Source organism: Maribacter aquimaris (assembly GCF_014596745.1).
GTDB classification, from domain to species: Bacteria; Bacteroidota; Bacteroidia; order Flavobacteriales; family Flavobacteriaceae; genus Maribacter_A; species Maribacter_A aquimaris.
The window spans coordinates 57,672-115,342 of record NZ_JABTCF010000011.1 but is presented as its reverse complement, the minus strand read 5'-3'; the positions used below and the strand labels follow the sequence as shown (position 1 = coordinate 115,342).

The following is a 57,671-nucleotide window of genomic DNA, read 5'->3' as shown; positions in this document are numbered from 1 at the left end:
ACCGTTCTTTTTTGCTTCTTAAAATATCAATGATTCTATTCCTTAGCGAGTGGTACACAAAACCGGCTATGTTATTTATGGGAGAACGGTTGACCTGTGAAAAAAGCTTTAAGGCTACATCCTGGACAATTTCATCAGCATCCCTATCCGCAGCATCGTCGATTTTAGATTTGGCGTATGCTTTTAATGCGTGATATTCATCATTAAAGAATGCCTTTAGCTTAAAATGGTTGTCCGTTTTCGAAGTCATTCAATACTATTTAAATCATCCCTTCCCTCTTAAAGACGAAATTTTTCAAAACTATTGCATTTTTTTACGGTTTACTTATGGGTTTTTGTTTTTGAAATGGAATTTCTTTGAAAGGGTTTTGTTAAAATGGATGTATTTTTGACAAAAATCAGCTGTAATGTATTCCATAGAACTTTATAGAAAAGAATTTCTAACCTATTTAGAGCAAAAGTCAATTGATAAGGAGCCATCACGACTTTATGACCCGATCAATTATATTTTACGACTTGGTGGTAAGCGCCTTCGACCGGTTCTTACGCTTATGACGACCGAACTTTTCGGAACGGATTATAAGAAGGCCATGGATGCAGCCCTGGCCATAGAGGTTTTTCATAATTTCTCATTGATACATGACGATATTATGGATGATGCTCCTTTGCGTAGGGGGCAAAAGACCGTTCATGAAAAATGGGATTTGAATACCGGAATTCTATCGGGTGATGCTATGCTGATTCTCGCCTATCAGTTTTTTGAGAATTACCCAAGTGAAATCTTTAGGGCGTTGGCCATGTTATTTAGCAAGACAGCGCTTGAGGTTTGTGAAGGACAACAATATGATATGGATTTTGAGACTAGGGACGATGTCACGGTTCCTGAGTATCTGCATATGATCGAATACAAAACAGCGGTACTTGTCGCAGCCGCGATGAAAATGGGAGGGATTATAGCAGGGGCCTCATTGAAGGACCAAAACCTTATTTATGAATTTGGTAAGAACCTAGGGATAGCTTTTCAGCTGCAGGACGATTATTTAGACGCTTTCGGGGATCCCGAAAGTTTCGGAAAACAGGTGGGTGGTGATATTATAGAGAATAAAAAGACCATTTTGTATTTATCGGCACTGCAGTTGGGTAATGCTGGGGAGCAGAAGGAAATACTTGATCTGTATTCCATTCAGCCGCAAGATGTGTCCGACAAGGTAAACTCCGTTAAGGGTATCTTCCTTTCTACGGGCGCTGCCAAGCATACGAAATCGGAAATTCAAAACTATACCCAAAAGGCCTTTGAGGTTCTGGATGTCATCGACATGTCGGAAGAAAAGAAAGCTGTACTTAAGCAGTTTGGCGAAAACTTAATGATGCGAAAGGTATAAGGTTTACCCTGTTGCTTTTTTGATGTTAAAAATTGGTCAAAATAACCTTCCCAACAGGGCTTTTATAAATTCCTTTTTAGGACAACCGGAAATTATTTGGAGGTCTTCCCATAGACTTGTTTCCTCATCCAGAAATTTAAAGATCAATTGAGGGGGTCTGTTCTTAAATAGGGTTTCAAAGATATATTGGCCTTTGTCATTTTGGGTAAAAAGTATATCCAATAGAAGCAGGTCGTAAAACCAGAATTTTCTTGGACTTCGAAGCGAAGTAAATGGTCGGTTGTTCTTGATTAATGGGATTAAATCGCGAATTTTTTTTGAGGTATTGTAGAAGGTGTAGCCCGTACTGGGTTTGGTCCATCCTCCTGCCGAACCGATATATTGGATTCTTTTCGTGTTATGCACCTGAAAATCATAGGAGGTCATGGGAATACTCCCTTGCTCTTTTTCCAGTATTTCAAATTCCGTACAATGGTATTTCAGGTTTAAGTAATCCTTGATCGCCTTTTCATATTCATCAATAGGCAAAAGATCTTCGGAGAACAAGGTATATTCGAGCAATGCCGTATTTTCGGAATACGGTAACACATACATAAAGCGGGTGTTGTTCCTTTGTTCCACCGAGAAATCCATAAATACAGCTTCATCCTCATTGAATGTAGGTTCTTTGGTCGCTACCAACCAACCGACAAAATGTTGCTGTAAAACGGGGTACTTTTGTTGGTCCTTAAGGGTCTTGAAATCGAAAATACTAGTGAATATCTGGGGACTGGTATATTCATTCGTTGCTGTCGACACCCTTACCCCGTCTTTACTCTCCACAATCCCGACAACCTCTTCTTCGATAAAATCGACATGGGCATAGGCCTTGATCTTCTGAAGGTGGTCTTGGTAAAAATCAGATCCGCGAACCAGTTTATAGGTATAGGGTTCAATATTGAACTGTTGGGAGAAGACTTGTCCGCCAAAGAAGATATTATTCCAGGATTTCGCGACGATGGGATCAAATTGTCCAGATCCTCTTTCCCAAAAGCACCAAGTTCGGTCATTGGTTTTTTTCGGATCTTTATCAAGAAGCAAGATTCTTTTATCCTGAAAATAGGCATCTTGGCCCAATGCATTGGCAAGCATTAAGCCGGCTGCACCGGCACCGATGATAATATAATCATATTGTAGAGTAAATTTCCCCAATTGTGGTTACCTATGAAAGTTGCTTTTCAAAAATAGGCATTTCCCTAAAGCTTATTCATAATTAATCCAATCGATAACGCAATCCAAAGAATGTACGTAGGCCTTGGTTAGGGCCATAAATGTATGCAGGGTCAAAAGTTAGGGCATAAGGATTGTCGGCTGTTGCAACAACATCGCCGTTATTGTCAAAGGTCACATTTTTGTCAAAGGGATCATCTGCCCTAGCTATGATGAATGGGTTTCCGCGATTGGGAGTCCAGTCCAATAAATTTTTAACGCCGCCATAAAACTCAAAGTTTTTAATGCCTTTATAGGTGAATTGGATATTTTGAATGCTCCAGACCGGTGAGTATTCTTTTCTCGGATCGGCATCGCCCAAAAGGGGTAAACGCATAGGTCCGTATAAGTTTCCCGTATAGTCAATACTAAGGTTCCAAGGTCTATGGGTATAGGATACATTCCAAGTACCCGTATAGCTTTCTGTTAGGATTTGATCCTGTTTAATACCGTTTTCCGTGGCACTAACGTCTTGTACCGTGGCCCCTAATAACAATTTCAAGCCACTAGGAAAGGCAACATCAACATTGGCACTTATTCCTTTGGAAATGGATTTCCCATCCAAATTGTCGTAAATGATCTGATTCGGATTGGTATCGTAATCAGGGAGAATGATATTCGTGAAGTGGGTATAGAATAAGGAAGCATCTAGACCTATAAATGTACCGTTGTCAGTATAAATCTTTTTTAAATAATTAAGATTGAAATTGTATGAACGCTCAGGTTTCAGTTCCTCGGTAACAATAACGTCCCTTGCACCGTTCAAGGAAGCGTGTTCTTCTGCGAATAGGTTCACAACACGGAATCCGGTGCCGGCATTGAAACGTAGAATATCATTATTGGACATTTTCCATCGATAGGCAGTTCGTGGAGTGTAAATACTACCATGCCGCTTGTCATAATCGTACCGCATACCGAAAAGTAGGGAATGTTTTTCGGCCAGTTGAATCTCATCTTGGACAAAAAAGCTCGGAATAACCACTTCATCGGCAATATCGGTTGCCGTTGTGTTGTCGTCGTAATAGGTGTATTTTAGGGCAGCACCGAAGAGCATATCGTGGGTCCCAACGGTTTTGTCCCATGTGAATTGTCCAAATCCTATACGTTGATCAGCAAGGTAGGGAGTATTGCCGTAGGCGGAATTTTGATGATGGTCGTTATACGAGAATGAAAACAATACTTTTTCGTCGATAGGCAGTTCATATTTACCAAGAATTTCCCATCTACTGGTGTAAATACTTTCGCCATAGATTTCATCACCCCCTCGATATTCCGGTGTCCATTGCATTTCCCCACCCCAACGGTCTTCATAAAAATAGCGGCCTGCTAGAGAAAATATGCGGTTATTTTCTCTCTTGAAATTCCATTTCTGAAAAATGGAAATTCGATCTTGAAGTGCTAAATCAGTGAAATTATCATTATTGTTGTCGATGGGATTACTATAATTGAAATAGTTTATTCCTAAAAGGGCATCCGTCTTTTTTCCAAAATTGATCTTGGTGCCAACATCTACATTGAATTCGCCCCAATCAGATACAAAACTATCGGCAAAAAAGAGTGGTGCTGTCCCAGTACTTTTGGTAATGACATTAATAAGTCCACCAACGGCTTCACTCCCATACAAACTGGATGCAGGTCCTTTTACGATTTCTACTTGCTCTATCAAAGAATTTGGTATACCTGACAGACCATAGACAGTTCCTAGCCCACTAACTATGGGCATTCCATCAATTAAAACCAGGGTGTAAGGGCCTTCCAGGCCATTAATGTGAATATCACCGGTGTTGCAAATGTTGCAATTGATCTGGGGTCTAACCCCATTAACGTTTTGAAGAGCTTCGAATATGCTTGCTGTCGGATTCTTTTTTAGGAAAGTAGGACTATAAACTTCTACGGGTACAGGACTTTCGGACCTGCTGACCGCCTTTAGTGTTCCGGTGACTACCATTTCCTCTAGTTGTTCGGTGCTTGGTTTAAGTTCAATATTGAGCACTTTCGACTCATTAGTATGAAGTTCAATTTGTTTTGAATAAGGAAGATAACCTACTACCGATACTTTTAGGGAATATATTCCAGGCTTTATGTTGGCAATGGTATAACCACCATTATCATTACTTGAGTTCCCAATACCGGTTCCTTCTAGAAAAACATTTGCATAGGGAATGGGGAAACCCGATTCGGTAATAGTACCTTTTATTTGGGCATCTTGTGCGGTCATGATAAATGGGACCAACAATAGGAGTGTAAATAATAGGAATATCGGCTTCATGTCACTATGTTTATTTAGACAAATTAAAAATAAGGGCAAAATTAAGGATTTGTATTTATCCACAAGGATAATTATGTTAAGAAATTTAAGATTTTCGATGCTGTCGTAGGGATAAGTTTGGTTTTGGATAATTCTAAATGGCCTGTTATAAATGCAATAGGTTATATATAATGGATATAATCGCAAAGGGTCTTAAGGGTTGTGGTTTTTATACATTCCCCATCTTTAAAGCGATATCTTTAATCGCTTTGTATAATGTGGGTTATTGCTTAAGTTTAGCTAATCATTATTTTTTTAGTCATGCGATATAAAAGCCTACCTATCCTACTTTTGATCTTATGTTTCTTTTTTTATGGAAATGCCCAAAAAAAGGAGTTTACTTACCTGGATCTTTTTGACCTACAATACGCATCGGACCCCCAGATTTCCCCCAATGGTGATTTAATTGTATATCGTAGGATGGGTATGGATATCATGAAGGACAGGGCTGTTGGTAATTTGTGGATGATCAGGACCGATGGCTCACAACATCAAAAACTCACCGCCAAAGAAACGGGGGAATTTAGTCCAAGATGGTCGCCCAATGGGGATAGATTGGCTTTTGTAAGTAGTACGGACGAGGGTTCTGAAATTTACATGTATTGGGTCAATACGGGAAAGACGGCTAAAATTTCACAGTTGGAATCCACTCCATCTTCCCTGACCTGGTCGCCAAAAGGGGATCAATTGGCATTTTCAATGAAATTGGAAACGAAGCCACCTGTTGTCGCCCAAATGCCCAAAAAGCCAAAAGGGGCAAAGTGGGCGGAGTCACCGAGGATTACAGATAGACTTTATCACGAAGCTGATGGTCGGGGATACATAAATCCCGGATTCAGCCATATTTTTACCATACCTGCCGACGGCGGGGCACCACGGCAACTTACCTCAGGTGATTTTCATCATAGGGGGAAATTAAGTTGGGGTCCCAACGCGGATACGATTTACTTTTCTGCCAATAGAAATAAGGACTGGGAATATGATTTTAGAAACAGTGAGATTTATGGGGTTGGGGTTCAAAATGGAATCATAACGACCCTAACCAATAGAAAAGGACCCGACACCAGTCCAACGGTGTCCCCCAATGGGAAACACATTGCCTATATCGGCTATGATGATCAGGTGCAGGCCTATCAGGTGCGGCGCCTCTATCTTATGGATGCCGACGGCAGAAATCAACGTGTAATTTCCCAGGAATTGGATAGAGGTGTTGCCAATATTGTTTGGGATCGTAAAAGTGAGGGACTCTATTTTACCTTCGATGATAAAGGCAATAGTAAAATAGGATATATTACCCTAAGTGGTAAAGTATCAAAGCTTGCCGATGATTTGGGAGGTACCACCATCGGAAGACCATATGCCAGTGGTTCTTTCAGTAGATCAAAGAATGGCACGATCGTTTTCACCAAGACAAGACCGGAATACCCTGCGGATTTGGCAGTTATAAAACCCAAGGATAAAGAACCACTTAGGATAACCCACTTGAATAAAGGGTTATTGGATTATAGAAATTTAGGTAAGGTAGAGGAGATTTGGTATACGTCAACGGTTGACCAACGCGATATTCAAGGTTGGGTCGTCTATCCCCCAGGATACGACGCTTCGCAGACATACCCCTTTTTAGTCGAGAACCATGGCGGACCCATTTTAAATTATGGTGATCGCTTTTCTGTGGAAATGCAGTTGTATGCCGCCGCGGGTTATGTGGTTTTCTATCCCAATGCACGGGGTAGTACCAGTTACGGAGAGGAATTTGGCAACTTACTATACAACAATTATCCTGGCGATGATTATCAGGATGTGATGGATGGGGTTGATTATTGTATTGCCAAGGGAATTGCCAGTGAAGACCAATTGTTTGTAACCGGTGGTAGTGCCGGTGGAATAATGACGGCTTGGATCATAGGAAAAAACAATCGGTTTGAAGCTGCGGTGGTAGCCAAACCGGTGATGAACTGGATCAGCAAAACCTTGGTCGCCGATAATTATTTCGGGTATGCGAACTCGCGTTACCCCGGTCAACCTTGGGAAAATTTCGAAGGGTACTGGAAATTTTCCCCACTTTCACTCGTTGGTAATATAGAAACCCCGACCATGGTCATGGTAGGGATGGATGATTTAAGAACGCCACCCAGTGAGGCCAAACAATTGTACCATGCCCTTAAATTAAGGAAAAAAGAAACGGTTTTTGTTGAAATACCCAATGCGAGCCATGGTATAGCCAATAGGCCAAGCAATTTAATTACGAAGATTGCACATACATTGGCTTGGTTTGATAAATTTAATACCCTAAAATAATAAATAGTGAAAAAAGGATTTCCCTTCTGGAATGTGGTCATGGTTTTAACTGTCATTGTTTGCCTTATGGCCTTTCTTGCCCATTATAAAAATTGGACAAAGGTAGAACAGGATAAACTTAAGATCCTATCAGGATTTTATTATAAGAAAATCAGCTATGCACAATTGGATAGTGTGCTGTGGATCGATAAGATTCCCCCGATGGAACGGCTGAACGGGTTTTCTGCCTGGGAAAAGGAAAAGGGGATTTTTCGTGAGTTCAAGGATTCGTTGACCGATAAGAAAGTCAATGTATATGTCGATAACCTATCGAACCGCAAAATCAAGTTGGTTTATAATGATTCTTTAAAATTCTATATGAATTACGCCGATAGTCTAAAAACAGATCAATTGTTCAATCTGCTGAAACAAAGAATCGATAGTGCCCAATAGGGCAGGTTCAAGTGTAAATTGGTTTTAAAAACGGACTTTCCCATTTCATTTAGGCACGAATAAGACGAAAAGCCACTTTTACTCCAAAGGGTTTAATTATCTTAGGGCTAAAATTTTTCAAATGGTTCTTTTCGCTCAGGTTGTTGGTTCCCTTCTAGGTTTATTTGCGGTTATTCTTGGTGCTTTTGGAGCCCATGCCTTAAAAAAGTCGTTGAACGAAGATCAGCTTAAAAGTTTTGAAACCGGTGTAAAATATCAGATGTACCATGCCATTTTGTTATTGGTCCTAAGTTTTAACCTTAACCTCGATACTGATGTACAGCGATATATGATCTACTGTTTTACTTTTGGTATACTATTGTTTTCATTCAGTATTTATCTATTGGTGATAGGGAAGTCAAAAGGAAAGAATATGGCCTTCCTTGGCCCTGTAACACCTTTAGGCGGACTACTTTTGGTGATAGGATGGGGGCTTCTGTGTTATAATTTCATTGCCAATCTAATCTAAGGGCTATTTTGCGATTTCTTCTGAAGAAGTGAATTCACGTATGGCCTGGTTAGGCTCTATAATGGTTTGGCCTTTCCAAAATTCCGGGTCATAACTTGGCATGTATGTTGGCAAAACGGCATTGTTCTCTGTAAATGCCTCATAGGTCGCAGTGGATATTGGGTTGGAATCAAATACAATAAGTTCACGTTTATTTGTGCCGGCCGTACCCATATCCAGTTTAACCGAAAGTTCGTTTTGTTTGTTCCTGCCTTTGACATGTTTGTTCTTTTCTATGATTTTCAAAGGTCTACGAATCCCCACTTTAGTGCCCTCTTCCTGTTCGAGAAAACGCAGGTTGTATTTGCCATCCTCCGATTTGCTGAAGATTATTTTACCCTTCCCCAAATATTGTTTCATACTTATGCCCAATAGATTGAATTTCTTCAAGGGTTTTACGTTTTCATAATCCAATCGCATTACGGCAAAATCATCGGCATTGATAAAGAGTTTTCCGCTGTAATCGGCACTGCCGTCAGGTACGAATTCCAATATATAAACGGGGTCATCGCCCATATAGGTAAAGTCTTTTATGGTGAAATCGTATTTTCTGGATTTGTTGATGAAATTCAGGGGGGAATCCTCTAAATAAAAAAGGTCTTGCATCATATCCACAATGCTGTTTTTACGGTATTTCGCAAAATTGGTCTTACGCTTTTCCTCTCTTTTTTTCTTTTCCTCCAACTCTTTTTTCAAGGCGGCCTGGTCTGTTGAATCGATGTCGGATTCAAAGATCTCATCAAAATCCTCACCTTTGATTTTGGTACCGATTAATCCTGATTTGATTTTGAAGTAAGAGTCCCTTTTGATATTCGATTTTATAATCTCGTTGAATTTTTCCTCTAATTTATCATAATCGAGCTCTTTGCTTTTATCATAGAGTTCAGAGGCTTTAAGGATATTTATTTTTTGGTCCTCACCTTCGTAGTTGCCGTATAGGTCACAGAGAATCTCTGTATAATAACTCGATTTTTTCGGGATGGTGTTAAGAACACTGTCCAAGAATTTTTTATTGAGTTCCTTGATGGTCGATTTTAGGAAGGTATAGTCGGTTTTGTAAAAATTCTGAAAGTAAGAATCCCTAAAGAACAATCTTTTTTTACTAAGATCTTTATTGTAATTCTTATCGAGGTTTTCTTGTACCAAGGCTATGATTTCCTTGGCAGTGTAATTTTTGTTGGTCACAATGACCGGATTGAGTTCTATAGCCTTTGGACTTAGGTAAATTACATTATCAGGGAATTCCTTCAAGGGTCTGCCAATCGAGGCGTAACCGATGCATGAAACGAAGAGGGAATCGGTTTCTGAGACATTTTCATCCAAGAGAAAACTAAAACGGCCTTCCTCATTGGTTATTACCCCTTTTTTATTCAATTGTACGGTTACGTAGGGTATGGGTTCCTGGGTAACGGAATCCAAAATCCGTGAGGTAAGGTTTTGGCTTTGTACCGTGCTACAAACAGCGGTGACCAATGTGGCGATTAACCACAATATAATTTTGTCCATGATTGATTGGTGATTAGTTGTCAACAAACTAACATATACTTCAAAGAATGTCAGCCCTATTTTTATTTTCTTTATGACACATTTAGCTTTTTGTTAAGAACTATGGTGTCAAATAAGATGACGAATTGCCTTTAGGATTGTTACAGTTTATTTTGATAGGGATAAAAATTGTTGGCTAGTTTCAATGACAGCCACAACCATCTTCACCACAAACTTTTTTGGAACTTTTTTTTGAAGAAAACAGCGATTTGGGCAAAAGAAATTTGTTCACGATATACGCTATGGCGAGTACTACGATAATATAAACCACTATTTGTTGAAATAATTCCATGCTATTTCAGTAATTGATAGGCGACTAAAGCAACAATATAAGCAAAAAGACTCATAAAAACCAATTGGGCCGCCGGCCATTTCCATGAATTGGTTTCCCGTTTGACAACAGCCAAGGTACTCATACACTGCATGGCAAAGGCGTAAAAAAGCAATAGGGATATGCCCGAAGCCAAATTGAACAGGGGCTTATTGGTGTTGGCATTCATCTCAGCCGCCATCCTGTTTTTTATGGTGTGTTCCTCGTCACTTCCCACACTATAAATAGTGGCCAAGGTACTTACAAAAACTTCCCTTGCCGCAAAGGAAGTAATCAGTGCAATACCGATTTTCCAGTCATAGCCCAATGGCCTTACCATGGGTTCTATAGCCTTACCCATATTGCCTATATAGGAATTCTCAAGTTTAAAACTTGCTATTTCCTGATGTTTTGCCTTTTCGAACAATTCCTTATCCAATCTATGTATGGAGTCTTTTACCTGTTCCGGGCCAATGGTATACACCTTTTTGGCTATGCTATCGTTCAGGGCGATTTTATATGCTTCAAGGTCATTGGTTATACTTTCTTGATTGAAGACTGACAAGCCTTCGGTTTGAATTCGATGTTCGATGATGGAATCGGCATTTTCATACTTTTCCGTAAAACCATTTGAACCTAAAAACCACAATATGATTGATATGGCCAAGATGATCTTTCCTGCACCGAAAACAAAACTCTTGGTTTTTTCCCAAACCGTATAGGCTACATTCTTAATCAATGGGAGTTTGTAATTGGGCATTTCCATTACGAAAAAGGTGCGACTTTTGATTTTCAAGACCTTGTTTAAGACCATGGCGGAAAGTATGGCAGCTCCAAATCCTATTAAATACAATAACATTAAGGTCATGGCCTGGTAGCCCAATCCTAAAAATCGACCTTCTGGTATCACCAAAGCGATTATGATAAGATATACGGGCAACCGTGCGGAACACGTGATAAAAGGCGTGACCAATATGGTTATCAGACGTTCTTTCCAATTCTCTATGGTTCGGGTTGCCATGACGGCGGGGATGGCGCAAGCCGTTCCGGAAATCAGGGGAACAATACTTTTACCACTTAACCCGAATGGGCGCATTACGCGATCCATGAGAAAAACCACCCTACTCATATAACCTGATTCTTCCAAAAGGGAAATGAACAAGAAAAGGAATGCGATCTGTGGAATGAATATAACAATACCACCAATTCCTGACAGGATTCCCTCAGCAATCAAATTGGTGAGCATCCCAGGGGGAAATGAGTCTTTTACCCATTCACTGGCTGAGACAAAGGTTTCATCTATAACGTCCATGGGAATACTGCTCCAATCATAAATGGCTTGGAAAATCGTAAGTAGTACCACAAAGAAAATGAGGTATCCGAATATCTTATGCGTTAGGATTTTGTCAAGGGTTGCTTTTAATCCTTTGGCTGCATTGGCATCAACCTTATAAGTTTCTTTGAGTATGGAGTTTATAAATTGATATCTTTTAATGGTCTCCTTTTGTTGTAGACGTTTAAGTTCGGATTTCGATTTTGTATTGAATGATGAAGTGTCCTTGATCAATTTTTTTTCCAAGGGCATAAAGTTTACATCCTGGGTAATGACCAACCAAAGTTTGTGTAGGTTTTCATTGGGAAAGGTCTCCTGTAAACTTTTAAAATATTCAGGTGCAATGACAGTGGTGTCGACGTTTGGGGAAATAGATAGATTTTTATAGTCGGCAATCAGTTTTTTCAATCGCTCTATGCCGGTTTTTTTACGGGTGCTGACCAGGGCTATTTTGGTATCCAACTTTTTTTCCATCAGATCAATATCCAATGTTATCCCCTTTCGCACCATCCTATCGGCCATATTTATGACCAGGATGGTAGGTATTTCCAAGTCCTTTATCTGGGTGAACAGTAAAAGATTTCGTTTTAGGTTTTCAACGTCGGAAATAACAATGGCCACATCAGGGTGGTCCTTGTCATTCTTGTTCAAAAGCAGTTCAACGGCGACACTCTCATCAAGGGATGTGGTATTGAGACTATAGGTCCCCGGAAGATCGATGATATGCGCTTTTACGCCTCGTGGCAGCTTGCAGATCCCTTCCTTTTTCTCAACAGTGATTCCAGGATAATTGCCTACTTTTTGATTAAGTCCGGTCAATTGGTTAAAAACAGACGTTTTACCAGTGTTGGGATTGCCTATCAGGGCAACATTGATTTGCTTGCTCATACACTTGGGGTGTCTTCAATAAGATCCAATTCTATCTTCAGGGCCATGGAGCGTCTAATAGCGATATGGGAGCCATTTACATTGATATATAAGGGATCTTTAAAGGGTGCCACTTGCACCAATTCAACTTCATTACCCGGTAAGCACCCCAATTCGAGCAATTTTATAGGCAAAAAATCATCGGGAAATTCCCTGATGACCCCTTTCTGCCCGCGCTTGAGATGTGCAATACTCGTGCTCATTTTATTTAGAATGATTATAAGTAAGGGCAAAAGTAAAGGAAAAAAGTGAATTTGAGGGGTAAATTGCACGCAAATCTTCGAAGAATTCATTCATCATACGATGCCTCGAGTATTTTAAGATCATCCATTAATTTCCCGATGTCCTCTGATTTGGTCCCATCGTAAAAACCACGGATCCTACGTTCTTTATCCACTAAGATGAAATTTTCGGTATGGATCATATCAAACGGGCCGCCATCGCCATCCGTTTTAACGGCCAAATAGGATTTTCTGGCCAATTCATATATCTGTTTTTTATCGCCAGTCACCAAATTCCACTTGGCATCGTTAACCCCTTTTTCAAGGGCATACTTTTTTAATTGGGCAACGGAATCAATGACCGGGGTTACAGAATGGGAGAGCAAAAGGACATTATCGTCATCTTTGATCATTTCCTGTATGCCGGCCATATTTTTTGTCATGATAGGGCAGATGGTAGGACAGGTGGTAAAGAAAAAATCGGCAATATAGATTTTGCCCTCATAATCTTTTTGGGTAATGGTTTTACCGTTTTGATTGGTCAACGAAAAATCGGCTATGGTGTGGTACTTTTTCACGTGTTGCAGGGTACTGTCGACCAAATCGGGGTTGACCATTGACGGCTGGTAAATGGGTAATACGGTTTTAGGTTGGAGGGCCTTGTAAAAGAGTACCATGATGATGATCGATATGCTCGAAAACACAATGGCGAATAGTTTGTACTTACCGAAAAAGGAACGCATGATTTTTTCCCAAAGGTACATCAGTCCTGTTCACTTATCAAATATTGGGGGTATCATAGCTGCTAAAAATTTAATAAAAAGGAAGTCGCCTCAATAGTTTCTTTTTGTAAGACCTTGTAAAAGTGTACTTTTGTGCGTTCAATTTTAGAAAATATAAATGAGTCCGATCGTTATACAGATTATACAATTCTTTTTAAGTCTTTCACTTTTAATTGTTCTCCATGAGTTAGGGCATTTTATCCCTGCCAAGATCTTCAAGACCAGGGTAGAGAAATTCTATTTGTTTTTCGACATTAAATTTTCACTTTTCAAGAAAAAAATAGGGGAGACTGTTTACGGTATTGGTTGGTTGCCCCTTGGTGGTTATGTGAAGATTGCCGGTATGATAGATGAGAGCATGGATACCGAAGCCATGAAGGAAGAACCTAAGGAATGGGAGTTTAGAAGCAAACCGGCTTGGCAACGTTTGATCATTATGTTGGGCGGGGTAACGGTAAACTTTATTTTGGCGGTAATTATTTACGTGGGACTCGCTTTTGCCTATGGTGATGAATATGTGCCTGCTGATAGTTTAAAGGATGGTTTCTTGGTTACCGAAAAAACCCTTGGTGATAAACTCGGGGTACAAACAGGGGATAAGATCATTGCCGTAGATGGCAATAAGATTGAAGCCTTTAGGAATATTTTGCCGGAAATCGTTTATGGTGAGACCATGACCGTAGTAAGGGATGGGAAAAGTTTTGAACAGGATATTCCTGTTGATTTTATCGCCACCTTATCGAAGGATAAGGATAAAGTACGGTTTTTGAGTTATAGGTTGCCTTTTATCATTAAGGATGTTGCGGAAGATTCAGAGAATAAAGACGTAGATTTTCAAGCTTTCGATGAGGTCATAAAAGTAAATGGAACAACAGTGGCTTATGTCGATCAGGTAAAACCCATTTTGGAAGCCAATAAGGGAAAGGAAATCGTGCTAACCGTAAAAAGGAAAAGTGGTGATATTGTGGACTTGACAGCAAAGGTGAGCGATGAGGCTACAATTGGCGTTCACATTGGCGGATTGACCATGCAGGACTATGCGGAAAAAGGTTATTTTGATATAAAAACCAAGGAGTATAACTTTTTGGAATCGATACCTGCTGGCGTTGACAAGGGCATTTCCACCCTGGGAAATTATATAAAGGGTATGAAGAAAATCTTCAATCCCGATACAGGGGCCTATAAGGAAGTTGGTGGTTTTGCGGCCATAGGCGGACTATTTCCCGAGAGTTGGAACTGGCCTGTCTTTTGGAACACAACGGCCTTTATATCCATTATTCTGGCCTTTATGAACATCCTGCCCATACCAGCCTTGGATGGGGGTCATGTTGCCTTTTTATTGTATGAAATGGTTACAGGAAGAAAGCCAAGTGACAAATTTTTGGAATATGCACAGATGATCGGGTTCTTTATTTTAATAGCATTGTTGCTATTTGCAAATGGTAATGATGTGTATAAATGGTTATTTAAATAGAGAATTTATTTTTTGTTTGGCGTATTTGAAAAAAGCATTTATATTTGCACCCGCTTTAAGATATTAAAGTGACATAAATTCCTCCTTAGCTCAGTTGGTTAGAGCATCTGACTGTTAATCAGAGGGTCCTTGGTTCGAGCCCAAGAGGGGGAGCTTAATAAGAATAGGCCTTGCGAGAAATCGTGAGGCCTTTTTCTTTTCATGGGGACAACATAGGGACAACATTTTTTTTCTGCATAATATTACCTCAAAGACTCCAAAAATTATTCTTAGTTAGGCACTTTCAACAGAAGAAACTAGTTAGTGCTACATCTCAAATCGGATTCAGCTTCCACTTTCAAATACAATCACATGATAATGGCGTGTTGCGCAATTCGAACCTTTTTTTAGGAATCGTTGACAATCCTTCAATAACTATCGTTTTTTTAAGTTAAAATTTTCCCGGACTACTTTCTGTGGTTTTTGGTTCTCTAATTTGAAGAGAAACTTAAAGCAAATATCATGGAAGAAAATGAAAACGTAGTGGAACTGTTATCCGATATCAAAGGTTTACTGGCCCACACCAAGAAAGTAATGAACGTGGAGGATCTGGCCGCATACACCGGGCTCTCCAAAAGCAAGATCTACAAACTGACCCAGCTAAAGCTGATTCCCATGGGGAACAATCCCCATATCCGCCAGAAATTTTTTGACAAGGATATCATCGACGCTTGGTTGTTGGGGGAACCCGACCTTTCCGATGAGACTTTTGAACATAGGTTCAACAAGTCCCTGGTGAAAAACAAGAGAAAATTATGAAACCTGAAGAAAGAAATTTTCAGGGTATCTGGATACCGAGAGCGATCTATCTGAACACGGAAGTGAACTGGTATGCCAAAATCTTGTTTTTGGAGATACACAGCTTTACCGAAAAGGGTATGGAATGTTATATGTCCAACAAGTACATTGCTTCCTTTCTTCATATTTCCGAACGACAGGTTAGCAGGTACATTTCACAACTAAAGTCCTTGGGCTGGATAGAGGAAACATCCTTTAATGGAAGAAAGCGCTTCCTGAGAAGTCTGTTATATTTTGGATATGACACTGGCGACCCGGGCATGACATTATTAGCATGGAAGCGTTGACATTATTGACCGGGCGGAATGGACAAAAGTGTCGAACATAATAAACAAGTAAAAAAAGAAGAGAAAAAAATAATTTATCTATAAACTAGAGAGAAAGAAAATTGAAATCTGATATCGGAATAGTTGATATAGAAAAAGCATGGTTAGATCAGTATTAAAAAACAAACGGAACATAAACCGCTTCGCGCTCCAGATTTTTTTAATTTTTTTTTCAAGGAGGTAAAGAATGTTATCCCTATGCCGAACTCCATTTCGAGGTGAAGGCTGCGAATAAGAGCTTCTTGGAGCATTTTGAAAGGTATTGGAATGGTGTATTCGAATTTCAAAATGTGTCGAACATATCGCTTAAAAAAGGATTGCGGGTTTTTGAATTTCACTCAAATGTTATTGGAATTCCGAAAGCCTAGGAAAAAAACACATAACACAAACAATTTTAGCCTTTCTCATATCGAGAACCGGTACTGAACACAGATTTTGGAAAGGTTCATAAGGATGTTCAAACGGTTAAAGTTGGATGGTCCTAGCCGAAGAAAATAGCTGGTGAAAGAGAAAAATAGAACTTTTGGAATGAACGTAAAGTTTTGGAAGCTAACAAAAAAAATCATACATCGGGAGGGGCCTTTTAGAAGTCATAAAGAAAGTATTCCGGTACGAAGTAAAACGGAGCAAAGGAATAGCAAGAGGGTAACGGGCTAAAGCCACGTTACAATATTTAAGTTGTTGATTTTCAATGAATTGAAAATTGTTTTACTTCTAAATCTGAGAAAATTTGCGACAAACACCATGTAAACGCCCATTTTTAGGGGAGAATTTGCGACAAAACAGAAAATTATGAACCCATTTATAGGTATTCGTTTTAAGAAAGATACAGCAAAGCAGTTCCAGACGTTTTCGAGACGGTTTTTCAAGACCCATACGGAGGCCCTACAAACGATGTTGGATTTCTTTATTTACAACGAGATTTCCCCAAAGGAATCTTTTGGTCCCAATGGAAGGACCATACAGAATTTGATCAAGAAACGGTTTAATGCGATGGTCGCCATTATGAAGAATATGGAAAAACATGGGGTCCTTCCGACCAAGGCCATGATAGAACTTTTATTTGAAAACTCGCCACAAAAGAAACGCAGGCAAGCTCCCTTGCTAATGGAAGGTCGGAAATCCGATCCGGAAAGGGATAGGTTCTTTAAAAAGGTGGAGGAGGCCATTAACATAGAAAAGGAAAATACCAATCTTAAAAACGATCTAAAGCAAAACAGGACGGAATTAATTGCCCTGTTAAACAAAGTACAATTGGTAAAAAGCAATTTTGGGAAGCCAAAGTTACAATTGAATATGACTCCTGAGGATTTCGATAAGCTTAAACTAAAGTTGAAAAAAGAATTGCACTAGAATAACCCGATTGGATAATTCCGATAAACAAATCCAACTTCCTGTGGAAGTTGAAAAACCTCCGGATTTTCCAACCTCCTCGGAACCGCTCATAAAAGCATGGAGCGTAGAAAGAACGCCCCATGCCTTTATCCTTGCCACCGCACGGTTACTTACCGCCATCAAAAATGAATCCCGTTCTAAATTAAATAAGCAAGTGCGCCCTATCCGATTTTTGCTTAACGATTATCTACCCGAACACTACAAAAATCGGACAGGATCCAAGCGCGGTTAAGTTATGGTAAGATTTGGGGTTGTGTCCGTTTTTTAAAAGTTCGTTTTGTGGGAAACTCAAATTTGAAGTTAATTAGTCGAAAGATAGACTGCTTCGTACGTTTAGGAATTAGATTATTATTCCAAGCTGGTCTAAGTGATATATACCATGATGTAACATACCGTAAATTGCAAATGAATATTCATAAAGGTGACCTAATAATCGAAAAATTCAACGGTTCGTTCTAATACAAATGCTTGAACGTCAATTATTTTTTTCCCTTTCTTAGGCCCTGAGTTGAAAATTTTTAGTGATTTGGCAATACTAAAATAGTACCACGAAGGACAAGGCTATATGTGGAATAGATAATAGGAGAGGTCATAGAGATGTTTGTGCCTATTTTAATGGAAACGGGCAGGAGCCCCCAAGATGTTTACAAAGATGCCGCTGAGGTGTGGAATTTTCAAAGTCTCATTCGCAACCAAGGGGTGGATACACATTGGCCTAATGAGAAAATGTAAAGGGATTGGTTGTGTTTTTTTATCCGCTAAAGCTATTTTGTTTGGGGTCGTCGGCTTATTAGAGACATTTTTTTCTTTGTTCATCATAGGCATTTTCAATCGCCATCTTTAACTCGGAATATTGTTTTGCAGCGGTAAGTTTCTTTAAGGAATTTAAGGTAATTGAATGTTGACTTCGTTGGTAATAGTCAAGTACAAAGGTCGGTAAAACATAAAAGTCCCATTGTTCCATTTTCAGGGGGTCTATTGAATTTTGGTCTTGATGTTTTAAGTGACAAAGAACATATAGGTCCGCATGTCTTTTGGGTTCGTCACCTTGCACATTATTTTCTGAATCCCAATATCGGGTTGGTTTTATTGAAAATGAGATTTTTGAAAACGATTTTTGATTCCAGCTTTGAATATAGGCTGCGGATTTTACCTCTATTTTAATTCCGGAATCAGTTGTCAGATCAAAGGCATCCCACTCCTCACGTAAATCCGTGGACTTAAGTCCAACTGCCGTCCCCACAATAAATTCGGCAAATCTTCCGCGAGTGGCATTACTCAATATGTCCGAAACACTCCATCTCCAAAAATCCAAAAGATTATAATTAATTTTGGTTCCAATATCAGTTAAAGATTCCGTTCCGTCTTTTGGTTTTGCAAGTATTTTTCTTAATTCATTCACGATTTTTTCAATTTATGACTATGGTTTAAGGTATTGCGACATGGAATTCTGTGGGTTGCTTTCTGTTTAATTTACACTTGTGTTTAGTCAAAATTTGCATATTTGATTAAACTGATGATACTTCTTTGGCTTAAAAGAGCTCATGCAAATTATTCAACCTTCCAGTAAAACAACCCCTTGGCTTGTAAAAAGTCGTGATCAAAAGGTAAATATTAATATTTGTTTTAATTGAATAGTTATATGCATTAAACCAATTTTACTCTTTTCACGATATTCTCTGGATATCCAATGTAGTCGCGACCCATATAATTTTTCATAACTAAACCATTAGCTATCCCCAATTCAGTTATTTGATTACCATTAATTAGTTTTTCGTTTTCCATTATGGAAACAAATTCGGGTTGTTTCATATCTAATAATTTCGAAATTTTTGATGCCGAATGTACTTCTTGTTCAACTGCTTTAACTCTACTGTTGGTTCCAGAATTTGTAGGCTTTTGTTTAATTGATTTTTCTACCTGAATAAGTTCGTCTTTGACAATATTAATTCCCTCTAATTTTTTTGAACCAATTAAGCTACTAATTCCCTTGTTTACTTTCAATATAGGTTCACTTTTAAACTTTAATTCAGAGCCTTCATAAATCAGATTAAATTTTTCTAGAGGATCTGTTTCATTATTTTCGATGCCAAAAACATTATTTTTTACACTTGAAACCCCTTGGGATATTAGTGTGTCCGCACCATCCATCACCTTCCCCAATATTCCTGTAGATGCAAAATTTACCAAGAATCCGCATTCAATATTATTTGCCAATGAGTAGTTGTATAGGTTTAAGCTTGTTAAGATAAATTGAGTGTCATTTTGAAAGAATTTGGCATGGAGCCTATCATTATATCTAATCTCAACGTTAGGGAATTTTTTTAGAAAATCTAAACTCTCATTTTTTATACTTTTATAAATGTTATTTTCGTTTTTTCCGAACAATACTCTTAACTTAAAATCTGGTTTTTCGATTTTTTCATATAAGGCATCTTGGATTCTTTTATCCAAGTCGATGAAAGGCGATATTAATAATAATTCATTTTTAGAATTTCTTATTAGATTCTCAACTGCTGCAATTAATTGGTTATCAAATAAAAATTGTCCGTCTATTGTCATTTTTTTTTGGTAGTTTGGGTTTGTAATTTATTGGTACATGTTAGAAATAAATGTTAATTTAGAACGACTTGCCTTGGACTTTATTGCCACCTTTCTCCTACATGGTGTTTAATACAATCTTTTCTGTACTTGTATTTGAATTATTCGCTTTCTTGCTTGATAACTTGAATATATATCATGGGTAGCCCATAACTGACAGTATCATTTTTTTTAGGTTCCATAAAGGAAAAGTAATAATAAATGTTTCTGGATTTATCTCAAGGAATTATTGCCTCTTAGATAATATTATCTTGGTAGTTGATTTTTTTTATTTTATCCTTGCAAGTTTAATTTTAAATCCTAAATTTGTAACCATTGTATAAGGTTTAATAATATGGTTATGAAAGATTATTTATCTCTAGCAGAAACTGCGGAACTAATTGGTAAAAGTAAGGAAACATTGAGAAGATGGGATAATGAAGGCATATTGAGTGCAGTGCGGGAACCTGTTTCGAATTACCGTGTCTACCTAAAAGAAGACGTAGAGAATTTATTAGGTAATTTATTCGATGGAGAAATTGAAGATGGCGTTTCTAACTACGTTGAACCTTTCCAGGAGTATTCGGTACTTGAGTTGTTTGCTGGAGCAGGAGGATTAGCTGTAGGAATGGAAAAGGCTGGTTTGAAGTGTGTTGCTTTAAATGAAATAGATAAATGGGCTTGTGAAACCCTCCGAACTAATAGACCTAATTGGAATGTATTGGAGGGTGATATTAAAGAATTTGATTTTTCGAAATATAGAAATGCGGTTGATGTTGTGACCGGCGGATTTCCTTGTCAAGCTTTTAGTTATGCCGGAAAAAAACTTGGTTTAAATGACGCGAGGGGCACATTGTTCTATGAATTTGCTAGGGTTGTTAAAGAAGTAAACCCTCCTATTTGTATAGGGGAAAATGTGAGGGGGTTATTAAGTCACGAAAAAGGAAAGACTTTAGAAGGGATGATTTCTATTCTTGATGAAATAGGCTATAAGGTTGTTCCCGTTAAAGTTCTTAAGGCAATTAACTATAGAGTGCCGCAAAAAAGAGAAAGGTTGATTTTAGTTGGTGTTAGAAAAGATATAGATATTCCTTACAAATATCCAAAAAAGCATAATAAAATTTACAATTTAAAGGATGCCTTAAGAAAAGGAGAATTATTTGAGAAAAATGTACCTAAATCGGATGGAGCAAAATATCCTGAATATAAAAAAGAAATACTTGATTTAATTCCGCAGAAAGGTTATTGGAGAGATTTGCCTTTAAATTTACAAAAAGAGTATATGGGAGGTAGTTTTTATTTAGGAGGAGGAAAAACAGGAATGGCTCGAAGAATTGGCTGGGACGAACCGTGTTTAACCCTTACGTGTAGCCCAGCTCAAAAGCAAACAGAAAGATGTCATCCTGATGAAACCCGTCCTTTTACAGTTAGAGAATATGCTAGGATTCAAACTTTTCCAGATGATTGGAAATTCTCCGGTTCTATAGCTCAACAATATAAGCAAATAGGAAATGCTGTTCCTGTAAATTTGGGTCAGGAGCTCGGGTACTCTGTTATTAAGTTTTTAAATGAGTATAATAAAACTATGAAAAAATAGTTTATTGATACTTTTCGGCAATCTCCTTTGCCAGTTTTGTTATGGTCGCTTCGACAACTTTGCTGGCATCAACTTCTAGAGCTACCTCCCCTATGGCATCAATTAGTTCATAATAAAAATCCTCTTTTCCAGTCAATCGGTGCCAAAAATCTTGTCCAATATGTACTGGGTAAAATCCACTTATTCTTTTGTAATGCGAGCTCAATTCTGATTCTTCGCCGTAAACTACACACACAATCATATCACTTATACCAACATTTAAATTATTAGTGCGTGCAAGATTTCTAACCCCATTGAAATGATTTATTATGGTTGTAACATCATCGTGATTAATTGTGTTAGGCCCAGCTTTTAATTGACAATATTTTTTCCTTCCATCTATTTCATCTATAAACTCTATATCAATACCTTGAGTAGTAGAGCCAAGTCCTTTGAAAAGTGAACTAATTAAATTCTGTATTTTCATTCCAAAGGATGTGGTAATGGAGGAACCTAATATCCTAGGTAAAACTAAGGCTCTTGCGATACTTTTGGGATCGTCATTTCCTGTCAAAAAGTTTGCTAAGTATTTAAATAAGAATGGATTAACATTATATTCAGAAAGTCTACTTGCTCTTTCACAGGCACCGTCTATGTGACTTTGAACAATTTCATTTCTAAAAAATTCTTTTGCGTTATTTATTATCTGTTTTCTTTGTTTATTGTCCATTAATGTTTGCTGTTTTATTGTATTTATAAAAATTTGCTTTAATTATTTTTGAACAGGAAAATAACGAACTGCTCAATGAATAATTAAATATGGGTCGTTAACACTTTCGTAGTTTTCATAGTAAAATTATGCAAACCTTGTTGTCATTTTTATGGGTTATTTTTTAATTATTCTTAACGGTCAATTTTAATCGGAGTATCGGGATTTGCTCAATTACCTTTGGGTTTTTAACTGACATTGTGATTTACAAAAATACTTTTGGTTGACAACTAATTACTCTATTGTGTTTATATTTTTTTAGACAAAGGGCTTTTTTTCGCCGATTCTTTAATTAAATTAGCCAATTTCATGCGTGCTTGTTCGTTGGATCCAAAATATTTAGAAGTTAATTCTATTTCTTTATCTGCCAAATCTTGTTTAAACTGTTGAAATATTTCTATGAAAAAATCTTTTGTCAATTTATTTTTTATAATCCCAATTTCATAAATTTCTGGAAACGCTTTTATCACAGCACCAAAGCCTATAGATTTTGATATAATATAGTGGTTAGGATTATTCCATTCATCTGTAAAAACAAATTTGACTGCAGAATATAAATTGAACATTATTTTATATATAATCGCATCTTTTTCATCAATAAAGTAATTCCTTAAAACACATCTTTTGTCTTCCTGAAGTGATTGACCATTTTTTAGATTGCGCATATCTTCATCAGGATTTTTACTAATTAATTCTAGCATATATTTAATAAAAGTTCCTTGTGATAATGAAGCTAATTCTTGGTCATCAGTCTTCTTTCCAAGCATTTTCAGCCTATTGTAAAAAGGAGAATCTTTTTCTTTATTAAAAGCTCTGGCAGTTTCGTGACAAGTTTTATAAGGACTCCTTGTGGTAGATAAAGCGAATAGGTCGTAAATTAAAGACATATTTACTCGAGTTTGTTTGCTGTTTATTATTGAGAAAACATATGCCTTTTGTTCTGGAAATAAATTGAACATTAATACACAAGGTAATTGGAATTTGCCAATGTTATTTGATGATTTAATTCCTTCGAGACGATGTTGTCCATCAATTACTTCGCCGATTATTTGGTTGTCTTCAAAAGTTATAATTTGATTTTTCTCGTCTATATTAATTTTTGCGTTATCATCGACTGCAATAATTATTGGAGTTGGAAATGTAGCATCGGAATCTCCAGTATATTTTGCTATTTCCTTTATCCTCTTTTCAGATTGTTCTCTTTGCACTGCATCAGGATTGTCGTTTCTTCTTTCTATAATAACAACTTTTGCAAGCGTTGATGCATCAATTGAAGTTATATAAAACTCGCCTATTGGTTGTTCTACTTTTATGTAATTGAGTTTTATCATAATTCTACACCTTTTGAGTCTGTAACAACTTTTTCTTTTTCAGCAATAACATGCTCAACATTTTTGTCATCTACCTCATTGAACATTGGATCATCTAAATGGCCAAAATCTGCTTTTTTCCTATCAAGTCGTAAAATGCAATATCCGTATGAAACAATGAGTATTGCCAATATGTATATAATAATTTGAGTATAATCAATAGATAGATTTTTGATTACAGTAGCATTGGAAGTTGTTGATTGAATTGCTGCATAAATAATACCTGTAATGAACAGAAAGAAAATGGATACTATTATTGTGAAGGTTTTTAAGGTTTTAAAATAGAGCTTTTTTGAATTGATAAAATCAATAAAAATAGGCCCTAATAATGAGGCTACTAACGCAATGGAAAAGGTATAAAAACTCCCATTTATTGAATCCATTAAAATAGAGTAGGAAATTGGTGTACCATTAGTAAATTTTCTTACTAAAACATTAGCTATAATCCCAAACTGACCAGTAATTATTGTAAACAAAAACCATATATAGAATTCGCCTCTATTCTCTGATATAATTTTAAATGGGTTAAAGAGAAGTTGTGTAATTTTTCGCATATTTTCATCAGTTACAGTTTTTTTATTTTGTGACTAGCTTATCGATACAGTGACATGTTAGCACATTTCATTTACTATAAAACCTATTATTATAAAATATTTTTGCGGATGTAAAGAAGGGGGAATACTACAACCAAGAGTTTGTTCTAAGCCTTCGAAGTTAGCAAATATTAGGTCTTGTATTTGCTAAATCGATAAAAATCGAAAATAACCGTTGTATGCCGTTTTTATTTTATTCTAAAGGATTAAATACTCCGAGACTTGTCTCGTTAGTACATGGTTAGGGCTTGAAAACGTGTTCCTTTAAAATGCTCCGTGGGCTTCCCCCGGAGAAATTTACTTGTTTTGTTTTACTCTGCATGTACTGTGCTTTTTAATGAGTTAATCAAGTAGTCTTCGAAATGATTAAAACTTAACCCAAACTCTTCAATTACTTTTTGGGGGACTAAAGTTCTATAATCTCCATCTAGATGAATCTCGTCTTGCTCTTTAGTTTGTTTTAACACCTTAACTAAATGTTCGACCTGCTCGCCAATATTGTTGACGAATTTGATTTTATCTAAAATCTTATTGATATCTGATATTTCGTATCTGTCCTCTCCATGATAATCTGTCATGTCAACAGAACATAAAGCGTAAATGTCTTGCTGTTCATTAGACTTCAATGTTTGATTTCTAGACATTTTAATTGATGTCCGTTTATCCCATCTGGATTTGACCTCAATGTAATATTTAACTTCATCTTTAATTTTGATAACTATATCCTGACCATCTTGCTCACCTAAAACTTCACATTTAATTTCTTCCGGCTGAAATAACTGTTTTAAATTTTCTTTTAGTTTTTCTTCTATATGAGTACCAATTTTATGTTTGAATTGGAAATTGGTTTTTCGTTGGTTCTCATCTTCAATATTTTCGATTGCTTTATTTAGTATTTCTTCGAAATTGGCACTTCTGACTAAATCTCCTATGTTTTTAATTTTTTCATCATCTAATGTTACAATTGAAAAAATGTCTTCCTTCGTTTCTTCTTTGGAAACCACCGAAATCATTATACTCGCCTTTTTTTCATTTAAAAGTTGAAATAAATCTTGATAAGACTTGTCTGTTAAATTCGGGATGATTTTAAGGATTGTAATTTTGTGAGGATGATTATCTATATCATTAATATTATCCCGAAATAATGTTTCTTCAATTATGGTTGTTAAATATCTGTTATTGACATAGCTACCCTCTGGTAAGTAACTATTAAATGTTTCAATGATTAATACTTCGTTGATGTCTTTTTTCTCAACATCTAAATAAAACCGTTTGATGTCAGTTGTTACTCCTTTATCTCTTTTTAAGTCATCAGATAAATGCAATTCGAATAATTGATTAGGATAGATTTTACTTTCCTTAAAGACCTCTTTGTAGCTATCATCATAAAGATAACACAGTTGGTATAAAAATTCGGTATTGGATTCAACCCAACTATTGTTGTGTAATGAAACCAGATTGCAAAACAGCTTAATTAAAACTTTACGTATAGACCTATATTCTACATTTTCAATGTCTTCACTTAGGTTAGGTAAGTATATTAGGCTTTCATCCCAACCGTAATATTTTGATATTTTTTTTAGTAACTGATTTGGCTTACTGCTAGATTCTATACTATTGGATAGTTTACAAAAAGTCAATAAGGATCTAAAATAGGATTCTTCAACTTTAGGTTTTGACTCTACTAAATCAAAGTGATAATTTTCATCATTTAGATGTTCCGGATAAAAAATGGAATCAACTATATTTTTTTCATCTAAAGTGTTTTTAACTTCATCAGAAAAGTTCCTGCGATTGAATACATTTAGTGAAAAATTAAAAGTGAAATCAGGATGAATTAATTTTGAAATAGAAGTTGGAATCAAATCCTTTCCTAACTCTATGAGTTTCTCATTTAAGTTATCAGGCTTCAGCAAAATCCCAATTTTATTAAAATGCCCTTCTATATTCGGAATTAAACCTAAACCATTAAAATAGGATACATCTACAGATTCTATAATGTGTTTGTAAAATTGGGCAAGCGTATTTTTATTAAAGTTTTGTAAATTACATTCACTTATTTTCTCAAGTAAATCACCATAACCAATAAAATCTGTTGATTCATTGTTCCAATTTATAGCATAATTACTCCATCTAACAATGTCTTCTTTTACAGGAATGTTTGTGTAAAATTTTGAAATCAGTTCATAAAAACAATCGAAAAGGTCATCTTTTGTATTTAAAAAATCTTCAGATAAATAGCTGACACTTTTGATTGGTTTAAAACCATCATTTGTTTTTACAAAGGGTAAGTCACTTAACTTGGTGTTCCACTTATTATTTAGCTCTTCAAAATAATCATTTAAAAAAACATCATCACTATGTGTTTTAAAATTGACATTGGAGTACAGCAATGGGTTGTTAACTTCAATAATGTTGCTTTCTAAAAAAGAAAAAATCAAGTCTGAGCACCTGTCAATTATAAACCTATTCGCTTCTTCATCTCCTTTTACTTGGTCTTTATCACTATTTAAATGAATGGTGTTTCTAGGTTCTGTTGGTAAGAATTTATTGCAATTAATAATAAAGTTTATACCAAAATCTTCTGAACCTATTAAAGGGTAATAATAAAATAAACGTGCTATGTTTTCATTAAACTGTATAACCTCATTCTTCTTGTTTATTGGAAGGATGATTTCAATTTCTTCCTCTTCATCCTTTATGCTGTATAGATGGATTTCTTCATTGTTCTTTATAAGAATTGACTGATGTAAGTTAATGCCCTTGTCGTTTTCTATGTCCTGTTTACTCTGGAATCGATAGGTATCTGTTGCACCATTTTCATGATGAATTATAACTTCTTTTAATCTATTGTTTATGGTAAAAACTAAAGGAATGTAGTCATCTAAATATTTTGACGAGTCTTTGATGTATTCTAGCTCCTTGCCTGTATCAGGTAGATAAGTAAATGTAGTTTTTATATCATTTAATTCTACTGCACTTTCTGTCTCTAATAAATCGTAAACATGCTTTTTTTGATCCGAAATATTATCACTTAATTCTTGCCAAATTTTAGGTCTTCTGTCAATTTCAAAATCTGTAATAGGCAAATAATAGCCTCCAGCATCTAAAAAGGAATCAAGCTTAAACCTCCTACCAAAAGTGTGTGTTGTTAAAAAACCGGTACCGTATTTGCCAACTTCAGGAATATCTTCATCTCCATACTTACCACTTACTTGCTTTACTAGAGATATTAAGGTTTTAGTGGTAAATGCTTTACCGTTATGTGAAAAAGAAATTTTGTTATCGCTATAATCTATTTCAATTTTGCATTGCGTTGTTAAATCACAAGCATTTTGAACCAATTCCCAAATGGCTCTGTTTGAAGAGTTTTTATTGAACTTCTCAAAATCACGTAACATACCATCAGCATGCTGTTTTAAATCGGAACGCTCGTCTTCTTTCCTGGTTTTCTCAATTAATAGGTTTCTATCTTCTTGCATGGGAGCTAACTTCTTATATTTTTTAATGGCATACAACGCTTGAGCTCTGCGTAGTGCAGAGGCAGGGAAACTTTTCGTTTCCGTCTACGCGCGAAGCTAAAGCTTATTGTTTAGTTTTATTTTTTCTTGTCCAAGGCTAAATCCATAAGTTATCGACTTCATTAATATACACAGACTTTTCGATGATGCCCTAAAGTCCGCATTACGTATAGCATTGTTGTAATGCGTTTTTTTATCAACTATTCTTTTGCTTTTTTAGCAGCAATTTTCCTCATTTCTTTTTCCGTATCAATTGATTTCCACTTACCTTTTTTCTTGTCATTTATAATAAAATGGGCACGTTTAAATTCATGGTTTTTCTTTTGACTTTTAATAAAATCGAAAGTTTTGTCTAACGATTCCAAAACTAATCCTTCACTTAAGTCTCCATCTAAATGAAAGTCCAAATGAGTGTTTTTATCAATTGATACTTTCATTCCAAATCTGAGTTTCTTTTTTTCAGAGTCCCTTGTGCTATATTCCGTAATCTCTTAATTTCTCGCTTTTTTCCATATTTTTAATAAAACGAATTTTATGGCATCCTAAGTCCCACTATTTATGGAATTAATGATTATACTTTGAACGGTTATCTGTGAGATAATGAAACAAACATCAAGTGTGAAAGTGGTCACGGAATTATAAATTTCTCCACTTTTGTCGAAACTGCTAAACTCACGTCCTATTTCCGTAATTGAATTCTCATATTCAACCAAATTTGTGGGAGATATCATGCCAGAGAAATAATATAAATGAAAGACGTTTTTTCCAGATTTAACGGATTTTAGTTTCTCCTCTTTTTCTAACTTATGTCTTTTATGTGCCTCCGTTTCCTTCATTTGAGAATTTTATTTTAAATGTATTACAATCTAACTAAAGCAATCACGATTCGAGAATTCAATTTTTCAAGCTCATTAGATAATATTTCATAGCAAATAGTGTTTTCGTAATGGATAAGTCTAAAACCTTTGAAATTGTAATTTGTATTTTCATCAGTTTTTAGTTTTGGTATTCTATCAAATAAAACAGGTTTCTCTAAAAGTAAATGAAGCAGGATAGATTCAAACATTTCCCAATATTGGTTTAATTTAATAAACCCAATTTCAATATTTATATGTTTTAAAAAAAGAATAAGCTCTTGTTTAAGTTTAGGGAGATTTAGTTTTTTTGATAATTCTATTTCTATTTCAGTTTTCTCATTTAGATGCTCTACAATCACTTCTTGCATTTCCCTAAGAATTGATTCTGTAGTGTTTTTTCTTGTTAATTCAGGGTGAAGTAACCAATTGCAAAAAAAATAAATTTTAGAATACTTAGAGTTAAGATTTTCTTTTTCGAGTACTTGTCGGACGTTAGTAAAAAAGAAAGACAGATTCTCCTTATTAATCGATGGATTTAAGGTGAACTCTAAAATATGACTTCTAATAAGGTTCATTTTTTAAATGTCACGTCCTAAAATACGGCTACAGATTAATATTAAGTTTAAGCGGCATATTGTGCACGTAGTTAGGTGTTTTATAATCTAAATATAAATGTAATCTTTTGTTGTTGGGCACAGTTTTTTATTTATCAGTTCGTCCAGTTCATTAAAATCCGTTTCGTTTATTTTTGTTTCGGAAATATCATTGTATGAATTCAGATGCTCGCCTTTCGAAATGACAAAAATATCAACATTCTCCAATAGCTTTATTTCTCGGATAAAATTCTCCATTCTATCTTTTCCGATATTGCCTTGTGAAATGATTACATAAACAAATTTAATTTGCGATGATATTTTTACTTTGAATACCTTTTTTGTTTTTCCGTCTTTATAATGAGCATATTGTTCTTTAATTGTATTTAGTTGATTATTCCTGTCTTTTGCTTGATTTAACAGTTCAAATCTTTTGTATCCTAAGTCAGTTTTTATATCAAAGAAACAGTTTGCAACATTGTTTTTAATAAACGCAATATCTGGTCTAATTAAAAGTGATCTTTTTTGACTTTTATTCTTTAATTCAGTTCCTTTAAACGAAATTGGTGGGTCAATTAAAATTTTAATTCCATTTGAGTCCAGCACTTTTTCTGCACAATAACAACCAAAAAGGTCTTCCGTAATTGAGGAAATCGAATGACTGGTTCCTCTGCTTAAAACACTTGAGTTTGAGTGTGGAAAAAAAGAACATTCTCTAGCTTGCAAATATGCGTTTCTCGTTTTTTCTAAAAATTCAGTTTGTTTCAATTAGCTATTTTTTGGGATAACATAATCAGCCAATTTTACTCCTTTAGTCAACTCAGTCAAATATGAAGCAGAAATTCCAGATTGTTTTATTATGTCCTTTTTTGAATATTCGCTTTCTTTTATTTCGTTTGCATACTTAATTCCGAACAAATGTATCATAGCAACAGAATCTCCTTTCGGTGCGTTATTATACATTTCGCTAAGTTTTGTTCCTAATTCATTTAAGGTCATATTTTCTATTTTTTATTGTTCAGATTGTTGTTCGGTCAAATTGTGCCCAACACATAGATATATGTACCAATGCATATATTTCCTTTTTAACTGGACCTACCTTAATACATTTTAGTGTCTCATATTTCTTATTATTCCAATAATATTTTTGTGGATGTAAAGAGGGGGAGTACTACAACCAAGAGTATGTTATTAACCTTCTAAGTTAGCAAATATTAAGTATTGAATTGGCTTAATCGATAAAGATCGGAAATAACCGTTGTATGGTGTTTTTTTGGGTGGGGTAGGAATTTGGATTTACCATGTAAAATTACGAGGATAATAGTGCATTTTCCTTTGGTATAATAATTTTGCTTTTTCATTGTTCCCTGACTACCCTCGTTTTCATTTTTGAACTATTTTCATGTTACATGAAAAATATAATTAATTGAAAATGAATACAGAAGCCATTACAAGAAAAGCACTTTACGCTTTAATTTGGGAAAAAAGTCTACGAAAAGTAGCACAACAAATTAATGTTAAATCGCAAAATCTGAAAAAAATCTGTGTAGAGGAAGATATCCCTACGCCTCAAGCTGGCTATTGGATTAAAATTAAGCATGGCAAGCCTGAATTCAAACCCGAATTAATTGGGGATTTAGAAAGGGAAATAATATTAGAGGAAATAGTACTAAAAGAATCCAAGTTTAATTCAGAGTCTTTAAGTTTAACGAAGCCGCATCAATTGGTTAAAGAAGCTAGGGAAGCATTAAAGCAGGCCAAACCAAGGTTTTCGTATAGTTCCCCTCAAATGGTAACTACAGGTAGGAATCAAATAGATATCACAGTAAGTCCAAACCTCATTAAAAGGTCCTTGGTTTTCATGGACAACCTAATAAAATATCTAGAAGCAAGGAACCATACTATAGGCTTTAAAAGGCATTATGGCACCATTATAACAGTAAGGAATATAAAGTTTGAGGTTTCATTAAGGGAAAAATGCAAACGAACAAAAGAGACGGATTTGATTTATGAGTCTTATAAGATGGTACCAACTGGGACCCTTATTTTTAAAACACAAGGCTATCCTTATCGTGAATGGGTAAGCACTAAAAATAAGACCTTAATACAAAAGATACCAGACATTATAGGCTATTTGGAGGAAAAGGCTGATGAGAGAAATCGCCTGAAAATTATCCATAAGGCGAATATTAAACTTCAAGAGCAAGAGCGCTTGGAAAAGGAGCGACAGCAAAATCTTAGGATCGCCGAAATAGAAAAATTCAATGCTTTTTATGAAGACTCTTTGCGTTATGATAAAGCACAGCAGCTACGAAAATATATCACTGTAATTGAGCAACAAAATAAAGATTCTGGAATAGATGATCGCTATGCCGAATTGGTTCACTGGGCAAAGAAAAAGGCAGATTGGGTTGATCCTTTAATAGAACATGTTGATCCCATTTTAGGAAACTATTCTGATTATTTGACTTGATGGTTGTAATAGCACTTCTAGTGCTTTATCCACAATCTGGGTGTCCAGTTCTTTTAAATAGGCTTGAGTTACAGTTAAATTTTGATGCCCTAAAGACTCACTAATAACATCAGTGGCAATACCTTTCTGTTTCAGACAATTGGCAAAACTGTGGCGAGCCACATAACTGCTGACATTTTTCGTGATTTTACAAAGTTTGGCTACTTCCTTTAGTTCTATATTATAAATCCCCAACATTTTATGTTTGCGATCGGCAAGTTGGGTGGGGGTATAGTCTTCGCGAAACAGCAAGGGAAATACGTACTTGTTACCATTACCATGTACACGATAATAGTCCAATATTTTCTGAACAGGGGGCATTATGGCTATGGAGAAGTTTCCTTTGGTCTTCGCTCTGGTGTAATAGATGACATTAGCTTCAACATCTTTCCATTCCAAGCAAATCATATCTGCAAAGTTCATACCCCTGGTATAGAAGCTAAAAACAAAGTAATTTTTGGTATCGACTAAATGGGGATAGTCAGTCAGATCTAAATTGATAATGCGTATAATCTCTTCAAAGTCCAATGCGCGTTTAAAACCTTTACCCCTTAGGCCCGATATCTTATAGGTTTTAAATGGATAAAGACTCTCCTTGATGACTCCTCGCGCTATAGCTTTATTAAACAAGGCTCTTATGGCACGCATTTTTACACCAACGCCACCATCTGTGCCGCCTCTAGATCGAAGGAAGGCATCATACTTACTTAAAAAAGCAGAGTTTACCTCTCTAAAATTTAACTTTTTGATTTTATGAAAAATTTGAATTGAAGTTTTAGCATCTTTATAGGATTTAGCATTTCCAATACGTCCTGCATAGGTCATTTCTCCAATAATCTCATCAAAAAAGGCAAATACATCATTTTTTACCGGGTTGAATGTAACCCTATATCTAGTATCAAATTCCTGGATAGTGTAATCTGGATTTTCAATTTCTAAATCCGTTATAATTTGATAGGCTCTTTCCTTGAACTTTACAAGTAGGCGGTTATATTGCACAGAGTTCAAATTCCTTTTATTGAAATTTCCAGTTGCTTCCACCCATTCACTCAACTTAGCACTGAACGGTGTCTTATAATGTCTGCATTGTCTTTCTTTTGTAACACGCAAACAAACGGGATATGTTCCATCCGACAACAACTTTTTTTTGAGAACTATTTTGAGTGTAATCATATTTTATATATTTTGGGACAACATTTAAACTATATACCCTGACATCTCTAGTTGCATATGGTAGAATTGGGGACAACATAGGGACAACAAATAGACTATTAAATGTAAAAATTGTATTGCTAAATACAAAATAAATATTCATAAACAATTGGTAATCAGATTATAAGAAGGCATATGACGTTACATGAAAACACCACTTTAGAGGCTGTTAATCAGAGGGTCCTTGGTTCGAGTCCAAGAGGGGGAGCAAAAAGGGAAATCCATTCGTAAGAGTGGCTTTTTTGTTTCCAAGGGTTTCCGCGGTGTCTAGCTTTTCTTTAGGGGTCATGACCAATTGTTGTGTTTATGTAAGGATCATTATAAATCTGGAAAGGAAGAATGCTATATTTTTCACACCCCTGAACGGGGTTCTAAAGAAGGAACGGCCTATTTTTGATTTCGTTTTAAATCAAGTGGTTTCCGCATTGGGCGGGGGAAGCCGTCCATAGAGCATTTCACTTTAGTGAAAGCGGCCTGGGCGGTGTGGCCGCGGGTTTTACTTGCTTTCCTCAATATGGGTCTCAGCAAAATGGCCAGGCTGCAGCTGGCTCCTCTAAACCAAGGTATGCGATACCTTGGTTTTTCGGCCCTGTTTATTTTTTATTCATCGGCATGTCTATTGTTTTTTAACGGTATTCATGAATGCTATGCATTTGAGGCAATGCAAAAAAGAACAGAACACGAACTTCGGGATAGTTTATGCTTTCTTTTTCCAATTCACACCCAACTTTTGGGATTGATTCGTCTTTTGGGAACCTTAAATTGAAAAATATATTAGGACAATGTTGTCCTAATTAAAAATAGTAGTATCTTAGTGTTATAATCAATAGCTGGATAATGTTTTCAAAAGCATGTGAATACGGTTTAAGGGCAGCAACTTACATTGCTTTGCAATCGCTTGATGGGAGAAGGGTAAGCCTAAAGGAAATCGCCGATAAAATTGATTCCCCCATTGCCTTTACTGCGAAAATATTACAGCTTTTATCTAAAAATAATATCGTCGAATCGGTAAAAGGAGCCCATGGAGGATTTGAAATAACCAGAACTAAAATGGATAAATTGAAACTCAGTGAGATAGTCAATGCCATCGATGGGGATTCAATTTATGCGGGCTGTGGATTGGGCTTAAAAGAATGTAATGCCAACAAACCTTGTCCGGTACATAGCAAATTCGTTGATATTCGGAACGATTTAAGGGAAATGCTAGAAAATACAAGCTTATATGAAATGACGGCTGGACTAGAAGTAGGACTGACCTTCTTAAAACGCTAAAAAAAATTATCTTTAAATCGGACAAAATTATCCTATTAGAATAAAAAGTAAAATGACAATGAAATGAAACGTGCCGGCAACATCTACCCTCATGGTGTTTTGCTCGATTGGTAAAGAGGGAGAAAAAAACAAAAGTTATGGATGTATTAAATAACACTGATTTGACCCATTCCGATTCTGAAAGAATGGAAAACGGACCCTTAAAAACGTATAATAATCTATTGGCCGAATTTAAAAAGCAACAAATGGGTTATGCTGCAATCGCCATCATTGGTCAAAGCTGTTTGGGTTCGGTGGCGGTAATGCTTTTGCTAATGCACGGGAGGCCTAAGGTAGTCGAAATGTTCGTGGTATTTTTGATCACTATTTTTTGTATGGCATTTAATGCATCGATACTCGCCCAATTGAAATCAAAAATCGCATTCAATCTACTTATATTGAGTGTGGTATTCAGTTTTTCCGTGATAGTCGCATATTTAATTTAAGGTCTGTTGGAATTGGATTTTTAGCAATGAATGGATGAGGATAAAGCAATGTAGCCTTAAGTATTATAATGAATTCGGGGAAGAATGTGATGTGATGTTTAGGCCCAATGAATACCATAGCCTAATGGAACTACTCTTCGATAAATATGTTGAAGACTGGGGAGATTGCAAGGGTAGGGCTTGGTGTGGTACCTGTCATATTCAAGTGATCAAAGGGCCAATTTCAGAAAAAATGGAAGCGGATGAAAAGCAAACCCTCTCCAAGCTTGGAAATAGCACCCATCAAAGTCGTTTAGCATGTCAAATTCCAGTTACTGCCCAATTAAATGGTGTTGTGTTTAAAATTTTAAAGGACGATGAGGTATTTTAGCGAGTACGGATCGTTTCTTGGAAATCGGTTTTATGGTATCCATTCCCTCTTCCAAAGCATTGTATGGTGGTTGACCCCGTTTCAAGGCATCATATCCAAAGAACAAGGAAAGTCCATTCAATGTTCGTTAAAAGGCTTTTATAAACCTACCAGACTCAGTGTTCCTCTAACCCAACGCAGATTCAGACGGTGGGTATTTGATGTATACGCTACCATGAATTTTATGGTTGCACATTTTCCCCGAATGTTGGTAAGGCAGGTAATCCATAGGGTCTACTATAAAAATAGCCATCTTTTTTATACGGATCGGGTTTCTTGGAAAAAACATGATAGATCGAAAAAGGTGTAAAAACCCCTCCAATGGTTTAACTTTGTTACACCAATGATTTCTTCCCATGGACAATATACAAGAACTACCCAAAGAGCAAAAAAGATTAAAAGAACACTACTCAAAACAAAAAGATTGGCTTAAATGGGGACCCTATCTTAGCGAACGACAATGGGGTACTGTACGTGAGGACTACAGTTCCAATGGGGATGCGTGGAATTATTTCACACATGATCATGCAAGAAGTAGAACCTATCGTTGGGGCGAAGATGGTATTGCCGGTATTTCTGACCGTTATTGTAATATCTGTTTTGGTGTAGCCCTTTGGAATGGTAAAGATCCCATATTGAAAGAACGTTTATTCGGACTCTCGGGGCCTAGAGGCAACCATGGGGAAGATGTGAAGGAGCTTTATTACTATTTAGAGAACACGCCCTCCCATTCGTACATGAAACACCTGTACAAATATCCCCAGAATGAGTTTCCGTATAAAAAACTAGTAGAGGAAAATAAGCATAGGGGAAAGGAAGAACATGAGTATGAATTACTGGATACGGGCATTTTTGACAACAATGAATATTTTGATGTTGTTACCGAATACGCAAAGGCCGATACCCAAGATTTACTGATAAAAATATCAATCAGTAATCGAGGACCGAAAACAGCACTGGTCTGCCTACTACCTACGTTGTGGATACGTAATTTTTGGAGTTTCATTGCTATGGACGAGAAACCCAAAATAAAAAAGGAAAAAGGAACGGATTCGCCATATGTCTCCATAAGGCATTCCTATGTTGGTGAGTACAACCTATATTTTGATAGGCCATCGCGATTATTGTTTACTGAAAATGAAACGAATCGTGAAAAGATTTTCGGTGAGAAAAATGACCATCCTTATAAAAAAGACCTTTTCCATGATGCGGTCATCAAAAATGATTATTCGCTGGCGGAGAAGAAAAATGAGGGCACCAAATTTTCGCCACTCTATGAATTGAAACTGAAGGCCGGAGAAACACGAACCATTAAATTAAGATTGACAAAAGAAACACTTGCAGTGCCTTTTGATACTAATTTTGACACTGTTTTTTCGGTTAGGAAAGAAGAATCTGAAGATTTTTTGGACGGTGTGACGCAAAAATCCTCCAAAGAACAGCGGGAAATACAAAAGCAGGCCTTTGCCGGACTCCTTTGGTCCAAACAATACTACAATTACGAGGTAGAGAAATGGTTGAATACCGATTCGGATGATATGCCCGCACCCGAACGAACCCATGGTCGGAACAGTAATTGGAAAACCTTGCGTACCCACGACATCCTTTCGATGCCCGACACTTGGGAGTATCCCTGGTTTGCCGCATGGGATTCGGCCTTTCATTGTGTCTCTTTCGCCATGATCGATCCTGATTTCGCCAAGAAACAGTTGCTCCTATTTACCAAGGAATGGTTTATGGCACCTAATGGCCAGATTCCTGCCTATGAATGGAATTTCAGTGATGTAAATCCGCCTGTACAGGCATGGGCGGCCATTCATATTTACCAAATCGAGCAACGGGACACTGGAAAAGGGGATCTAAAGTTCCTAAAACGAATGTTCAATAAATTGGCGCTCAATTTTACATGGTGGATCAACCGAGTGGATAGGTTCGATAAGAATATTTTTGAAGGGGGATTTTTAGGTTTGGATAATATTGGGGTTTTTGATAGGAGCAGTGGAATTCCCGGGGGAGGCATCTTGGAACAGGTAGATGGTACTTCCTGGATGGCGCTCTATTGCCTTAATATGTTGGAAATTGCCCTGGAAATTGCCATTGAAGACGACGCTTTTGAGGATATGGCCATCAAATACTTTGGTCATTTTGTCTTTATCGCAGAGGCACTGAACAAACTAAAGGAAGGAGCCCCGGGTTCCTGGGATGAGGAAGAAGGATTTTTCTATGATACATTGGTCTTGCCCGATGGGCAGTCGATTCCCATCAAAGTGCGTTCGATTTCCGGCTTATTATCGCTGGCGGCCGTACTTAACATTAGAAAAGAAACTTTGGATAAATTACCCCGTTTTCGTGGAAGTATAGAGTGGTTTCGTAAATACCGTGTGGAAAACGCCATGTATCAGGTTGTTGAGGAATATGCCACTGATAAAGATGTTTTACTTTCCCTGGTACCCAGAAAACGTATGGATATTTTGATAAAAAGTATGCTAAACGAATCGGAATTTTTGGGAAGTCATGGTATTCGCTCTTTATCCAAGGGACATGAAAAACCCTATAATATTGAAATCGATGGAACCAATTACGGTATTAGCTATGAACCCGCAGAATCCCAAACCGATCTTTTCGGTGGCAATTCCAACTGGCGTGGACCCATTTGGATGGCCATGAACTATTTGTTCATCGGCACTTTCAAGGAATATCACAATTACTTTGAAGATAACCTTAAATACCAATTTCCTTCGGGAAGTGGCAACTATTTGAATTTAAAGGAAATAGGATTTGAAATCAGCAAAAGGTTGATTGCGATGTTCGACAAGGATAAAGAAGGAAATCGACCTATTCATGCATTGCACAAAGAAAAATATGCGGAGGAACATTTTAAGGACCTTATTCTTTTCTACGAATATTTTGATGGTAACAATGGCCGTGGTGTCGGTGCTTCCCACCAAACGGGATGGACGGCATTGGTGGTCAATCTTATCGAAGAGATTAACCGGAATAAATAGTGATTCCAAGGCTACCTTTGTTTTCCGTAATATAACTATTCCTATAAGGGTTACGACCTTCATTCCTGGCAGAAGAAATTGACCGAGGAAGTGGTTTCCTTAGTCCTGGCTTTATTTAAAATAAGGTAGCAACCCTTGATTGGGGAAAGGTGATCATTTAGTATAGCGTTGATCTAAAGTAATAAGTGGCATCATCAGGAATGGAAGGCACTATCGTATGCACGTGCTTTTTATATCGCGATCGGTCCTCTTCGGGGGCGTTTGGAAATTCATATTTTCCAATAACTTCTGTTTTTACCATATTCCATCCCGGTGTAAAACTAAGGTCATATGTAACGGTAGTTTCAACCAGTAATGGAGTGCCCGTGTTGCTTAAATCCCCTTTCCAATTTTCATTGGCCTTAATCGCGCAGGCTTCGTCAACATAAACCCATGATAATAGATACCCCTCATCACCATAATATAAATCCCCGGATGTTAATAGGTTTCGGGTTACTTTTTCAGAATTTCCGATGGTCAAGATCCCTATTTGTTTATCATTTTGATATACCGATAAATAAGCGTTGAGTTTAAATCCGGAATCTTCATTATGGTATTGATACGCCTCTGGATTATGGATATCAAAAAAATTGTTGCTATCCTTAAATTCCTTAATAGGTTTTAGTATGGGTACTTTGTTAGTGGGATGCAATGCAATAGTTCCATCTGCCTTAATGACACCGACCTTAACATACTGTACCTTATCTTTTCCCGGGTCATAATAATAGTTGAAAACAAGATCGGCGTCTCCGTTGTTCCAATTTTTCAGTGTATTGACGGAATCACTGGCTATCGTATTTTCCCAATATTTATCCTCATTTTTTGTGGCTTTAGGGATGGGACTCGTTGTATTATTACTTTGCTTATCCGATTCGAGCCTTTTTTGCTGCTGTTCTGCCTTCCTTTGGACCTCTTCAAGATTAAGGCTCTCCATGATGCTATCCCGCATTTTCAATGCCTTATCTATCATTTTTTGTTGCTCAGGTGTTTGGGAGAAACCTGTACACCCAATAAGGATTATAAGTATGGGGAAAATTCGATGTAATGCTTTCATGCTTCCTATATTTTAGAAATATTTACCAATCCACTTTGTTGTTGGAGGGACTGATTGTGTTGAAGTAACCTTTATTTTACTAGGCTTCATTATGTTATCAAAAACACCTTCTTCGTACATGCTGGGAATGGCATGTTCAAGTACGCTCTCAATTTTATATTCAACGAAATTAAATCCGGCTTTTAGTTGCAAATCGTAGCTATAGGTTGTTATAATGGTATCGTTTTCTGTATTGGACACGGTGGAAGTACATTCCCCTTGATACTTAAAATCCGATGCTATATAAACCAGTTCAAGATAGGATCCGGTGACGGCGTTATTGGAATAGGAATCTTCCAGCCTAGGGACCAACGCTTCATCCGTAACCATAAACAGCAACCCCGAATACGGATTCTCTTTCGTGCTTAATGAAATTTGCCCAGCATTGACGGCTTTACCATTTTCATCCTCTGATAGCATGTCATAACTATTATCGCATTTGGAAAACAGGGTAAAGGCCGTGTCCGACATAAAATTGGCTTGTACATCATCAGTAATGGCATTAAGGTCTTTAGGGAAATTAAAAGCTATTTCTCCAGAATCCGAGATGGTTCCTATGGTAAGGGGGTTGTCCATTCCGAAGGAAAACAAGACCAGATCCATAGCCTTCAACGGATAATCCGCCACTGTGTGATTGGTTTGGGCCATGCTAATTTGAAAGGCACAGGCCATTATAAACAAAACTGATTTTTTCATAATAAATGTGTTTTACCGGTTAGAAAAATAATCCATGGTTTCCACTATTAAGGAAGGGCGATAAAAGGCCACGGCTCCTAGCAAAAAAAGTACTACTAATAATACCAGAACACCCATTACACCATCTTTTCTTCCTGGCTCCAAGGTGGATATCCTTGGGTTTGATGGATTGTAGAAGACCTTTAGTTGTTTTCCTATAGTATAGGTGTCCATTAAATAGGAAGCTTTCTTTTGTGAAAGATGCTTGAATGAATTGGCAAAGAATGGTTTTTCGCCTTGATAGGTAGTGCCATTAATATCATAGGTATATTGAAATTCGATTATTTTCGGAAGGGGAAAATCGAGGCCTTTTATAACTACCCCATTAACTTTGGGCCATTGAAGGGATTGCTTTGCCCACCACCAACGTCGGAGTGTCATAAATAAAAAGGGCAATAGCACCAACTGCAGCACAAGTCCGGCTATTTCAAATTGACTAAGGGATGCAAGGTATTCCATTCTGTTAAATTAATTATTTAAATCCTTAAATCGGCTCAAATTACCAATGCCCATGGCTTTCCAGAGAGCATCGGTGTCCATTCCCTTTCCTTCCAAGGTAACATAAAATCGATTATCATAAAGAAATCGAAGCTCGGATTGAAAATCGGCTTTTGTATTTGCAGCCCGATCGGTACCAAAGGTTAAATTTCCGTTGCGCTCTATTTTGGTATATCGTATGGTATTATTGCTCTCCGAAGTTATCTTGTTGAGGTGCAACATTTTTAAGGGTATGATGGCACCAACGGCTTTTGGGCCTGCGGCATCCAAAATTTCCATTCTAATGGTGTCATCCCCAAAGCTGCCTGCAACAAGTTGGGTGTCGGTAATTTCAGGCTCTATTTTGTTCTGTTCAGAGGGGTCTAAACTTAGAGGGTTCAATTTTTTTGGAAATGCAGCTATGAGTTGGTTATTGGTCAGTGGGGTTTTGGTACCTAATTCCTTGAGTAGAAGATCATATTTTTTATTGATATCGTCATTCTTTCCAGTAGCTTCATGGATCACCCCGTCCAAAATTTTCGATGCTGCAGGGTCTGATGACTTAGGGGATTCCTTACATGAAACCAAAAGCAAAATAACGAGGACCAGTTTTAGTGGATTTTTCATTTTTATATGATTTAAGGTTTTATTTTGATTATTGTTTTTAATAAATTACTATTTACCAAACGGATTTGTGGATAATCCCATCATTCCAATCAGTGCGTCTAATCCCGACATTATATTTCCTTCACTACCTGACAATCCAAAAGCGATTGTTTTATAAACATTAAAAGCTAATTCAACTAACGCGGCTTTAATTTTATCATCCATTCCTGAGGAATCCATTATTACGATGGTTTCACAGACAATGGCGTATAACTTTGTCAACGTTACTCCATAAGTAGCCACAATACTGAGAGCCGTCCCTCCTATGGGATTAAGCATTTTCATTTCTGCGAGAAGTGCTATATAAACGGACAAGACGGCCATTATGTCTGCCAATTGCTGGAGCGTTTCTTCGCTGCCTCCACCGGTTCCATCGGCTAACATGCCGAATAATTCCCCTGTTTTTTGATTGATTTGCCAATAGGCCAAACTTTCTGCGGCTTCATCGAAAATTTTAAAATTTCCATCACCCCGGTGAATTCGTTCACTCCAATAGTAGGGCTGTGAAAAGGTTTCTTTTTTCTCTTGGAACCATTGAGTGTCAATTGCCTTTTGTCTTTCTAAAAGTAGGCTGTTTTTTAATTCGGAAACTGTACTGTTGGTGAAAAAATGACCTTCCCTAATAGCCAATTGTGTTGTTTTTTCCAAGGTGATTTTAAATGCGGAATCTGGGTCTTTCGTTAATGTGGTATACTTTGAGGTTGGCAAATAGTCGAATGATTTTGTGGATGCTTTTTCACCCACACCAATTTTATGTTTTATAATGGCAATGCGAATGCCAGAGGAAAAGGTCATGCTCGTTGTGGTAATAGCATCACCCAGTGGTGCCATAAGGGGTAAGATTTCAGGGTGGTATAGGTAACCCCCTTCATTAAATTCTTCTTTTGCCTTACTGGTATCATTGTCTAGAAGTGCTTCCCCCCAAGACCGTGTAGTCAATCTGTATTTTAAAACATCCGATAAGGCTGCCGAAACGGTAGGGCCTTCCCCTTCAAAATAAAGGGTGGCACCTCCGAGAATCGTATTTCTAACGGCTAAGGAATCTGAATAATCCGGCTGAATATTCCCTTCGGTTTGAGGATCCCAACCCGCCAAAACCCTTTTTATGGTAGTATTTCCGGTTTTAACGGTGCAATAGAGTCCAATCAATGATTGCCCTATTTCTTTTGTTGCGTTGGTAACGAACTTAAATTTTTCAGCCACGGTAATCCTCTTGTTGTCAACACCTACGATGGCCTCATGCATCTCTTCCGTCCCCACGGCATAATAGGTGAAAACATACGGCGGAATTTCCATTTTCGAGATGTAATCGGTTATAGCTTCTAGGGTTTTTGCTTGGTCTTTCGCTTTTAACACCATTCCGTTGGTGATTTCTGCCATTTTATTGAATGTTTCAACACTATGTCCAGACTCACTATCATTGACATTTAAGACAATAGTAGGTGCACCGTTTTTATAGATTTCCGCATTTGTCTCGGAATAAGAATCATTATTGTCTCCATCCGTGGCATATATGATGAGATCATAATCGGATTTGGATGCTTTTAATAGCCAAGTGAAAATTTCCGAAGGTGTTTCCCATTTTGTAATAAAGGCCGCTGGGTATTCTTTTAAAATAGATTGGTGTAGACTTTCTATAAAAGCATCCATATGCTCTTGATAATATTCTTTAGGCATACTTAAAGAGGTGTCGTAAAGAATCAAAACCCGCGGTGTTGGGCGGTTGCTTTCCATCAACGCCTGTACTTGTCTGCTGTTATCGGTAATTGAGAAATCGGAGGTCGATAAATTTTCTACAAATGCCCCATCTTCATCGGTTGGTGTTACGTGTAATTTTACCAATGGATAATTTGCGGGAAAAGCCTTGATCTTTAATGCGGAAACTTTTTTCTGTAACTCCGTATTTGGCTTTTTAAGTATGGTATTTCCATTTATTTTGGGTTCATCCCCAGATACATCGATAATTTTCCCATCCAACGTAAAAGGATTGCCTAAAAAGGAATTCTCTTGCATGACTTTGATTTCTTCATCAAAACTTTGAAAAGCAAGTGCAGGGGTAAAGGTGCGCAAGGATCCTATAGGTGTAATGGCTTGTTGCTCTAAACTCAATCCGTTTAAAAAGGATATATTAATTTGATTGCCCACTAGTAAAGTGGATAACCATTCCCCGGATACGAACTCTTTTTCGGTTCTAGGGTCAATGGAATCCCTATAGCTTATGGAAATACTGATTTTTTCATCATTATTTTTTACAGGATCTGCCTCAGAGATATTTATACCATCATTTTTTAATTCCCCAAAAGCTACTGTTGGATCAAAAAGATGCGCATATTTTGTTTCACCATTCAGGATGAATTCCACGGTTGGTGTGCTATAATTATCCCAACGAAAATCGAACTGATGATTGTCTAACTTCTCTTTATTTGGAAGTAGTTGCCAAAGTTTTTCGGCCAGCGCCTTTGATTCATTGTGTTCTTCATCATAAATCGGAATTTCATGGGTTGTGTTTCCCTTGATCTGGAGTTCTTTCCCCCATTGTTTCCATTGACTTTTGGATATGTCGAGACCAAAGTTGCGCTTAATGGGTCTTAAAAAAAAGGCAGGAACTTCTTCTGGTTGGATGTTTGTTCGTTCAAAAACCACCTTTGAAGTGATCTTGGCCTGGGTATACATGTAATTTAAAAGCTCGGCTTTTTCCCGTGGGGTGGCTATTCCGTATCTTAAGGTCCCTTTTAGCCCCCATTTCAGTTGGGTTCCACTATAGCCTACGGACATTCCTGCGGCAGGCATCAAATAAATTTCATCCCGAACAAAATCAAACATGGCCTTGGCATCATTTGAGGCTATTAGAAATTTCATTCTACCCTCTAAATGATCAGGACTTGTTTCCAATGCCATCAGCATTTCTTCCCAGACTTTGTAGGGAGCTTTGCCAGTACCCACAAAATTAGGTTTGTCATCTTTACAGCCGGTAAAAACCAAAGGCATTTGCGCTGCCGCATAGCATAAGGCTAGTTGCTGAATAAATTCACGTCGGGTGGTGCCATCTGTGGTTTTTGGGTTCTTCATGATTTTTTTACTTATTCAGGTTTTTATAACCACGCAATGCATTGATGTCGAAAGCGTTCCAAAGCTCGTCGGGATCCATTGCTTTTGCACTTAGAGAAACATGAAAGCGATTGTCATAAATGAACTTCATTTCTGTTTCATTATACTTCGTCTCACTTATGGTTTTAATACCATCCCGTTCAATTTTAATCAATTTGATTTTGTCGGTAGAAGGAGGTACATAAGAATAGAAGCCAAGAAATGTAGTTACTAATGGATTGTTTTTTCCTGCAGCATCTGCGATCGATAGTGATATTTTCCGGTTTCCGAATTGCCCGACAACTTGCTGCATATAAGGAATGGCGCTAACCTTATCCAATGGATGACCAATTAATTCTTTTGGGAATGCTCCCAATAATTCTTCATCCGTTAAGGGTGTTTTCTGTAAAAGGCCATTCGTGATTTTATCAAAATCGGAAGGCTGATCGGCACCTTTTTCTTCAGTTTGTTCAACTGTTTTCAATAGCTCTTTGGTTACCTTTTTAGCTTCTGAATGGCATGATGCCATAAGCAATAACACAATTGTGAATTTCAGGATTGTTTTCATGTTGATATGTTTTATTCTTTCATTCTGGTATCATAAATACTAAAGTTCTCGAGTTTTATCCGGCCTTTCATGGGAAATAGATTCTCCGTTTTTTTCCTGGCACCATGGGCAATCCCCTTACCGTCAAAATTGATAAGTATTTTAGTCGTGGATAGTTCTTCAAGGGTAACGGAACCTTCATACAGGATTTTGTTGTCGCCTTGAAAATGTTGGGGAGAAGGAATCAATATCTCAATCCTACTCTGTGTTTTTGACGTTGCAGCCTCTTTAGGAGGCAAGGCTAAGCTTTGTTGCGTTATGGTTATGGGTAGTTTCGCGAATATTTCGGGAGAATATAAGTTTACTAAAACGGACTTATTTTGATAATCATGTATTCTAAACTGTAAACCCCCATTTAGAAAAACCACATCGGTGCTGGCCTCTGGATTGTATTCTGTTAGACTGAATTTTTTTCCACTGATATCCGCCTCAACATTTACGATCGCTGTTTTTCTCGTATTTGCCTTTTTTTCCTTGTTCATTGATTGTGGAACGGTATTGTTCGTGTTTACATCCGTATTCTTTCTAGCATTCTCTTTGCATGAAAAAAGTAGTAGTATTATAACTGTGGCAATCAATAATCGTTTCATCGTTTCAATTGTATTTGTCTAATTTTTTCAGGTTTTCAAAGTCGATATATGACCACAATTCTTCTACAGGATCAGGGCCTTCCAGGGTGATTTCAAACCGATTATTGTAAATAAAGCGGATGTAATTGCGTTTAATTTTAGGTTGTAGGAAGGCAATGGTCTTGTAACCATCCCGATCTTGATAAACGTACTCGGTCTGTGGAGGTCCTTGGGGCTGTATCTTATAGGAGTCAAAAAAAGTCTTAACGATGGCGCGGGAACCTACACCATCTTGAATATAAAAATTATAGCTCTTTTTCCCTAAAGGACCATATATGCCCGATGTTAATTGACTACTTACCTGAAGTACAAGGTCACTGGTTGGTTTATGGCCATTGATATCTTCGGGTAAGATGGCAAAGAGTTGATCATTGGTCAAGGGCGTTTTCTTCTTTAGGGCCTTATATATGGCTTTTTGGCTATCGCTAGTCCGATAGGGCTTGTCCATTGTTTTTTCCTTTGCCTTTTCTATAGCAGAAGAAATTTTCGTCTTTTCTTGGTTTGCACTTTCTTTACAAGAAAATAATAGCACCAAAAGGCAGCATATAACGGTGTGGTTTTTCATAATTGTCAATTTATTCAATGGTGAATTTCATGGAGGCGGGGCTAATACTTCCTTTTACCTTTTGCCCCTTGGATGGCACCAACTGTAAAATGATTTCAAAGGATCTAGCACCCTTGAGAGGAAGACTTTTAGCCCCCTCATTTGATGTGAATTTCTGTAAAACTGGAATTGCATCGAAAGCTTCGATGGGTACAAACATATCACCCGGTATCCACGGCCATCCGTCCCGCGAAGTTTCGGATATGGTTTTACCATTGTATTTTACTATGGTTTTCATATCAAAAAGTATAATTTGATCTGATTTGACGTCGGAGGTCCTAAAATTGAAATGAATGTTGTATTCACCATCCTTGAATGCCTTGAACAATGCTACGGGTGTTTTCTGCTTAATGGTTCTGCCTTTCGCTGATTCTTTAATCGCGAGTTTACCCTCAACCGATTGTGAAAAGGAGAAAGTGGTTGTTAGCATAAAGGCTATTAATACTAGAGTGGATTTTTTTAGTTTCATGATTTTATATTTTTTTATATTGATTATTTTTTAGCTATGAAAACACTATTAACTTGTGCTGAGGAAGTACCGTCTGTCAATTTAATCGGCTCCCCATTTTTCCAGATGGTTGCAAACTTACCTTCACTTCCACCTACGTAAACATCGTTATCCATTACAAAAATCGAATTGGCTGTGGCATCAACTCCGCTAACGGATAAATGGTCTGAAGGGAAATTATTTTTCCAAAGTGAAGCAATTCTATTCTGCTCCGAATCATTGACTGAACCCACAACATATACATCATCGTTTGTGACATAAACAGCATTTGCCGATCCATCGGTACTTCCGTTCGATAGTTGGGTAGCAACACCATTTTTCCAGATATAGGCCACTTTTTTTCCATTTTTGACTTGCGAACCAGTGACATACACATTATTCCCCGAAACAAATATATTTCTTGCCCTTGAACCATCTTGGTTATCTGTCAGGGAGGTTGCAACCCCATTTTTCCAAATTGTGGCTACAAAAATTTTAGTTATAGGATCTTCTACATACCCTGCAACATAAACATCGTTTCCTTCTACATATACAGATGTAGCCCATGAATGATTTTTTCCTTGGTTCAAAATCGTTGCTTTGCCGTTTATCCAAAGGGTCGCAACGTATAGTTCACCATTGATAATTGGATAAACTTCCATGCCAACCGCATAAACTGTATCTCCTGAAACGAAAACAGATGAAATAAACGCAACCCTTGATCCATCACCTTGTGGTGTTTTAACTCCGTTTTTCCAAATGGTAGCAATATTGGTTGATCCATTATTTTCGAAACCGCCTATATAAACATCCTCACCAGCGACATAAACCGAGGTTGCATTAGCATTATTCGCGCCGTTGGTCAAAGGGGTGGCGATACCGTTTTTCCAAATTTTTGCAATATCTTTTATTCCATCCGATTCCCACCCAACAGCATATACATCCGTTATTGGTTCTGGTTGTGGTTCTGGCTGTTGTTCCTCGACAGCAATAAGTTCTGTTTTATCATCATCTTTACTGCATGAAAAAGTGAAGCAGATTAGTAATAAAAGGCTGAGGACTTGTGATTTCGTTTTCATTTTTTTGTTTTGCTTAACTATTTAATTTTTGGTTACAAAAACAGCATTCGCATAGGCTTTGTATGTGCCATCTGTTAGTGGTTGCCTTACCCCATTTTTCCAAAGCGTAGCTATGTCTTTTGTATCGGGTCGTTCATAGCCTACAACGTAGGTGTCATTTTCTGAAATAAAAACAGAATTTCCAGAAGCAAATGTGTTGCCATCCGTAATGGAGTTAACGACTCCATTTTTCCAAAGATTCACTTTAAAGCCGTCAGATCCTACAACATATATATCATCACCAGCACTAAATACCGATGATGCACGTGCTTGGAAAGTCCCGTCTGTTAACGGTGTTTTTACCCCATTTTTCCATAACATTGCTACGTTGGTTGTTCCATCATTTTCACTTCCGGCGACAACTACATCATTTCCCGTAACATATAAAGAATAGGCAAAGGCATCATTTGCTCCATCGGTTAACGGCATCGCTATACCGTTTTTCCAAACCATTGCCACGTATTTTGTGCCATTGTTTTCATACCCAGCGGTATAAATATCATTACCCGAAACGTATATTGATTGCAGGCCAGCGGTATTTGTTCCATCAGTTAATGGCATCGCTACGCCGTTTTTCCATACCGTTGCTACATTTTTGGTTCCATTGCTTTCACGACCTGCTGCATAAACATCAGTTCCGGACACAAAAACAGATAGTATTAGGGCATTATTGGCACCATCTGTTAGCGGCGTTTTCACCCCATTTTTCCAAAGTGTTGCAATATTGTTTGTTCCATTATTTTCGTAACCTCCTACATATACATCTTCACCAGCGACATAAACCGAGGTTGCATTGGCATCATTTGCGCTGTTGGTTAAAGGGGTAGCGATTCCGTTTTTCCAAATTTTTGCAATTTTATTCACACCATTGGATTCGTATCCAACCACGTATACATCGGTTACGGGTTCTTTTACAGCTTCAGGTTCTGTATTGTCATCATCTTTACTACATGAAAGAGTGAAGCAGATTAGTAATAAAAGGCTAAGGACTTGTAGTTTTGTTTTCATTTGATTGTTGATTTTCTGAACGTTTTAATTTGAGGTTACGAATATGGAGTTTATAGTGGCATCGTTTTGGCCATTTGTTAAAGAGGTCGGGGTGCCATTTTTCCAAAATTTAGCAACCTTAAGTTCATGACCTCCTACATACACATCAGATCCTGAAACCCAAACAGTACTTGCCGTGGCACTCGTATTTGTATTTAGTTCTGTGGCAACCCCATTTTTCCAGAGTGTCGCAATTTGATTTGAGTTTTCATCGCTATGGATTCCCGCAACATAGACATCAGAACCCTCTACAAAAACATCCATGGCCATACCTTGCTTTTCTCCGTTGGTTAAATCGGTAGGAACCCCATTTTTCCAGAGGACAGCTATGTTAGCACCCTCATTCTTTCTGTATCCAGCTATATAAACATCGGTGCCGTCTACAAAAATTGAAATTGGTCTATTCCATTTTGAACTGTTCGTATAATTTAGATCAACCCCATTTTTCCATACCTTCATTTGGTACGTAAAGGTTTCTGCTAAGTATTCTTCACCCACTACATAAACATCTGAGCCAGCTACAGACACATCAGTGGCAGTTGCATCATTTATGCCTGATGTCAAAGGGGTAGCTACTCCGTTTTTCCATAATTTTGCAATATAATGTGACTCCCTATTGATTATTTCAGATCGTTCATAGCCCACCACATAAACATCATCCTCAGAGACAAAAACTGAATTGGCATTGGCGCTTTTTGTTCCATCGGTTAAATGGGTGCCAACCCCATTTTTCCATACGATGGCTGCACTATTATAACTTGTCTCTGCTTGCCCAGCCACATAAACATCAACTTCAGAAACATAAACTGAATTTGCAAGTGAAGTACCGGCTGCATTGGGAAGAGCCGTTTTTACCCCATTTTTCCACAGTTGTGCATAGGGTTTGTCGCCGTCTCTTTCATACCCTACTAAATATAAGTCTGTAGTTTGGGGAGTTGGCGTAGGATCAACTGGATCAGCCGTACCGGGCTGGGTATCTTCTATGACAGTGGATTCTGGTTGGCTATCATCATCTTTATTGCATGAGAAAGTGAACGTTACTAGAAGCAACACTGCAATTAGTCTTATTTGTCGTTTCATAATCAGTCTATGCTTAAATATTTTTAAACCAGATTTCAAATTTTTCGCCTAAAAATGGCACTGGGTTTTCTTTTTCATTAAAGGCATTCATTAGTCCAATAATCCACATATAGAGAAGTACCAAAATTCCTAGAATGTTTATGATCCAGCCTAATATGGGAATTATTCCTATAATGCCTAGTGCCACTGCTGTAGCGGCCAAGCCTAGGGATTGTTTAATATGATATGCGGCAAAAGCATCTTTTTTGTCATTGTTCATCACAAAAGCGATGATAAGCCCTATGATGGTGATATAGGCAATGATTGCAATGTTCTTACCTTCACTAACTACTGCTGTCTTGTTTTCTGTTGTTTCCATTTTATTTGGTTTTGCTTACCTGATATTATAATCTGATTTGATTATGGTTCTTTGAACTTCTTCAAGACCGATACATTCCATGGTCGCACTCCTTTTTTTCTTTTTAAGATCGGTCATTTGCATTTCCAGCATCAGTACATAATCGTCCTCACCGAAATAATTTTCTAGTCCGGCCGGTATGTTTTTATTTTGGTTTTTATAGATGTCATTGAAACTTACGGGGGCATCTGCCGTGAAATACATACTGATTTCATAGCGGTCGTTCGTGGCTTTAACCCCGGTACAGGTATATCCCATGATTTCTTTATCAGGTAAAGATTCATAACCGAAGGTTGCGGATTCATCGTTCGCTTCTTCAATATCCAGGTCATCAGGCATGCTATTCGCCATAATTGCAGGGCTTTTTTCGGATTGCATATACATTACCGTAATTTTACGCCCGTTGTCCATCACGGTGAACATACTTTCCATTAGTGGGGTGGTAAAACCAAAGTAAGGCTGCCCGGGTTGAAGAAAGTAGTGAAATACAATGTCCCCATCTTTGGTCTTCATGTTTAAGGAGTATTTCCAACTAAAGTCATAGGAGTCAGGAACTAGGGTAGGGTCTGCTTTTCCCTTTCCCATTGAAAAAGGATTGATTTCAAAAGCCTTATCCAATGAGTTTGATGCCTTTTCAGCAACCTTGTCCGATGTTTTTTCCACAACTACATATTCGGCCTTTTCCTTAACGCGTTCTTTTAGTTTTTTAAAGAATTGGGCTTCTGCCTGTTGTACGTTTCCTATAAATGCAAGTAAGAAAAATACCGTGATCGCTATTTTTTTCATGATTATTATGTTTTTCATTTACCTTTAGTCATGTCAAAAAATGCATTGTTAACATTTCTCTTTTAAAAAATTAACTTTGCTATAAATTCACCCTTGGCGTTCTTAAAAGGTAGATGGAAGAAAATCACATAAAAGCGTTGGTACATGGTAATCAAATAGAGGTGGGAAAACTCTATAATAGCCATAGGGATGCTTTTTTGAATTTTGGGAAAAAGTATGGTTTGTCACATGATGATCTTTGTGATATTTACCAGGAAGCCTTCATTGCGCTTCGGAAACATGCTTTGAATGGTAAATTGGCAACAGTGAAAAGCTCTTTGAAAACGTATCTTTTTGGGATTGGAAAATTTATGATCTATGATTTGTTGAAGGAAAAGAAGAAAACAGTCGAATACCAACCTAACAACCCTGGTATTCACGATACGATTGAATTGATCGCTACTGATATCGAGGAAGAGGAATTAAGTCATGAACAGGTTTTATTACAGACCTTTTTTAAAAGATTAGGAAAAAAATGCCAGGAGATGTTAACCTTGTTCTATTCTAGGGGACTAAATATTGATGAAATTGTGGAGCATACGGATTATACGGATGGCCGTGTAGTTAGAAGTCAGAAATCCAGATGCTTAAAAACCCTGAAAGACATGATTAAATCATAGCCTATGTCGAAGCAAGAAGATTTAATTGAAAAATATGTACAGAATAGACTTTCACCGGAAGAAAGGGTGATGGTGGATGAACTCTTGCAAAATGACATTGATTTTCAGAAAGAAATAACCTTACAGGCCAATTTGAAGAAGGCTATCCAAAGGGAGGATGATGATCGTTTTAGGGATTTGATCTCGGAATTGGAATCGAAAGCCAAAATTAAAAAACCAATAACGAGACGTTCCTATATAAAATGGTTGGCAGCCGCCAGTGTGTTACTGTTGGTGGGTTTAACCTATTTTTTAACCATGGATCAAAAGGTTTCTACCGACGATCTTTTTGCCAGCTATTTTGAACCCTACCGGAATGTGGTACAACCACTGCAAAGGGGTGATGGGTATCAAGATGAAAAGACCCTTGCTTTCCTGGCTTATGAAAGAGGAGAGTATGATATCGCGATATCCTTGTTTTCAAATTTGTATTCGACCACTAAAGAACCTTATTATTTATTTTACAAGGCCAATGCCTTGCTAAAATTGGAAAAGCCCAGTGAAGCGGTTCCGCTATTGTTGGAGCATCTAAAGACCAATGATACCTTAACGGAAAAAACAACCTGGTATCTAGCCCTTGCTTATCTAAAAATGAACGATAAGCCTAATGCCCGGATAACATTGGAAAAGGTCATCTCAGAAGGAAAGTATAAAACTACGGAAGCCCAAAAACTACTTGACGCGGTTAATTGACTTTTTGTATAGCAACCAGATAAGTAGCAGTGCAATAAGGGCTACGATTGCCCACAACAAATAATCCGTACTGTTTAAGGGCATCGTATTACCTGTTATTACAATACCGGACCAATAGTACGGGTGTCTTAATAGCGCATCGTCATTTGAATTTAAGTACCTTAGTTTTGCTTGTCGCAAGGCTTCCTTTTTGTTTAACCCGTTACTTAGGTTCTCGTAAAAGAATTTCATTATTTCAGAGGTGCTCTGATCGTTTATTTTCCATAAGGTAGTGACTATTGCGGGTACACCCGCATAATTGAACCCTCTCGCCAAACTAAGCATTCCTTCCCCCTTTTGTAGTTTTCCGAAACCGGTCTCACATGCACTTAAAGTCACCAAATCGGCATTGATATGATAATTGTACAAATCTTTTGCATATAATAAATTGGAGGTGTTCCCCGTATCCTCGAAGGCTAAATAGGAATAGTCGGGAAATTCATCATTGGCGGATGCGTGGGTTGCAAAGTGAATCAAATTATAGGCATCAAGATCCTTTTGAAAATTTGCAATACTCGCCCTATTCCCATCGTAAATCGTTCCCTTGAAATACTCGGAAATATTCTTTGCTTCTTGAACGTTATAAATTAATGGCCCCTTGTCAAACCTTTCCCGATCCGCTTTTATCCCCGAGACCGATCTGTTGAAATTAGGCGCAAAGATCATCAGCTTGTTACTACTTTTTAGGTTCGCTTTGCTTTGTTCCAAGTATAATGTCGCCGAACTCGCATAACTAATGCTATACTTATAAAGTAAATAGGATTTCTCATTTCCTGAATCTGTTTGCAGTACATCAAAAGGAATATAATTTAGGACATCATCAGCAAGGATTACAATATCTGTAGACTTATTGTTATCCATTGCAGGCTCAATGATAGCTTTATAGATAAGATTACTATTTATGCTATAGCTTGTTCTGTCCTCGATATTTGGCATTGATAGCTGTCGGTAATAATCGGTAATTGTTTTTTTAAGGTTTTCGTTAAATGGCAACTTATAAAAAGCATCATTTTCATGGGTTAGTAATGTAAGGAATATCGAATTATCGGTAACCAAATAACTAAGGACCGATTGATTTGGATGTAATTCATTTTTTATTTCTTGTGTGGAAACGACATCAGCGTTATACTTTAAAGCATGGTATTTGGGGTAGTCATGTTCTATTTTTGCGATGTATTCATAGTACTCTTTTTTGATTAGGAACAAGGAGTCGATCAAGGCGGCTTTATCGTTTGGATCCGAGTTGAAGATCTCTTCATCGAAATGGGATATTTTAGCCCGATAAATTTGCTCCTCACTGATCATGTCATCAGGTATGTTCCCGTATTTGGTGGCTTCCGAATTCCTAAGAGCCTCCAAAAGTGTAATGCTCTTGCTTTTTTCCATATAATAAAAAGCATCCTCGATATAGCTGTTTTCTTTAGACTGTTGGAATAATTCATACGAAATACGGACCATGGTCTGAATCGTAGGATAGGTTTCCGTATTTAAAAACTCCTTATCTAATTTACTTTCAAATTCCGGTCGTAAAACATCCAAGGTTTTTATAATGGTTTTGGAAGTGCTATTTGCTTTTTTTAAATATTCAATATCATTGGTAATCGTATAACTTTCATAGAGGGCATTAAGTTTTTCTTTTAAGACCGTGACCAAGATTGTTTTCGAAAGTACCTTGTCCGGATCGGGATTCGATGCATAATCGGGGTCGTTAAAATCTTCTTCCAACTGCATCAATGCCATTTGATAGTACGTTAAAGCTTCTGGTATTTTCTGTTGCCTTAAAGACACCTTACCCAATCTTGTATAAACCATCGCCATATCTTGATGCTTTTGATTCTCGCGATACGCTTTTATTTTCAGTAATCCGGCATGATAATAGGCCTCGGCTTTATCGTATTCTTTTAAACCCATATAGGCATCCCCATAAATTAAGTCTACCTCCCTTGAAAATGGGTTGTCTTCAAAATAGAGGTAAGCACTTTCGTCCAAAGTGGCAATGGCCGATTTGAAATTCCCTTGTATGATATAATTCTTGGCCAATAGAATATAGGTAGAGAGGATCCTGTTCTTAAAGCTTGGGTCTTTTATTTGTGATTTATAGTAGGATAAAGCTTCGGTCAACAATAGGTTTGCTGCCTTAAAATCTTTTTTGTCCTCATACACCTGGGATAGTAATTTTTTGGAGTTCATTGAGGAAGTCTTCCAATCATCCATACTATCCTTGTAGGTGGATACCAATGCAATGTCTTTTTTAAAGTGATACTCCGCCAATTCATATTTGCCCGTATGTTTATAGATAGCCCCAAGAAAGCTGTACAGGCTTGATAGGGTGGCCAAATCATTACGATTACGTTGGGCTTTGGGTATTGCATTGAGTTTGGCAAAGAGTTTTTGAAAATACCCTTTAGCCGTGGTGTAATCCTTTATTTTATAATGGTAATTTCCTTTATCAAAAAGCAGGTAATCTGTATAATAATCGATGTTCGATAAGGTTTTGAAACGCTTATCATAACGTAAGAGGCTATCTTCTTTTTTTAAGTTTTTTCGATAATTTTTTAAATCGTAATAGTACCCGTTGGCATTCATTAAATAAATGTATGCACTGAGCATATATTCCAGTTCATTCTGCTTATCCCCTAAAGCAATTGTCTTATTATAGAAATAGTAGGCGCTATCTTTATTGGTATAATGATAATCATAGGCATTGTTAAATGCCTGTTCCAACTCTGAAGATTGTGCATTGGAACACTGAAAACAAAGAAAGATACCGATTTGGAGTACTACTGCTACTAGATACTTCATAAAAAAAGCCCTCCTTTTGGCGGAGAGCTTAAATATACTGATTTCAAGCAATTTATTCGTAAACTACGGGAGTGGGGATAGTAATCTCACCGACGGCTTCTGATTTTAGTGTTGTGTACATTATGCCCTCTCCTTCCAAGCTTGTTTTTAACTGCAGGGCACTTTGACCATATTCGTCTTTTATGGACTGAAATGAGGTGTCAACCGATTCTTCCTTGTTGTTTTTTATAAGAACACTGGTAACGATCAATTCTTCACCCAATACGATTACGGTATTTGGAGATAGGTTCTGTCGAGGAATACAATTACTTCTATCATCTATTAAGCAAGGTTTTGGTGGCATTGGGCCTTTAGATCCCTTAGGCCTTTTTATAAAGAGTAATGATTCATTGAATCTTTTTAATTTTTTAATATCCTTTTGTATTTTTTCTATTTGTTCCATTACCACTTTGTTGCCGTTTTCAAATTCAGCTACAAGTTTTGTTTTTTGCAGTTTTAACCTATTGATCTCAATCTCCGTACTCGCATAATAGAATTGATGGCCGTAAATAGGTTCATCGGCTTGATCTTTTGAGGTTTTGGAATTCACAGAAGTTAGTTCATCTTCAGTTGTCTCATGGTTGCTACAGGATACTAGTGTTGCAACGGTCAGGAATAGGGTTAATACTGTCATTTTTTTCATGTTAGATACGATTGTTTATTGTTAGTCCTTTTTGTTTTTGGAATGTTAACGTTTTTCCGCAATTAATTTAGGAAATTAAATTAATATTCAGCACGTAAATGATTGATTTTGTTGGTTATATGTACCATAGCGTGATAAAATCCGCACGATGGTATAATAAGGGGAAGCTTAGATTGGTTTTCTGATTAGGGTACTATCATGAAGATTTACGACCTGGACCCTTCTAGGATGAAAGATACAATTCCTGGGTTTTCGCGCTGGGATATAAAGTGAAAGGTCTGACCCCTTGAGCGTATTGCAAAGCCACTTGTTTTTTTAATTAGGGTCAAACGTTTTGCTTAGGTTTTGAAATTATAAACTTAACCTAAGGTTCAAAATCACCTAACACCAAAACTTTCCTGTTTCTTTATTTTTGCTTGGCCTCTTTCGGGAGGAGACGTTCTTTGTTTGAGTTAGTTTAGTTAAAGCTGGTGGCGACATTGGCTTTTTTTTATGTCCTTTTTTTGGATAGGACATAAGTTCAATGACCTTCCAGAAAAGTTGAATACCATTTGCCGGAAGTCTTGACCAACCTTTTTTGGGTATTGAAGTTGTTATGTACAAGACCAAATCTTGGATAATACCCTTCGGCCCATTCAAAGTTGTCGGTAAATGTCCATATAAAGTACCCATGTATCACCAAGCCCGCTTTTTTTGCCCTATACACTTCCTTGATATATTCCTGTAGATAGGAAAGTCTTTTAGGGTCATCGACATGACCGTTGAGGACCGTATCTTCAAAAGCGGCACCATTTTCTGTGATAATCAATTTTTTTATCCCTTTGTAGGCATTGAACTGGGATATCATGGCGTGGATACTTTTTGGATATACCTCCCAATCCATCAACGTAGTGGGTACGTTTCGTTTGGTCGCATTTACGAGTTTTGACCTTAGATAAGGTACGGTAAAACTGTGTTTTACGACCTCTCTGGTATAATTTTGAATGCCTATAAAGTCAAAATCGAAAACCATGTTTTTATCATCCCCTACCTTTTGGTATTTTTCCATACGTTTTAGGATACTTAGGTCATCGGTCGGGTAGCCCAAACCCAAACAAGGTTCAATGAACAAACGGTTCAATAATGCATCTGCTTTTTTTGCGGCCATTAGATCCCTTTTTTTTCTGGAATATGGTGTTATCATGGAGCACGAGAATGTGGAACCAATTACACCTTCCTTCACCGCTTCACGTAAAACCTTGCCTCCCAATGCTTGGCATAGGGTTGTATGGTGAACCGCAGGCAGAAAATTCCCCAAGCCTTTTTTGCCGGGAGCATGCGCCCCTAAAAAATACCCTGCGCCGGTAAAAACCATAGGTTCGTTCAGGACAATCCAGTGTTTTACTCGATCTCCGAATGCTTGGCCACAATGTCGAGCATAAGTTTCAAACCAGCCAAGAATGGCTCTATTGGTCCATCCGCCTTTTTCCTCCAAGGCTTGGGGCAGATCCCAATGGTATAGGGTTGCCCAAGGGGTTATGCCACATTCGAGACAGAAATCAATAACTCGGTTGTAAAAATCTATTCCGGCAATACTTAGGGTACCCTGACCTTTCGGCATTAGTCTTGACCATGATAATGAAAATCTAAAATGGGGAATGTTCATCGACTTCATTAAAAGGATATCTTCTCTGTACCGATGGTAAAAGTCACAGGCAATTTGCCCATTTTGGCCTTGATGAATGTTTTTTTTGTCCGAGGTAAAGCGGTCCCATATAGACTCGCCCTTATCATCACTGTTGTAGGC

General features: G+C 37.3%; 52 protein-coding genes and 1 tRNA gene (2 of these 53 cut by a window edge). 18 read left to right on the top strand and 35 right to left on the bottom strand.

All coding sequences use genetic code 11. The annotated features are described in order from the left end of the window. Positions 1–250: the 5' portion of a sigma factor gene (locus tag HPE56_RS20355; protein ID WP_223170347.1), read on the bottom strand. Its footprint begins 17 nt before the window's first position; the window shows 250 of its 267 coding nt (coding positions 1–250); it begins with the start codon at positions 248–250; its stop codon lies off the left edge, out of view. Between the two features lie 157 nt (positions 251–407). On the opposite strand from HPE56_RS20355, the gene HPE56_RS16065 reads away from it, so the two are divergent. Beyond that, complete coding sequence (locus HPE56_RS16065) at positions 408–1,382, top strand: polyprenyl synthetase family protein (RefSeq protein ID WP_188244768.1); 975 nt, start codon at positions 408–410, stop codon at positions 1,380–1,382. A gap of 36 nt (positions 1,383–1,418) precedes the next feature. On the opposite strand, the gene HPE56_RS16060 is transcribed toward HPE56_RS16065, so the two are convergent. Both HPE56_RS16060 and HPE56_RS16055 read right to left on the bottom strand, forming a co-directional pair. Next, the gene (locus HPE56_RS16060) at positions 1,419–2,573 is read right to left on the bottom strand and encodes a lycopene cyclase family protein (RefSeq protein WP_223170346.1); all 1,155 of its coding nucleotides are present in this window, start codon (positions 2,571–2,573) and stop codon (positions 1,419–1,421) included. Positions 2,574–2,634: 61 nt separating this feature from the next. After that, complete coding sequence (locus HPE56_RS16055) at positions 2,635–4,899, bottom strand: TonB-dependent receptor (protein ID WP_188244767.1); 2,265 nt, start codon at positions 4,897–4,899, stop codon at positions 2,635–2,637. A 300-nt stretch (positions 4,900–5,199) separates the two neighbouring features. Here HPE56_RS16055 and HPE56_RS16050 point away from each other — a divergent pair, with 300 nt between their 5' ends. From HPE56_RS16050 to HPE56_RS16040, 3 genes are all read left to right on the top strand, one after another. Continuing rightward, on the top strand, positions 5,200–7,236 hold the full coding sequence (locus HPE56_RS16050) for a S9 family peptidase (RefSeq protein WP_188244766.1): 2,037 nt from the start codon (positions 5,200–5,202) through the stop codon (positions 7,234–7,236). Between the two features lie 6 nt (positions 7,237–7,242). Beyond that, positions 7,243–7,668 carry a hypothetical protein gene (locus tag HPE56_RS16045; RefSeq protein WP_317173221.1) on the top strand — a complete coding sequence of 142 codons (426 nt, stop codon included), beginning with the start codon at positions 7,243–7,245 and terminating at the stop codon, positions 7,666–7,668. 121 nt (positions 7,669–7,789) lie between these two features. Next, positions 7,790–8,176 carry a DUF423 domain-containing protein gene (locus HPE56_RS16040; RefSeq protein WP_188244765.1) on the top strand — a complete coding sequence of 129 codons (387 nt, stop codon included), beginning with the start codon at positions 7,790–7,792 and terminating at the stop codon, positions 8,174–8,176. A 3-nt stretch (positions 8,177–8,179) separates the two neighbouring features. Here the strand turns inward: HPE56_RS16040 and HPE56_RS16035 are convergent, their stop codons facing one another. The 4 genes from HPE56_RS16035 to HPE56_RS16020 all read right to left on the bottom strand — a co-directional run bounded on the left by HPE56_RS16035 (position 8,180) and on the right by HPE56_RS16020 (position 13,294). Further along, a complete protein-coding gene (locus HPE56_RS16035) occupies positions 8,180–9,721 on the bottom strand; it encodes a carboxypeptidase-like regulatory domain-containing protein (protein ID WP_188244764.1) in 1,542 nt (513 codons plus the stop codon). 332 nt (positions 9,722–10,053) lie between these two features. Continuing rightward, complete coding sequence (feoB, locus tag HPE56_RS16030; protein ID WP_188244763.1) at positions 10,054–12,291, bottom strand: ferrous iron transport protein B; 2,238 nt, start codon at positions 12,289–12,291, stop codon at positions 10,054–10,056. Next, entirely contained in the window at positions 12,288–12,533 is a 246-nt protein-coding gene (locus HPE56_RS16025) for a FeoA family protein (RefSeq protein ID WP_188244762.1), read from the bottom strand. The genes feoB and HPE56_RS16025 overlap by 4 nt, the downstream gene beginning before the upstream one ends. Positions 12,534–12,619: 86 nt before the next feature. Then, on the bottom strand, positions 12,620–13,294 hold the full coding sequence (locus HPE56_RS16020) for an SCO family protein (RefSeq protein WP_188244761.1): 675 nt from the start codon (positions 13,292–13,294) through the stop codon (positions 12,620–12,622). A 157-nt stretch (positions 13,295–13,451) separates the two neighbouring features. Here HPE56_RS16020 and rseP point away from each other — a divergent pair, with 157 nt between their 5' ends. From rseP to HPE56_RS15990, 6 genes are all read left to right on the top strand, one after another. After that, positions 13,452–14,807: an RIP metalloprotease RseP gene (gene rseP / locus HPE56_RS16015; RefSeq protein ID WP_188244760.1), complete on the top strand. Its 1,356-nt coding sequence runs from the start codon at positions 13,452–13,454 to the stop codon at positions 14,805–14,807. A 79-nt stretch (positions 14,808–14,886) separates the two neighbouring features. Next, positions 14,887–14,960, top strand: a tRNA-Asn gene (locus HPE56_RS16010). 348 nt (positions 14,961–15,308) lie between these two features. After that, positions 15,309–15,605: a helix-turn-helix transcriptional regulator gene (locus tag HPE56_RS16005; protein WP_188244759.1), complete on the top strand. Its 297-nt coding sequence runs from the start codon at positions 15,309–15,311 to the stop codon at positions 15,603–15,605. Then, complete coding sequence (locus tag HPE56_RS16000) at positions 15,602–15,931, top strand: helix-turn-helix domain-containing protein (protein WP_188244758.1); 330 nt, start codon at positions 15,602–15,604, stop codon at positions 15,929–15,931. The genes HPE56_RS16005 and HPE56_RS16000 overlap by 4 nt, the downstream gene beginning before the upstream one ends. An 831-nt stretch (positions 15,932–16,762) precedes the next feature. Then, positions 16,763–17,323 (top strand): BfmA/BtgA family mobilization protein, encoded by a 561-nt coding sequence (locus tag HPE56_RS20585; protein ID WP_317173220.1) that lies wholly within the window; start codon positions 16,763–16,765, stop codon positions 17,321–17,323. A gap of 10 nt (positions 17,324–17,333) precedes the next feature. After that, entirely contained in the window at positions 17,334–17,597 is a 264-nt protein-coding gene (locus HPE56_RS15990) for a hypothetical protein (protein ID WP_188244757.1), read from the top strand. Between the two features lie 558 nt (positions 17,598–18,155). On the opposite strand, the gene HPE56_RS15985 is transcribed toward HPE56_RS15990, so the two are convergent. Then, the gene (locus tag HPE56_RS15985; protein ID WP_223170345.1) at positions 18,156–18,767 is read right to left on the bottom strand and encodes a hypothetical protein; all 612 of its coding nucleotides are present in this window, start codon (positions 18,765–18,767) and stop codon (positions 18,156–18,158) included. Between the two features lie 245 nt (positions 18,768–19,012). Beyond that, positions 19,013–19,927: a phospholipase D-like domain-containing protein gene (locus tag HPE56_RS15980; protein WP_188244756.1), complete on the bottom strand. Its 915-nt coding sequence runs from the start codon at positions 19,925–19,927 to the stop codon at positions 19,013–19,015. Between the two features lie 373 nt (positions 19,928–20,300). Here HPE56_RS15980 and dcm point away from each other — a divergent pair, with 373 nt between their 5' ends. Further along, a complete protein-coding gene (gene dcm, locus HPE56_RS15975) occupies positions 20,301–21,542 on the top strand; it encodes a DNA (cytosine-5-)-methyltransferase (RefSeq protein ID WP_188244755.1) in 1,242 nt (413 codons plus the stop codon). A gap of 1 nt (position 21,543) precedes the next feature. Here dcm and HPE56_RS15970 read toward each other — a convergent pair whose 3' ends face one another. The 8 genes from HPE56_RS15970 to HPE56_RS15935 all read right to left on the bottom strand — a co-directional run bounded on the left by HPE56_RS15970 (position 21,544) and on the right by HPE56_RS15935 (position 30,223). Next, positions 21,544–22,251, bottom strand: a complete 708-nt coding sequence (locus tag HPE56_RS15970; RefSeq protein ID WP_188244754.1) for a PmeII family type II restriction endonuclease — start codon at positions 22,249–22,251, stop codon at positions 21,544–21,546. Positions 22,252–22,538: 287 nt separating this feature from the next. Then, the gene (locus HPE56_RS15965; protein WP_188244753.1) at positions 22,539–23,621 is read right to left on the bottom strand and encodes a DGQHR domain-containing protein; all 1,083 of its coding nucleotides are present in this window, start codon (positions 23,619–23,621) and stop codon (positions 22,539–22,541) included. Further along, positions 23,618–24,214 carry a hypothetical protein gene (locus HPE56_RS15960; protein ID WP_188244752.1) on the bottom strand — a complete coding sequence of 199 codons (597 nt, stop codon included), beginning with the start codon at positions 24,212–24,214 and terminating at the stop codon, positions 23,618–23,620. Before HPE56_RS15960 ends, HPE56_RS15965 begins: the two co-directional genes overlap by 4 nt. 350 nt (positions 24,215–24,564) lie before the next feature. Continuing rightward, positions 24,565–27,735, bottom strand: coding sequence for a sacsin N-terminal ATP-binding-like domain-containing protein (locus HPE56_RS15955; protein ID WP_188244751.1), 3,171 nt, complete (start codon positions 27,733–27,735; stop codon positions 24,565–24,567). Positions 27,736–27,974: 239 nt separating this feature from the next. Next, a complete protein-coding gene (locus HPE56_RS15950) occupies positions 27,975–28,211 on the bottom strand; it encodes a hypothetical protein (RefSeq protein WP_188244750.1) in 237 nt (78 codons plus the stop codon). Positions 28,212–28,633: 422 nt separating this feature from the next. Continuing rightward, positions 28,634–29,206 (bottom strand): hypothetical protein, encoded by a 573-nt coding sequence (locus HPE56_RS15945; RefSeq protein ID WP_188244749.1) that lies wholly within the window; start codon positions 29,204–29,206, stop codon positions 28,634–28,636. An 87-nt stretch (positions 29,207–29,293) separates the two neighbouring features. After that, complete coding sequence (locus HPE56_RS15940; RefSeq protein ID WP_188244748.1) at positions 29,294–29,992, bottom strand: hypothetical protein; 699 nt, start codon at positions 29,990–29,992, stop codon at positions 29,294–29,296. Further along, positions 29,993–30,223 (bottom strand): HTH-like domain-containing protein, encoded by a 231-nt coding sequence (locus HPE56_RS15935; protein WP_188244747.1) that lies wholly within the window; start codon positions 30,221–30,223, stop codon positions 29,993–29,995. It abuts the gene before it with no gap. Positions 30,224–30,656: 433 nt separating this feature from the next. Here HPE56_RS15935 and HPE56_RS15930 point away from each other — a divergent pair, with 433 nt between their 5' ends. Beyond that, the gene (locus HPE56_RS15930) at positions 30,657–31,697 is read left to right on the top strand and encodes a hypothetical protein (RefSeq protein ID WP_188244746.1); all 1,041 of its coding nucleotides are present in this window, start codon (positions 30,657–30,659) and stop codon (positions 31,695–31,697) included. Here the strand turns inward: HPE56_RS15930 and HPE56_RS15925 are convergent. Continuing rightward, positions 31,668–32,909, bottom strand: a complete 1,242-nt coding sequence (locus HPE56_RS15925; RefSeq protein ID WP_188244745.1) for a site-specific integrase — start codon at positions 32,907–32,909, stop codon at positions 31,668–31,670. The genes HPE56_RS15930 and HPE56_RS15925 overlap by 30 nt on opposite strands. A gap of 876 nt (positions 32,910–33,785) precedes the next feature. Between HPE56_RS15925 and HPE56_RS15920 the strand changes: the two genes are divergently transcribed. From HPE56_RS15920 to HPE56_RS15905, 4 genes are all read left to right on the top strand, one after another. Beyond that, positions 33,786–34,220, top strand: a complete 435-nt coding sequence (locus tag HPE56_RS15920) for an RrF2 family transcriptional regulator (RefSeq protein WP_188244744.1) — start codon at positions 33,786–33,788, stop codon at positions 34,218–34,220. Between the two features lie 137 nt (positions 34,221–34,357). Next, positions 34,358–34,705 carry a hypothetical protein gene (locus tag HPE56_RS15915; protein ID WP_188244743.1) on the top strand — a complete coding sequence of 116 codons (348 nt, stop codon included), beginning with the start codon at positions 34,358–34,360 and terminating at the stop codon, positions 34,703–34,705. Positions 34,706–34,739: 34 nt separating this feature from the next. Then, positions 34,740–35,075 (top strand): 2Fe-2S iron-sulfur cluster-binding protein, encoded by a 336-nt coding sequence (locus tag HPE56_RS15910; RefSeq protein ID WP_188244742.1) that lies wholly within the window; start codon positions 34,740–34,742, stop codon positions 35,073–35,075. 395 nt (positions 35,076–35,470) lie between these two features. Then, on the top strand, positions 35,471–38,119 hold the full coding sequence (locus HPE56_RS15905) for an MGH1-like glycoside hydrolase domain-containing protein (RefSeq protein WP_188244741.1): 2,649 nt from the start codon (positions 35,471–35,473) through the stop codon (positions 38,117–38,119). Between the two features lie 157 nt (positions 38,120–38,276). Here HPE56_RS15905 and HPE56_RS15900 read toward each other — a convergent pair whose 3' ends face one another. From HPE56_RS15900 to HPE56_RS15835, 14 genes are read right to left on the bottom strand one after another with little or no spacing between them, the layout of a single operon-like run. Then, the gene (locus HPE56_RS15900) at positions 38,277–39,212 is read right to left on the bottom strand and encodes a hypothetical protein (RefSeq protein WP_188244740.1); all 936 of its coding nucleotides are present in this window, start codon (positions 39,210–39,212) and stop codon (positions 38,277–38,279) included. A gap of 12 nt (positions 39,213–39,224) precedes the next feature. Then, positions 39,225–39,947: a hypothetical protein gene (locus HPE56_RS15895; protein ID WP_188244739.1), complete on the bottom strand. Its 723-nt coding sequence runs from the start codon at positions 39,945–39,947 to the stop codon at positions 39,225–39,227. A 12-nt stretch (positions 39,948–39,959) separates the two neighbouring features. Further along, positions 39,960–40,445, bottom strand: a complete 486-nt coding sequence (locus HPE56_RS15890; RefSeq protein WP_188244738.1) for a DUF3592 domain-containing protein — start codon at positions 40,443–40,445, stop codon at positions 39,960–39,962. A 9-nt stretch (positions 40,446–40,454) separates the two neighbouring features. Further along, on the bottom strand, positions 40,455–41,090 hold the full coding sequence (locus HPE56_RS15885; RefSeq protein WP_188244737.1) for a hypothetical protein: 636 nt from the start codon (positions 41,088–41,090) through the stop codon (positions 40,455–40,457). A 48-nt stretch (positions 41,091–41,138) separates the two neighbouring features. Next, the gene (locus HPE56_RS15880; protein WP_188244736.1) at positions 41,139–44,198 is read right to left on the bottom strand and encodes a hypothetical protein; all 3,060 of its coding nucleotides are present in this window, start codon (positions 44,196–44,198) and stop codon (positions 41,139–41,141) included. A 7-nt stretch (positions 44,199–44,205) separates the two neighbouring features. Continuing rightward, complete coding sequence (locus HPE56_RS15875; RefSeq protein ID WP_188244735.1) at positions 44,206–44,784, bottom strand: hypothetical protein; 579 nt, start codon at positions 44,782–44,784, stop codon at positions 44,206–44,208. A gap of 11 nt (positions 44,785–44,795) precedes the next feature. Next, positions 44,796–45,413, bottom strand: coding sequence for a hypothetical protein (locus tag HPE56_RS15870; protein ID WP_188244734.1), 618 nt, complete (start codon positions 45,411–45,413; stop codon positions 44,796–44,798). A 4-nt stretch (positions 45,414–45,417) separates the two neighbouring features. Further along, the gene (locus tag HPE56_RS15865; RefSeq protein ID WP_188244733.1) at positions 45,418–46,017 is read right to left on the bottom strand and encodes a hypothetical protein; all 600 of its coding nucleotides are present in this window, start codon (positions 46,015–46,017) and stop codon (positions 45,418–45,420) included. 10 nt (positions 46,018–46,027) lie between these two features. Next, entirely contained in the window at positions 46,028–46,525 is a 498-nt protein-coding gene (locus HPE56_RS15860) for a hypothetical protein (RefSeq protein WP_188244732.1), read from the bottom strand. A gap of 23 nt (positions 46,526–46,548) precedes the next feature. Then, positions 46,549–47,622 (bottom strand): hypothetical protein, encoded by a 1,074-nt coding sequence (locus HPE56_RS15855; protein WP_188244731.1) that lies wholly within the window; start codon positions 47,620–47,622, stop codon positions 46,549–46,551. A 21-nt stretch (positions 47,623–47,643) separates the two neighbouring features. Next, positions 47,644–48,669, bottom strand: a complete 1,026-nt coding sequence (locus HPE56_RS15850) for a hypothetical protein (RefSeq protein ID WP_188244730.1) — start codon at positions 48,667–48,669, stop codon at positions 47,644–47,646. Positions 48,670–48,693: 24 nt separating this feature from the next. After that, positions 48,694–49,788: a hypothetical protein gene (locus tag HPE56_RS15845; protein ID WP_188244729.1), complete on the bottom strand. Its 1,095-nt coding sequence runs from the start codon at positions 49,786–49,788 to the stop codon at positions 48,694–48,696. A 13-nt stretch (positions 49,789–49,801) separates the two neighbouring features. Then, positions 49,802–50,146 (bottom strand): hypothetical protein, encoded by a 345-nt coding sequence (locus tag HPE56_RS15840; protein WP_188244728.1) that lies wholly within the window; start codon positions 50,144–50,146, stop codon positions 49,802–49,804. Positions 50,147–50,161: 15 nt separating this feature from the next. After that, positions 50,162–50,971 (bottom strand): DUF4412 domain-containing protein, encoded by an 810-nt coding sequence (locus tag HPE56_RS15835; protein ID WP_188244727.1) that lies wholly within the window; start codon positions 50,969–50,971, stop codon positions 50,162–50,164. 113 nt (positions 50,972–51,084) lie between these two features. Here HPE56_RS15835 and HPE56_RS15830 point away from each other — a divergent pair, with 113 nt between their 5' ends. Together HPE56_RS15830 and HPE56_RS15825 are read left to right on the top strand one after the other, a co-directional pair. After that, positions 51,085–51,630: an RNA polymerase sigma factor gene (locus HPE56_RS15830; RefSeq protein ID WP_188244726.1), complete on the top strand. Its 546-nt coding sequence runs from the start codon at positions 51,085–51,087 to the stop codon at positions 51,628–51,630. A gap of 3 nt (positions 51,631–51,633) precedes the next feature. Continuing rightward, complete coding sequence (locus HPE56_RS15825) at positions 51,634–52,362, top strand: tetratricopeptide repeat protein (RefSeq protein WP_188244725.1); 729 nt, start codon at positions 51,634–51,636, stop codon at positions 52,360–52,362. Here the strand turns inward: HPE56_RS15825 and HPE56_RS15820 are convergent. From HPE56_RS15820 to HPE56_RS15810, 3 genes are all read right to left on the bottom strand, one after another. After that, on the bottom strand, positions 52,342–55,203 hold the full coding sequence (locus tag HPE56_RS15820) for a CHAT domain-containing protein (RefSeq protein ID WP_188244724.1): 2,862 nt from the start codon (positions 55,201–55,203) through the stop codon (positions 52,342–52,344). The two genes, HPE56_RS15825 and HPE56_RS15820, sit on opposite strands and share 21 nt — an antisense overlap. Before the next feature lie 52 nt (positions 55,204–55,255). Next, positions 55,256–55,876, bottom strand: a complete 621-nt coding sequence (locus HPE56_RS15815; protein ID WP_188244723.1) for a hypothetical protein — start codon at positions 55,874–55,876, stop codon at positions 55,256–55,258. 529 nt (positions 55,877–56,405) lie between these two features. Further along, positions 56,406–57,671, bottom strand: the 3' portion of a protein-coding gene (locus tag HPE56_RS15810; protein ID WP_188244722.1) for a GH1 family beta-glucosidase. 105 nt of this gene lie beyond the right edge of the window; 1,266 of the gene's 1,371 nt are visible here — the last part of the coding sequence; the start codon falls outside the window, past its right edge — the gene reads right to left on this strand; its stop codon occupies positions 56,406–56,408.

Excerpts from the sequence above, each read along its gene's own strand:
- HPE56_RS15825 (WP_188244725.1), top strand. The coding sequence starts at position 51,634 with ATGTCGAAGCAAGAAGATTTAATTGAAAAATATGTACAGAATAGACTT.
- HPE56_RS16005 (WP_188244759.1), top strand. The coding sequence starts at position 15,309 with ATGGAAGAAAATGAAAACGTAGTGGAACTGTTATCCGATATCAAAGGT.
- HPE56_RS15895 (WP_188244739.1), bottom strand. The coding sequence starts at position 39,947 with ATGAAAAAATCAGTTTTGTTTATAATGGCCTGTGCCTTTCAAATTAGC.
- HPE56_RS15875 (WP_188244735.1), bottom strand. The coding sequence starts at position 44,784 with ATGAAAACAATCCTGAAATTCACAATTGTGTTATTGCTTATGGCATCA.
- HPE56_RS15890 (WP_188244738.1), bottom strand. The coding sequence starts at position 40,445 with ATGGAATACCTTGCATCCCTTAGTCAATTTGAAATAGCCGGACTTGTG.
- HPE56_RS15920 (WP_188244744.1), top strand. The coding sequence starts at position 33,786 with ATGTTTTCAAAAGCATGTGAATACGGTTTAAGGGCAGCAACTTACATT.
- HPE56_RS16055 (WP_188244767.1), bottom strand. The coding sequence starts at position 4,899 with ATGAAGCCGATATTCCTATTATTTACACTCCTATTGTTGGTCCCATTT.
- HPE56_RS15855 (WP_188244731.1), bottom strand. The coding sequence starts at position 47,622 with ATGAAAACGAAATCACAAGTCCTCAGCCTTTTATTACTAATCTGCTTC.
- HPE56_RS16050 (WP_188244766.1), top strand. The coding sequence starts at position 5,200 with ATGCGATATAAAAGCCTACCTATCCTACTTTTGATCTTATGTTTCTTT.
- HPE56_RS15970 (WP_188244754.1), bottom strand. The coding sequence starts at position 22,251 with ATGGACAATAAACAAAGAAAACAGATAATAAATAACGCAAAAGAATTT.
- HPE56_RS15880 (WP_188244736.1), bottom strand. The coding sequence starts at position 44,198 with ATGAAGAACCCAAAAACCACAGATGGCACCACCCGACGTGAATTTATT.
- HPE56_RS15945 (WP_188244749.1), bottom strand. The coding sequence starts at position 29,206 with ATGAACCTTATTAGAAGTCATATTTTAGAGTTCACCTTAAATCCATCG.
- HPE56_RS16000 (WP_188244758.1), top strand. The coding sequence starts at position 15,602 with ATGAAACCTGAAGAAAGAAATTTTCAGGGTATCTGGATACCGAGAGCG.
- HPE56_RS16025 (WP_188244762.1), bottom strand. The coding sequence starts at position 12,533 with ATGAGCACGAGTATTGCACATCTCAAGCGCGGGCAGAAAGGGGTCATC.
- HPE56_RS15815 (WP_188244723.1), bottom strand. The coding sequence starts at position 55,876 with ATGACAGTATTAACCCTATTCCTGACCGTTGCAACACTAGTATCCTGT.
- HPE56_RS15845 (WP_188244729.1), bottom strand. The coding sequence starts at position 49,788 with ATGAAACGACAAATAAGACTAATTGCAGTGTTGCTTCTAGTAACGTTC.
- HPE56_RS15960 (WP_188244752.1), bottom strand. The coding sequence starts at position 24,214 with ATGCGAAAAATTACACAACTTCTCTTTAACCCATTTAAAATTATATCA.
- HPE56_RS15840 (WP_188244728.1), bottom strand. The coding sequence starts at position 50,146 with ATGGAAACAACAGAAAACAAGACAGCAGTAGTTAGTGAAGGTAAGAAC.
- HPE56_RS16065 (WP_188244768.1), top strand. The coding sequence starts at position 408 with ATGTATTCCATAGAACTTTATAGAAAAGAATTTCTAACCTATTTAGAG.
- HPE56_RS15860 (WP_188244732.1), bottom strand. The coding sequence starts at position 46,525 with ATGAAACTAAAAAAATCCACTCTAGTATTAATAGCCTTTATGCTAACA.
- HPE56_RS16020 (WP_188244761.1), bottom strand. The coding sequence starts at position 13,294 with ATGCGTTCCTTTTTCGGTAAGTACAAACTATTCGCCATTGTGTTTTCG.
- HPE56_RS15865 (WP_188244733.1), bottom strand. The coding sequence starts at position 46,017 with ATGAAAAACCACACCGTTATATGCTGCCTTTTGGTGCTATTATTTTCT.
- dcm (WP_188244755.1), top strand. The coding sequence starts at position 20,301 with ATGGTTATGAAAGATTATTTATCTCTAGCAGAAACTGCGGAACTAATT.
- HPE56_RS15820 (WP_188244724.1), bottom strand. The coding sequence starts at position 55,203 with ATGAAGTATCTAGTAGCAGTAGTACTCCAAATCGGTATCTTTCTTTGT.
- HPE56_RS15900 (WP_188244740.1), bottom strand. The coding sequence starts at position 39,212 with ATGAAAGCATTACATCGAATTTTCCCCATACTTATAATCCTTATTGGG.
- HPE56_RS15950 (WP_188244750.1), bottom strand. The coding sequence starts at position 28,211 with ATGAAAGTATCAATTGATAAAAACACTCATTTGGACTTTCATTTAGAT.
- HPE56_RS15980 (WP_188244756.1), bottom strand. The coding sequence starts at position 19,927 with ATGACAATAGACGGACAATTTTTATTTGATAACCAATTAATTGCAGCA.
- HPE56_RS15935 (WP_188244747.1), bottom strand. The coding sequence starts at position 30,223 with ATGACCTTAAATGAATTAGGAACAAAACTTAGCGAAATGTATAATAAC.
- feoB (WP_188244763.1), bottom strand. The coding sequence starts at position 12,291 with ATGAGCAAGCAAATCAATGTTGCCCTGATAGGCAATCCCAACACTGGT.
- HPE56_RS15965 (WP_188244753.1), bottom strand. The coding sequence starts at position 23,621 with ATGATAAAACTCAATTACATAAAAGTAGAACAACCAATAGGCGAGTTT.
- HPE56_RS15930 (WP_188244746.1), top strand. The coding sequence starts at position 30,657 with ATGAATACAGAAGCCATTACAAGAAAAGCACTTTACGCTTTAATTTGG.
- rseP (WP_188244760.1), top strand. The coding sequence starts at position 13,452 with ATGAGTCCGATCGTTATACAGATTATACAATTCTTTTTAAGTCTTTCA.
- HPE56_RS15885 (WP_188244737.1), bottom strand. The coding sequence starts at position 41,090 with ATGAAAAATCCACTAAAACTGGTCCTCGTTATTTTGCTTTTGGTTTCA.
- HPE56_RS16035 (WP_188244764.1), bottom strand. The coding sequence starts at position 9,721 with ATGGACAAAATTATATTGTGGTTAATCGCCACATTGGTCACCGCTGTT.
- HPE56_RS15830 (WP_188244726.1), top strand. The coding sequence starts at position 51,085 with ATGGAAGAAAATCACATAAAAGCGTTGGTACATGGTAATCAAATAGAG.
- HPE56_RS15905 (WP_188244741.1), top strand. The coding sequence starts at position 35,471 with ATGGACAATATACAAGAACTACCCAAAGAGCAAAAAAGATTAAAAGAA.
- HPE56_RS15955 (WP_188244751.1), bottom strand. The coding sequence starts at position 27,735 with ATGCAAGAAGATAGAAACCTATTAATTGAGAAAACCAGGAAAGAAGAC.
- HPE56_RS20585 (WP_317173220.1), top strand. The coding sequence starts at position 16,763 with ATGAACCCATTTATAGGTATTCGTTTTAAGAAAGATACAGCAAAGCAG.
- HPE56_RS15925 (WP_188244745.1), bottom strand. The coding sequence starts at position 32,909 with ATGATTACACTCAAAATAGTTCTCAAAAAAAAGTTGTTGTCGGATGGA.
- HPE56_RS15870 (WP_188244734.1), bottom strand. The coding sequence starts at position 45,413 with ATGAAACGATTATTGATTGCCACAGTTATAATACTACTACTTTTTTCA.
- HPE56_RS15850 (WP_188244730.1), bottom strand. The coding sequence starts at position 48,669 with ATGAAAACAAAACTACAAGTCCTTAGCCTTTTATTACTAATCTGCTTC.
- HPE56_RS15835 (WP_188244727.1), bottom strand. The coding sequence starts at position 50,971 with ATGAAAAAAATAGCGATCACGGTATTTTTCTTACTTGCATTTATAGGA.
- HPE56_RS15915 (WP_188244743.1), top strand. The coding sequence starts at position 34,358 with ATGGATGTATTAAATAACACTGATTTGACCCATTCCGATTCTGAAAGA.
- HPE56_RS15910 (WP_188244742.1), top strand. The coding sequence starts at position 34,740 with ATGAGGATAAAGCAATGTAGCCTTAAGTATTATAATGAATTCGGGGAA.
- HPE56_RS16040 (WP_188244765.1), top strand. The coding sequence starts at position 7,790 with ATGGTTCTTTTCGCTCAGGTTGTTGGTTCCCTTCTAGGTTTATTTGCG.